The organism is Pseudomonas sp. SLBN-26 (genome assembly GCF_006715895.1).
GTDB classification, from domain to species: domain Bacteria; phylum Pseudomonadota; class Gammaproteobacteria; order Pseudomonadales; family Pseudomonadaceae; genus Metapseudomonas; species Metapseudomonas otitidis.
The window spans coordinates 281,600-336,379 of record NZ_VFOB01000001.1; the positions used below are offsets into that span (position 1 = coordinate 281,600).

53 protein-coding genes, 1 tRNA gene and 1 pseudogene (2 of these 55 only partly in view) are annotated in these 54,780 nt (G+C 66.4%); 34 read left to right on the forward strand and 21 right to left on the reverse strand.

The genetic code is table 11. The annotated features are described in order from the left end of the window. The 9 genes from sdhD to brnQ all read left to right on the forward strand — a co-directional run. Positions 1–24, forward strand: partial view of a succinate dehydrogenase, hydrophobic membrane anchor protein gene (gene sdhD, locus FBY21_RS01375; RefSeq protein WP_044400195.1) — the 3' end only. The gene continues 345 nt to the left of window position 1, outside the view; the window shows 24 of its 369 coding nt (coding positions 346–369); its start codon lies beyond the left edge, outside the window; the stop codon is at positions 22–24. Between the two features lie 3 nt (positions 25–27). Beyond that, the gene (sdhA, locus tag FBY21_RS01380) at positions 28–1,800 is read left to right on the forward strand and encodes a succinate dehydrogenase flavoprotein subunit (RefSeq protein WP_044400198.1); all 1,773 of its coding nucleotides are present in this window, start codon (positions 28–30) and stop codon (positions 1,798–1,800) included. Positions 1,801–1,811: 11 nt separating this feature from the next. Beyond that, positions 1,812–2,528 carry a succinate dehydrogenase iron-sulfur subunit gene (locus FBY21_RS01385; RefSeq protein ID WP_044400201.1) on the forward strand — a complete coding sequence of 239 codons (717 nt, stop codon included), beginning with the start codon at positions 1,812–1,814 and terminating at the stop codon, positions 2,526–2,528. A 246-nt stretch (positions 2,529–2,774) separates the two neighbouring features. Beyond that, positions 2,775–5,606 carry a 2-oxoglutarate dehydrogenase E1 component gene (locus tag FBY21_RS01390; RefSeq protein ID WP_044400204.1) on the forward strand — a complete coding sequence of 944 codons (2,832 nt, stop codon included), beginning with the start codon at positions 2,775–2,777 and terminating at the stop codon, positions 5,604–5,606. Positions 5,607–5,648: 42 nt separating this feature from the next. Then, entirely contained in the window at positions 5,649–6,872 is a 1,224-nt protein-coding gene (odhB, locus tag FBY21_RS01395) for a 2-oxoglutarate dehydrogenase complex dihydrolipoyllysine-residue succinyltransferase (protein ID WP_142008075.1), read from the forward strand. Between the two features lie 66 nt (positions 6,873–6,938). After that, a complete protein-coding gene (lpdA, locus tag FBY21_RS01400; protein WP_142008077.1) occupies positions 6,939–8,375 on the forward strand; it encodes a dihydrolipoyl dehydrogenase in 1,437 nt (478 codons plus the stop codon). A gap of 188 nt (positions 8,376–8,563) precedes the next feature. After that, positions 8,564–9,730 carry an ADP-forming succinate--CoA ligase subunit beta gene (gene sucC, locus FBY21_RS01405; protein WP_044400213.1) on the forward strand — a complete coding sequence of 389 codons (1,167 nt, stop codon included), beginning with the start codon at positions 8,564–8,566 and terminating at the stop codon, positions 9,728–9,730. Continuing rightward, on the forward strand, positions 9,730–10,617 hold the full coding sequence (gene sucD / locus FBY21_RS01410) for a succinate--CoA ligase subunit alpha (protein WP_044400216.1): 888 nt from the start codon (positions 9,730–9,732) through the stop codon (positions 10,615–10,617). Before sucC ends, sucD begins: the two co-directional genes overlap by 1 nt. A 282-nt stretch (positions 10,618–10,899) precedes the next feature. Continuing rightward, on the forward strand, positions 10,900–12,213 hold the full coding sequence (gene brnQ, locus FBY21_RS01415; RefSeq protein WP_142008080.1) for a branched-chain amino acid transport system II carrier protein: 1,314 nt from the start codon (positions 10,900–10,902) through the stop codon (positions 12,211–12,213). A gap of 54 nt (positions 12,214–12,267) precedes the next feature. On the opposite strand, the gene FBY21_RS01420 is transcribed toward brnQ, so the two are convergent. Together FBY21_RS01420 and FBY21_RS01425 are read right to left on the reverse strand one after the other, a co-directional pair. Next, complete coding sequence (locus tag FBY21_RS01420) at positions 12,268–12,531, reverse strand: hypothetical protein (protein WP_142008083.1); 264 nt, start codon at positions 12,529–12,531, stop codon at positions 12,268–12,270. 7 nt (positions 12,532–12,538) lie between these two features. Next, on the reverse strand, positions 12,539–12,757 hold the full coding sequence (locus FBY21_RS01425) for a hypothetical protein (RefSeq protein WP_142008085.1): 219 nt from the start codon (positions 12,755–12,757) through the stop codon (positions 12,539–12,541). Between FBY21_RS01425 and FBY21_RS01430 the strand changes: the two genes are divergently transcribed. Then, positions 12,756–13,016 carry a hypothetical protein gene (locus FBY21_RS01430; RefSeq protein WP_142008088.1) on the forward strand — a complete coding sequence of 87 codons (261 nt, stop codon included), beginning with the start codon at positions 12,756–12,758 and terminating at the stop codon, positions 13,014–13,016. The genes FBY21_RS01425 and FBY21_RS01430 overlap by 2 nt on opposite strands. A 45-nt stretch (positions 13,017–13,061) precedes the next feature. Beyond that, the gene (locus tag FBY21_RS01435) at positions 13,062–13,784 is read left to right on the forward strand and encodes an amidotransferase (RefSeq protein ID WP_142008091.1); all 723 of its coding nucleotides are present in this window, start codon (positions 13,062–13,064) and stop codon (positions 13,782–13,784) included. A 73-nt stretch (positions 13,785–13,857) separates the two neighbouring features. Here FBY21_RS01435 and FBY21_RS01440 read toward each other — a convergent pair whose 3' ends face one another. The 6 genes and pseudogenes from FBY21_RS01440 to FBY21_RS01460 form a co-directional block, all read right to left on the reverse strand. Further along, complete coding sequence (locus FBY21_RS01440; RefSeq protein WP_142008094.1) at positions 13,858–14,829, reverse strand: magnesium and cobalt transport protein CorA; 972 nt, start codon at positions 14,827–14,829, stop codon at positions 13,858–13,860. Between the two features lie 94 nt (positions 14,830–14,923). After that, positions 14,924–15,643 (reverse strand): 1-acylglycerol-3-phosphate O-acyltransferase, encoded by a 720-nt coding sequence (locus FBY21_RS01445; RefSeq protein WP_107330922.1) that lies wholly within the window; start codon positions 15,641–15,643, stop codon positions 14,924–14,926. Positions 15,644–15,718: 75 nt separating this feature from the next. Then, complete coding sequence (locus tag FBY21_RS01450) at positions 15,719–16,552, reverse strand: substrate-binding periplasmic protein (protein WP_142008096.1); 834 nt, start codon at positions 16,550–16,552, stop codon at positions 15,719–15,721. Positions 16,553–16,591: 39 nt separating this feature from the next. After that, entirely contained in the window at positions 16,592–17,419 is an 828-nt protein-coding gene (locus FBY21_RS30120) for a methyl-accepting chemotaxis protein (protein ID WP_373870879.1), read from the reverse strand. Positions 17,420–17,449: 30 nt separating this feature from the next. Next, positions 17,450–18,475, reverse strand: a pseudogene (locus FBY21_RS30125) (cache domain-containing protein); the annotation flags it as partial. A gap of 214 nt (positions 18,476–18,689) precedes the next feature. Further along, complete coding sequence (locus FBY21_RS01460; protein ID WP_044400244.1) at positions 18,690–19,379, reverse strand: crotonase/enoyl-CoA hydratase family protein; 690 nt, start codon at positions 19,377–19,379, stop codon at positions 18,690–18,692. 202 nt (positions 19,380–19,581) lie between these two features. Between FBY21_RS01460 and FBY21_RS01465 the strand changes: the two genes are divergently transcribed. The 4 genes from FBY21_RS01465 (at position 19,582) to FBY21_RS01480 (ending at position 21,558) form a co-directional block, all read left to right on the forward strand. Next, positions 19,582–19,800: a hypothetical protein gene (locus FBY21_RS01465; protein ID WP_074969333.1), complete on the forward strand. Its 219-nt coding sequence runs from the start codon at positions 19,582–19,584 to the stop codon at positions 19,798–19,800. A 93-nt stretch (positions 19,801–19,893) separates the two neighbouring features. Continuing rightward, positions 19,894–19,983, forward strand: a tRNA-Ser gene (locus FBY21_RS01470). 192 nt (positions 19,984–20,175) lie between these two features. After that, entirely contained in the window at positions 20,176–20,835 is a 660-nt protein-coding gene (locus tag FBY21_RS01475; RefSeq protein ID WP_142008101.1) for a PIN domain-containing protein, read from the forward strand. A 138-nt stretch (positions 20,836–20,973) separates the two neighbouring features. Further along, positions 20,974–21,558 (forward strand): GNAT family N-acetyltransferase, encoded by a 585-nt coding sequence (locus FBY21_RS01480; RefSeq protein ID WP_142008103.1) that lies wholly within the window; start codon positions 20,974–20,976, stop codon positions 21,556–21,558. Between the two features lie 3 nt (positions 21,559–21,561). Here the strand turns inward: FBY21_RS01480 and FBY21_RS01485 are convergent, their stop codons facing one another. Together FBY21_RS01485 and FBY21_RS01490 are read right to left on the reverse strand one after the other, a co-directional pair. Continuing rightward, positions 21,562–22,407 carry an alpha/beta hydrolase gene (locus FBY21_RS01485; RefSeq protein WP_253543604.1) on the reverse strand — a complete coding sequence of 282 codons (846 nt, stop codon included), beginning with the start codon at positions 22,405–22,407 and terminating at the stop codon, positions 21,562–21,564. A gap of 13 nt (positions 22,408–22,420) precedes the next feature. Next, complete coding sequence (locus tag FBY21_RS01490) at positions 22,421–25,219, reverse strand: autotransporter domain-containing protein (protein ID WP_160158546.1); 2,799 nt, start codon at positions 25,217–25,219, stop codon at positions 22,421–22,423. 262 nt (positions 25,220–25,481) lie between these two features. On the opposite strand from FBY21_RS01490, the gene FBY21_RS01495 reads away from it, so the two are divergent. Next, complete coding sequence (locus FBY21_RS01495; RefSeq protein WP_074969339.1) at positions 25,482–25,772, forward strand: hypothetical protein; 291 nt, start codon at positions 25,482–25,484, stop codon at positions 25,770–25,772. 12 nt (positions 25,773–25,784) lie between these two features. Here FBY21_RS01495 and FBY21_RS01500 read toward each other — a convergent pair whose 3' ends face one another. From FBY21_RS01500 to FBY21_RS01515, 4 genes are all read right to left on the reverse strand, one after another. Then, positions 25,785–26,201 (reverse strand): hypothetical protein, encoded by a 417-nt coding sequence (locus FBY21_RS01500; RefSeq protein ID WP_142008108.1) that lies wholly within the window; start codon positions 26,199–26,201, stop codon positions 25,785–25,787. Positions 26,202–26,214: 13 nt separating this feature from the next. Beyond that, positions 26,215–26,814, reverse strand: a complete 600-nt coding sequence (locus FBY21_RS01505) for a hypothetical protein (RefSeq protein ID WP_142008110.1) — start codon at positions 26,812–26,814, stop codon at positions 26,215–26,217. Between the two features lie 203 nt (positions 26,815–27,017). Beyond that, positions 27,018–28,103 (reverse strand): hypothetical protein, encoded by a 1,086-nt coding sequence (locus FBY21_RS01510; RefSeq protein WP_142008112.1) that lies wholly within the window; start codon positions 28,101–28,103, stop codon positions 27,018–27,020. 226 nt (positions 28,104–28,329) lie between these two features. Then, positions 28,330–29,328, reverse strand: a complete 999-nt coding sequence (locus FBY21_RS01515; protein ID WP_142008115.1) for a hypothetical protein — start codon at positions 29,326–29,328, stop codon at positions 28,330–28,332. 177 nt (positions 29,329–29,505) lie between these two features. Here FBY21_RS01515 and FBY21_RS01520 point away from each other — a divergent pair, with 177 nt between their 5' ends. Together FBY21_RS01520 and FBY21_RS01525 are read left to right on the forward strand one after the other, a co-directional pair. Further along, positions 29,506–30,093 (forward strand): hypothetical protein, encoded by a 588-nt coding sequence (locus tag FBY21_RS01520; RefSeq protein ID WP_142008118.1) that lies wholly within the window; start codon positions 29,506–29,508, stop codon positions 30,091–30,093. Positions 30,094–30,367: 274 nt separating this feature from the next. Further along, entirely contained in the window at positions 30,368–30,709 is a 342-nt protein-coding gene (locus FBY21_RS01525) for a ribonuclease E inhibitor RraB (protein ID WP_069561933.1), read from the forward strand. Between the two features lie 66 nt (positions 30,710–30,775). Here FBY21_RS01525 and FBY21_RS01530 read toward each other — a convergent pair whose 3' ends face one another. Beyond that, positions 30,776–31,798 carry an AraC family transcriptional regulator gene (locus tag FBY21_RS01530; RefSeq protein ID WP_142008120.1) on the reverse strand — a complete coding sequence of 341 codons (1,023 nt, stop codon included), beginning with the start codon at positions 31,796–31,798 and terminating at the stop codon, positions 30,776–30,778. Positions 31,799–31,935: 137 nt separating this feature from the next. On the opposite strand from FBY21_RS01530, the gene FBY21_RS01535 reads away from it, so the two are divergent. From FBY21_RS01535 to FBY21_RS01575, 9 genes are all read left to right on the forward strand, one after another. Continuing rightward, a complete protein-coding gene (locus FBY21_RS01535; protein ID WP_142008121.1) occupies positions 31,936–33,405 on the forward strand; it encodes a flavin-containing monooxygenase in 1,470 nt (489 codons plus the stop codon). Continuing rightward, entirely contained in the window at positions 33,389–34,333 is a 945-nt protein-coding gene (locus FBY21_RS01540) for an alpha/beta hydrolase (RefSeq protein ID WP_142008124.1), read from the forward strand. The genes FBY21_RS01535 and FBY21_RS01540 overlap by 17 nt, the downstream gene beginning before the upstream one ends. Position 34,334: 1 nt before the next feature. Beyond that, a complete protein-coding gene (locus tag FBY21_RS01545; protein ID WP_142008126.1) occupies positions 34,335–35,096 on the forward strand; it encodes an SDR family oxidoreductase in 762 nt (253 codons plus the stop codon). Between the two features lie 71 nt (positions 35,097–35,167). Continuing rightward, entirely contained in the window at positions 35,168–36,043 is an 876-nt protein-coding gene (locus tag FBY21_RS01550) for a DMT family transporter (protein WP_142008129.1), read from the forward strand. A 58-nt stretch (positions 36,044–36,101) separates the two neighbouring features. Further along, on the forward strand, positions 36,102–36,818 hold the full coding sequence (locus FBY21_RS01555) for a type 1 glutamine amidotransferase (protein ID WP_142008131.1): 717 nt from the start codon (positions 36,102–36,104) through the stop codon (positions 36,816–36,818). 318 nt (positions 36,819–37,136) lie between these two features. Continuing rightward, the gene (locus tag FBY21_RS01560; protein WP_044400287.1) at positions 37,137–38,546 is read left to right on the forward strand and encodes a circularly permuted type 2 ATP-grasp protein; all 1,410 of its coding nucleotides are present in this window, start codon (positions 37,137–37,139) and stop codon (positions 38,544–38,546) included. Positions 38,547–38,548: 2 nt separating this feature from the next. Further along, positions 38,549–39,499: an alpha-E domain-containing protein gene (locus FBY21_RS01565; protein ID WP_044400290.1), complete on the forward strand. Its 951-nt coding sequence runs from the start codon at positions 38,549–38,551 to the stop codon at positions 39,497–39,499. After that, a complete protein-coding gene (locus tag FBY21_RS01570; protein ID WP_044400293.1) occupies positions 39,496–40,299 on the forward strand; it encodes a transglutaminase N-terminal domain-containing protein in 804 nt (267 codons plus the stop codon). The genes FBY21_RS01565 and FBY21_RS01570 overlap by 4 nt, the downstream gene beginning before the upstream one ends. 126 nt (positions 40,300–40,425) lie before the next feature. Continuing rightward, entirely contained in the window at positions 40,426–41,157 is a 732-nt protein-coding gene (locus FBY21_RS01575; RefSeq protein WP_044400296.1) for a proteasome-type protease, read from the forward strand. 110 nt (positions 41,158–41,267) lie between these two features. On the opposite strand, the gene FBY21_RS01580 is transcribed toward FBY21_RS01575, so the two are convergent. Beyond that, positions 41,268–42,038: a hypothetical protein gene (locus FBY21_RS01580; protein WP_142008133.1), complete on the reverse strand. Its 771-nt coding sequence runs from the start codon at positions 42,036–42,038 to the stop codon at positions 41,268–41,270. A 229-nt stretch (positions 42,039–42,267) separates the two neighbouring features. Here FBY21_RS01580 and FBY21_RS01585 point away from each other — a divergent pair, with 229 nt between their 5' ends. The 3 genes from FBY21_RS01585 to FBY21_RS01595 are packed head-to-tail and all read left to right on the forward strand — an operon-like array spanning position 42,268 to position 46,136. Next, positions 42,268–43,923: a phosphoethanolamine transferase gene (locus FBY21_RS01585; RefSeq protein WP_142008135.1), complete on the forward strand. Its 1,656-nt coding sequence runs from the start codon at positions 42,268–42,270 to the stop codon at positions 43,921–43,923. A gap of 32 nt (positions 43,924–43,955) precedes the next feature. Then, a complete protein-coding gene (locus tag FBY21_RS01590) occupies positions 43,956–45,230 on the forward strand; it encodes a sensor histidine kinase (protein WP_142008138.1) in 1,275 nt (424 codons plus the stop codon). 30 nt (positions 45,231–45,260) lie between these two features. Then, positions 45,261–46,136, forward strand: coding sequence for a hypothetical protein (locus FBY21_RS01595; protein WP_142008140.1), 876 nt, complete (start codon positions 45,261–45,263; stop codon positions 46,134–46,136). 261 nt (positions 46,137–46,397) lie between these two features. Here FBY21_RS01595 and FBY21_RS01600 read toward each other — a convergent pair whose 3' ends face one another. The 3 genes from FBY21_RS01600 to FBY21_RS01610 all read right to left on the reverse strand — a co-directional run bounded on the left by FBY21_RS01600 (position 46,398) and on the right by FBY21_RS01610 (position 50,144). After that, entirely contained in the window at positions 46,398–46,826 is a 429-nt protein-coding gene (locus FBY21_RS01600; protein ID WP_142016199.1) for a thiol-disulfide oxidoreductase DCC family protein, read from the reverse strand. 77 nt (positions 46,827–46,903) lie between these two features. Further along, positions 46,904–48,208 carry a methyl-accepting chemotaxis protein gene (locus tag FBY21_RS30040; RefSeq protein ID WP_409563784.1) on the reverse strand — a complete coding sequence of 435 codons (1,305 nt, stop codon included), beginning with the start codon at positions 48,206–48,208 and terminating at the stop codon, positions 46,904–46,906. Positions 48,209–48,521: 313 nt separating this feature from the next. Further along, complete coding sequence (locus FBY21_RS01610) at positions 48,522–50,144, reverse strand: methyl-accepting chemotaxis protein (RefSeq protein WP_142008144.1); 1,623 nt, start codon at positions 50,142–50,144, stop codon at positions 48,522–48,524. A gap of 466 nt (positions 50,145–50,610) precedes the next feature. On the opposite strand from FBY21_RS01610, the gene FBY21_RS01615 reads away from it, so the two are divergent. After that, positions 50,611–51,237 carry a TetR/AcrR family transcriptional regulator gene (locus tag FBY21_RS01615; protein WP_160158548.1) on the forward strand — a complete coding sequence of 209 codons (627 nt, stop codon included), beginning with the start codon at positions 50,611–50,613 and terminating at the stop codon, positions 51,235–51,237. Between the two features lie 58 nt (positions 51,238–51,295). Here FBY21_RS01615 and FBY21_RS01620 read toward each other — a convergent pair whose 3' ends face one another. After that, on the reverse strand, positions 51,296–51,844 hold the full coding sequence (locus FBY21_RS01620) for a thioesterase family protein (protein WP_044400321.1): 549 nt from the start codon (positions 51,842–51,844) through the stop codon (positions 51,296–51,298). A 107-nt stretch (positions 51,845–51,951) separates the two neighbouring features. Between FBY21_RS01620 and FBY21_RS01625 the strand changes: the two genes are divergently transcribed. After that, positions 51,952–52,920 (forward strand): GlxA family transcriptional regulator, encoded by a 969-nt coding sequence (locus FBY21_RS01625; protein ID WP_044400324.1) that lies wholly within the window; start codon positions 51,952–51,954, stop codon positions 52,918–52,920. Between the two features lie 5 nt (positions 52,921–52,925). Here FBY21_RS01625 and FBY21_RS01630 read toward each other — a convergent pair whose 3' ends face one another. Then, positions 52,926–53,174, reverse strand: a complete 249-nt coding sequence (locus tag FBY21_RS01630) for a hypothetical protein (protein WP_074967686.1) — start codon at positions 53,172–53,174, stop codon at positions 52,926–52,928. Between the two features lie 182 nt (positions 53,175–53,356). Here FBY21_RS01630 and FBY21_RS01635 point away from each other — a divergent pair, with 182 nt between their 5' ends. Beyond that, positions 53,357–54,007: a FadR/GntR family transcriptional regulator gene (locus FBY21_RS01635; protein WP_069565353.1), complete on the forward strand. Its 651-nt coding sequence runs from the start codon at positions 53,357–53,359 to the stop codon at positions 54,005–54,007. Between the two features lie 29 nt (positions 54,008–54,036). Continuing rightward, a protein-coding gene (locus FBY21_RS01640; RefSeq protein WP_107331160.1) for a CynX/NimT family MFS transporter crosses the window boundary here: on the forward strand, positions 54,037–54,780 show its 5' portion. Its footprint extends 531 nt past the window's final position; 744 of the gene's 1,275 nt are visible here — the first part of the coding sequence; its start codon is at positions 54,037–54,039; its stop codon lies beyond the right edge, outside the window.

Genomic DNA, 54,780 nt, shown 5'->3' on the forward strand with positions numbered 1-54,780 from the left:
GTTCAGATTCTGTGGGGTATCTGATTCATGGCTAACATTCGTACTCTTTCCTTCGATGCCATCATCGTCGGTGGTGGTGGTGCTGGCATGCGCGCTGCTCTGCAGCTGGCTCAGGGTGGTCACAAGACTGCCGTGGTGACCAAGGTCTTCCCGACCCGCTCCCATACCGTTTCCGCCCAGGGTGGCATCACCTGCGCCATCGCTTCGGCCGACCCGAACGACGATTGGCGCTGGCACATGTACGACACCGTCAAGGGCTCCGACTACATCGGTGACCAGGACGCTATCGAATACATGTGCTCCGTGGGGCCGGAGGCCGTGTTCGAGCTCGAGCACATGGGTCTGCCGTTCTCCCGTACCGAACAAGGCCGCATCTACCAGCGTCCGTTCGGTGGCCAGTCCAAGGACTTCGGCAAGGGCGGTCAGGCTGCTCGTACCTGCGCCGCAGCCGACCGTACCGGTCACGCGCTGCTGCACACCCTGTACCAGGCCAACCTGAAGAACGGTACCTCGTTCCTCAACGAGTGGTATGCCGTTGACCTGGTGAAGAACCAAGACGGCGCCATCGTCGGCATCATCGCCATCTGCATCGAGACCGGCGAGACCGTCTACATCCGCTCCAAGGCCGTCGTGCTGGCCACCGGCGGTGCAGGTCGTATCTACGCTTCCACCACCAATGCTCTGATCAACACCGGTGATGGTGTCGGCATGGCCCTGCGCGCTGGCGTGCCGGTCCAGGACATCGAGATGTGGCAGTTCCACCCGACCGGTATTGCCGGCGCTGGCGTACTGGTGACCGAAGGTTGCCGTGGTGAAGGTGGTTACCTGATCAACGCCCATGGCGAGCGCTTCATGGAGCGTTACGCTCCGAACGCCAAGGACCTGGCAGGCCGCGATGTGGTTGCCCGCTCCATGGTCAAGGAAGTGATCGCCGGCAACGGCGTCGGCCCGAACAAGGATCACGTGCTGCTGAAGCTGGACCACCTCGGTGAGGAAGTCCTGCACAGCCGCCTGCCCGGCATCTGCGAACTGTCCAAGACGTTCGCGCACGTCGACCCCGTTGTTGCGCCGATCCCGGTCATCCCGACCTGCCACTACATGATGGGCGGCGTTGCCACCAACATCCATGGCCAGGCCATTACCCAGGATGCCAACGGCAACGACACGATCATCGAAGGCCTGTTCGCGGTCGGCGAAGTCGCGTGCGTATCCGTGCATGGTGCCAACCGCCTGGGCGGCAACTCCCTGCTGGATCTCGTGGTCTTCGGTCGTGCAGCTGGCCTGCACCTCGAGAAGGCCCTCAAGGAAGGCATCGAGACCCGTGGCGCTAGCGACACCGACATCGAGCAATCCCTCAAACGTCTGGCTGGCGTCAACGAGCGTTCCAGCGGTGAAGAAGTCGCCCCGCTGAAGCGCGAACTGCAACAGTGCATGCAGAACTACTTCGGTGTGTTCCGCACCGGCGAATACATGCAGAAGGGCATCGCCCAACTCGCCGACCTGCGCGAGCGCATCGCCGGCGTCAAGATCAACGACAAGTCCCAGGCTTTCAACACTGCGCGCATCGAAGCGCTGGAGTTGCAGAACCTGCTGGAAGTCGCGGAAGCCACTGCCATCGCCGCCGAGGTCCGCAAGGAGTCCCGTGGTGCCCATGCCCGCGAAGACTTCGAGGATCGGGACGACGAGAACTGGCTGTGCCATACCCTGTACTTCCCGGGTGAGAAGCGCGTATCCAAGCGCGCCGTCAACTTCGCGCCGAAGACCGTTCCGGCCTTCGAACCCAAAGTACGTACCTATTAAGGGTGGCCGACATGTCCAACACTCTCACTGTCAGCGTCTATCGCTACAACCCGGAGAGCGACAGCGCTCCGACCATGCAGGACTTCCAGGTTGATACCGGCGGCAAGGACATCATGGTTCTCGATGTCCTGGCCCTGATCAAGGAAAAGGACGAGGGTTTCTCCTACCGTCGTTCCTGCCGTGAAGGCGTCTGCGGCTCCGATGGCATGAACATCAACGGCAAGAACGGCCTGGCCTGCATCACCCCGCTGTCCGCTGCCGGGCTGAAGGGCGGCAAGCTGGTGATCCGCCCGCTGCCGGGCCTGCCGGTCATTCGTGACCTCGTCGTCGACATGAGCATCTTCTACAAGCAGTACGAGAAGGTGAAACCCTTCCTGCAGAACGACACGCCCGCTCCGGCGATCGAGCGTCTGCAGTCCCCGGAACAGCGCGAGAAGCTGGACGGTCTGTACGAGTGCATCCTGTGTGCTTGCTGCTCGACCTCCTGCCCGTCGTTCTGGTGGAACCCCGACAAGTTCCTCGGTCCCGCTGCGCTGCTGCAGGCCTACCGTTTCCTGGCCGACAGCCGCGACACCAAGACCGAAGAGCGTCTGGCTGCCCTGGATGACCCGTTCAGCGTATTCCGCTGCCGCGGCATCATGAACTGCGTGAACGTCTGCCCCAAGGGCCTGAACCCCACCAAGGCTATCGGTCACGTACGCAACATGTTGCTGCAAAGCGGTACCTGATGCGTTACATGCTGTACCCGTAACACCTGCGGCGCCTTTCGGGGCGCCGCAGTACAACCAGGACCGACGCTCACAAAGCCGAAGTCCTTATTTGAAATGATATAGATGACCAGCAGGGGCAACCGGGCTGGTGCCCGGACTATCTGCGGGATCCTGAGTGGCTTTCATCCTGGTCGCCGTACCCGGAGTTGAGGCTGCGATGCCGATTCCACGCCGGTGGTGTCCCCTTACCGAGGGTGACCAAGCATGCAAGAAAGCGAAATGCAGCGCATGTGGAACAGCGCCCACCTATCCGGTGGCAACGCTGCATATGTGGAAGAGCTCTATGAGCTTTACCTGCACGATCCCAACGCTGTGCCAGAAGAGTGGCGCACCTACTTCCAGAAGTTGCCGTCCGACGGCAATGCAGCCACCGACGTATCGCATTCTACCGTTCGCGACCATTTCGTCCTGCTCGCCAAGAACCAGCGCCGCGCTCAGCCGGTTTCCGCTGGCAGTGTCAGCACCGAGCACGAGAAGAAGCAGGTTGAAGTCCTGCGCCTGATCCAGGCCTTCCGCATGCGCGGCCATCAGGCGGCCCAGCTCGACCCCCTTGGCCTCTGGCAGCGCAAGGCCCCGGCTGACCTGGCGATTAATCACTACGGTCTGACCGATGCCGATCTCGACACCACCTTCCGTACCGGTGAGCTTTACATCGGCAAGGAAGAGGCAACCCTGCGCGAGATCCACCAGGCCCTGCAGCAAACCTATTGCAGCACCTTCGGCGCCGAGTTCACCCACATCGTCGATTCCGAGCAGCGCAAGTGGTTCCAGCAGCGTCTGGAAAGCGTGCGTGGCCGTCCGTCCTTCTCCCCTGAGGTCAAGAGCCACCTGCTCGAGCGCCTGACTGCGGCCGAAGGCCTGGAGAAGTACCTGGGCACCAAGTACCCGGGCACCAAGCGTTTCGGCCTGGAAGGTGGTGAAAGCCTCATTCCGATGCTCGACGAGATCATCCAGCGTTCCGGTGCATACGGTACCCAGGAGATCGTCATCGGCATGGCCCACCGGGGCCGCCTGAACGTACTGGTCAACACCTTCGGCAAGAACCCGCGCGACCTCTTCGACGAGTTCGAAGGCAAGAAGGTCGAGGGCCTGTCCTCCGGTGACGTGAAGTACCACCAGGGGTTCTCCTCCAACGTCATGACCGCTGGTGGCGAAGTTCACCTGGCCCTGGCGTTCAACCCCTCCCACCTGGAAATCGTTTCCCCGGTGGTGGAAGGTTCCGTTCGTGCCCGTCAGGATCGCCGCAAGGACAAGACTGGCGACAAGGTACTGCCGATCTCCATCCACGGCGACGCCGCCTTCGCAGGCCAGGGCGTGGTCATGGAAACCTTCCAGATGTCGCAGACCCGTGGCTACCGCACCGGCGGCACGGTTCACATCGTCATCAACAACCAGGTCGGTTTCACCACCAGCCGCCAGGAAGATGCGCGCTCCACCGAGTACGCCACCGACGTCGCCAAGATGATCCAGGCGCCGATCTTCCACGTGAACGGTGATGACCCCGAAGCCGTCCTGTTCGTGACCCAGCTGGCCGTCGACTACCGCATGCAGTTCAAGCGCGACGTGGTGATCGACCTGGTCTGCTACCGTCGCCGTGGCCACAACGAGGCCGACGAGCCGTCCGGTACCCAGCCGCTGATGTACCAGCAGATCGCCAAGCAGCGCACCACCCGTGAGCTGTACGCCGATGCCCTGATCCAGGGTGGCGTGCTCGATGTCGAGCGCATCCAGGCCAAGATGGACGAGTACCGCACTGCGCTGGACAACGGCCAGCACGTGGTCAAGAGCCTGGTGAAGGAGCCCAACAAGGAGCTGTTCGTCGACTGGCGTCCGTACCTGGGCCATGCCTGGACCGCTCGTCACGACACCCGTTTCGACCTGAAGACCCTGCAGGAACTCTCCGCCAAGCTGCTGGAGATCCCGGAAGGCTTCGTCGTCCAGCGCCAGGTCTCGAAGATCCTCGAGGACCGCCAGAAGATGGGCGCCGGCGGCCTGCCGATCAACTGGGGCTACGCCGAGACCATGGCCTACGCCACCCTGCTGTTCGAAGGCCACCCGGTTCGCATCACCGGCCAGGACGTGGGCCGCGGCACCTTCTCGCACCGCCACGCGGCGCTGCACAACCAGAAGGATGCCAGCACCTACCTGCCGCTGCAGAACCTGTTCGACGGCCAGCCGAGCTTCGAGCTGTACGACTCCTACCTCTCCGAGGAAGCCGTACTGGCGTTCGAATACGGCTACTCCACCACCACGCCCAACGCGCTGGTGATCTGGGAAGCCCAGTTCGGTGACTTCGCCAACGGCGCCCAGGTGGTGATCGACCAGTTCATCACCAGCGGCGAGCACAAGTGGGGCCGTCTGTGCGGCCTGACCATGCTGCTGCCGCACGGCTACGAAGGCCAGGGTCCGGAGCACTCCTCCGCGCGTCTGGAGCGCTACCTGCAGCTGTGCGCCGAGCACAACATCCAGGTTTGCGTGCCGACCACGCCGGCTCAGGTCTACCACATGCTGCGCCGCCAGGTGATTCGCCCGCTGCGCAAGCCGCTGGTTGCCCTTACGCCCAAGTCGCTGCTGCGTCACAAGCTGGCCATCTCCACCCTGGAAGATCTGGCCGAAGGCTCCTTCCAGACCGTCATCGGCGAGATCGATCCGATCGATCCGAAGAAGGTCGAGCGCCTCGTGCTCTGCAGCGGCAAGGTCTACTACGACCTGCTGGAGAAGCGTCGCACCGAAGGCCGCGAGGACATCGCGATCGTGCGTATCGAGCAGCTGTATCCGTTCCCGGAAGACGACCTGGCTGAGGTTCTGGCTGCCTACAAGAACCTCAAGCACATCGTCTGGTGCCAGGAAGAGCCCATGAACCAGGGCGCCTGGTACTGCAGCCAGCACCATATGCGTCGTGTGGCCAGCGCCCACAAGAAAGGCCTGTTCCTCGAGTACGCCGGGCGTGATGCCTCGGCCTCTCCGGCCTGTGGCTACGCCTCCATGCACGCCGAGCAGCAGGAAAAACTGCTGCAGGACGCCTTTACTGTTTAACGCCTTCGCGCAGAAAACCGAATCAGACAGGAAAAACACACAATGGCTATCGAGATCAAAGCCCCAACCTTCCCGGAATCGGTCGCCGACGGCACCGTGGCCACCTGGCACAAGAAGCCGGGCGACGCCGTCAAGCGTGACGAGCTGATCGTCGACATCGAGACCGACAAAGTCGTAATGGAAGTGCTGGCCGAGGCCGACGGCGTACTGGCAGAAATCGTCAAGAACGAGGGCGATACCGTCCTCAGTGGCGAGCTGCTGGGCAAACTGAACGAAGGTGGCGCTGCTGCTGCCGCCCCGGCCGCCGCTGCTGCCCCGGCTCCGGCCGCTCAGGCTGCTGCCCCCGCTACTGCTGGTGACGACGCCATCCTGTCCCCGGCCGCTCGCAAGCTGGCCGAGGAAAACGGCATCGACCCGAACAGCATCGCCGGCACCGGCAAAGGTGGCCGCGTGACCAAGGAAGACGTGGTTGCCGCTGTCGAGGCGAAGAAGAACGCCCCGGCCGCTCCGGCTGCCAAGCCGGCTGCTCCGGCCGCCGAGGCGCCGGTATTCTCTGCGGGTGACCGCGTCGAGAAGCGCGTCCCGATGACCCGCCTGCGCGCCAAGGTTGCCGAGCGTCTGGTCGAAGCCCAGTCCACCATGGCCATGCTGACCACCTTCAACGAAGTCGACATGACCGAAGTCATGGCCCTGCGTTCGAAGTACAAGGACCTGTTCGAGAAGACCCACAACGGCGTTCGCCTGGGCTTCATGTCCTTCTTCGTCAAGGCGTCCGTCGAAGCGCTGAAGCGCTTCCCGGCTGTCAACGCCTCCATCGACGGCAACGACATCGTCTACCACGGCTACCAGGACATCGGCGTTGCCGTTTCCAGCGACCGTGGCCTGGTGGTTCCGGTCCTGCGCAACGCCGAGCTGATGAGCCTGGCCGAAGTCGAGAACGGCATCGCCACCTTCGGCAAGAAGGCCCGTGAGGGCAAGCTGTCCATCGACGAGATGACCGGTGGCACCTTCACCATCACCAACGGCGGTACCTTCGGTTCGATGATGTCGACCCCGATCGTCAACCCGCCGCAGGCCGCCATCCTCGGCATGCACAACATCATCCAGCGCCCCATGGCGATCAACGGCCAGGTTGTGATCCGGCCGATGATGTACCTGGCTCTGTCCTACGATCACCGTCTGATCGATGGCAAGGAAGCCGTCAGCTTCCTGGTGACCATCAAGAACCTGCTGGAAGACCCGGCTCGTCTGCTGCTGGACATCTGATCGGCGATCTCTCCAAACGGCGGCCCCGCAAGGGGCCGTCCGGTTTCATACGAGAAGGAATGAGTTATGACCCAGAAATTCGACGTGGTAGTGATTGGTGCGGGCCCTGGCGGTTACGTGGCAGCCATCAAGGCGGCCCAACTCGGCCTGAAGACCGCCTGCATCGAGAAGTACCAGGGTAAGGACGGCAAGACCGCGCTGGGCGGTACCTGCCTGAACGTCGGCTGCATCCCGTCGAAGGCGCTGCTGGACAGCTCGTACAAGTACCACGAGGCCCATGAGGCCTTCAAAGTGCACGGTATCGAAGCCAAGGGCGTCTCCATCGACGTGCCGACCATGGTTGGTCGCAAGGACACCATCGTCAAGAACCTGACCGGCGGCGTCAGCACCCTGTTCAAGGCCAACGGCGTCACCCTGCTGGAAGGCCACGGCAAGCTGCTGGCCAACAAGCAGGTCGAAGTCACCGGTCTGGATGGCAAGGTCCAGGTCGTCGAGGCCGAGAACGTGATCCTCGCCTCCGGCTCCAAACCGGTCGAGATTCCCCCGGCCCCGGTTGACCAGGACGTCATCGTCGACTCCACCGGCGCGCTGGACTTCCAGTCCGTACCGAAGAAGCTGGGCGTGATCGGCGCTGGCGTCATCGGTCTGGAGCTGGGCTCCGTCTGGGCCCGTCTGGGCGCTGAAGTGACCGTCATCGAAGCCCTGGACAAGTTCCTGCCGGCCGCCGACGAGCAGATCGCCAAGGAAGCCCTGAAGATCCTGACCAAGCAGGGCCTGAAGATTCGCCTGGGCGCCCGCGTGACCGGTACCGACGTGAAGAAGAAGCAGGTCACTGTCAGCTTCACCGACGCCAACGGCGAGCAGAAGGAAGTCTTCGACAAGCTGATCGTCGCGGTCGGCCGTCGCCCGGTGACCACCGAGCTGCTGGCTGCTGACAGCGGCGTCACCCTTGATGAGCGTGGCTACATTTACGTCGACGACCACTGCAAGACCAGCGTCCCCGGCGTCTACGCCATCGGTGACGTGGTACGCGGCGCCATGCTGGCTCACAAGGCCTCGGAAGAGGGCATCATGGTTGCCGAGCGCATCGCAGGCCACAAGGCCCAGATGAACTACGACCTGATCCCGTCCGTGATCTACACCCACCCGGAAATTGCATGGGTCGGCAAGACCGAGCAGTCCCTGAAGGCCGAAGGCGTCGAGATCAACGTCGGTACCTTCCCCTTCGCCGCCAGTGGCCGTGCCATGGCTGCCAATGACACGGCCGGCCTGGTCAAGGTCATCGCCGATGCCAAGACCGACCGCGTCCTGGGCGTTCACGTGATCGGCCCGAGCGCTGCCGAGCTGGTTCAGCAGGGCGCCATCGGCATGGAGTTCGGCACCAGTGCCGAAGACCTGGGCATGATGGTCTTCTCGCACCCGACCCTGTCCGAAGCGCTCCACGAAGCGGCCCTGGCCGTCAACGGCCACGCGATCCACATCGCCAACCGCAAGAAGCGCTAAGCACTATCCTCGGGGAGGGCGCGCGCGACCTTCCCGGGGCAGCAGAACCACGGTGGGCAGCCCGTCGTGAAGCCTTCGGGTGTTCACCGCGGAACGCTCGCCGGACTGCCCCAGGGCAGTCACAGGTGGCGCGGCACCACGAATGCAGCGCCGAATGCGCAATACCCAAACGAAGACGGTAGACAAGCATGAATCTCCACGAATATCAGGGTAAGCAGCTGTTCGCTGAATACGGCCTGCCCGTATCCAAGGGCTTTGCCGTAGACACCCCGGAAGAAGCCGCTGAAGCCTGCGACAAGATCGGTGGCAGCGAATGGGTCGTGAAGGCCCAGGTCCACGCCGGTGGCCGCGGTAAAGCGGGCGGCGTGAAGCTGGTCAAGAGCAAGGAAGACGCCAAGGCCTTCGCCGCCAACTGGCTGGGCAAGCGCCTGGTGACCTACCAGACTGACGCCAATGGTCAGCCGGTCAGCAAGATCCTGGTCGAGTCCTGCACCGATATCGCCAAGGAACTGTACCTGGGCGCCGTGGTAGACCGTTCCAGCCGCCGCATCGTGTTCATGGCCTCCACCGAAGGTGGCGTGGACATCGAGAAAGTAGCCCACGAGACTCCCGAGAAGATCCTCAAGGCCACCATCGATCCGCTGGTTGGCGCTCAGCCCTACCAGGGTCGCGAGCTGGCCTTCCAACTGGGCCTGCAAGGCGACCAGATCAAGCAGTTCACCCACATCTTCGTGAACCTGGCCAAGCTGTTCCAGGACTACGACCTGGCCCTGCTGGAAGTGAACCCGCTGGTCATCAAGGCCGACGGCAACCTGCACTGCCTGGACGCCAAGATCAACATCGACAGCAACGCCATGTACCGTCAGCCCAAGCTGCGCGCCATGCACGACCCGTCCCAGGACGACGCTCGTGAAGCCCATGCGCAGAAGTGGGAACTGAACTACGTCGCGCTGGAAGGCAACATCGGCTGCATGGTCAACGGCGCTGGCCTGGCCATGGGCACCATGGACATCGTCAACCTGCACGGTGGCAAGCCTGCCAACTTCCTCGACGTCGGCGGCGGCGCAACCAAAGAGCGCGTCACCGAGGCCTTCAAGATCATCCTGTCCGACAGCAACGTCGCTGCCGTACTGGTGAACATCTTCGGCGGTATCGTTCGTTGCGACATGATTGCCGAAGGCATCATCGGTGCAGTGAAGGAAGTCGGCGTGAAGATCCCGGTGGTCGTCCGTCTGGAAGGCAACAACGCCGAGCTCGGCGCCAAGGTACTGGCCGAGAGCGGTCTGAACATCATCGCGGCGACCAGCCTGACCGACGCTGCCCAGCAGGTCGTCAAGGCCGCGGAGGGTAAGTAATGAGCGTCCTGATCAATAAAGACACCAAAGTAATCTGCCAGGGCTTCACCGGCTCGCAGGGTACCTTCCACTCCGAACAAGCCATCGCCTACGGCACCAAGATGGTTGGCGGCGTGACCCCCGGCAAGGGCGGCACCACCCACCTCGGCCTGCCGGTGTTCAACACCGTCAAGGAAGCCGTGGAAGCCACCGGCGCCGATGCTTCGGTGATCTACGTTCCGGCCCCGTTCTGCAAGGACTCCATCCTTGAAGCAGCCTTCGGCGGCATCAAGCTGATCGTCTGCATCACCGAAGGCATCCCGACCATCGACATGCTGGAAGCCAAGGTCAAGTGCGACGAACTGGGCGTACGCCTGATCGGCCCGAACTGCCCCGGCGTCATCACCCCCGGCGAGTGCAAGATCGGCATCATGCCCGGTCACATCCACCTGCCGGGCAAGGTCGGCATCGTGTCCCGTTCGGGCACCCTGACCTATGAAGCCGTGAAGCAGACCACCGACGCCGGTTTCGGCCAGTCCACCTGCGTGGGCATCGGTGGCGACCCGATCCCGGGCTCCAACTTCATCGACATCCTGAAGCTGTTCCAGGAAGACCCGAAGACCGAAGCGATCGTCATGATCGGTGAGATCGGCGGTTCCGCTGAAGAAGAAGCTGCTGCCTACATCAAGGCCAACGTGACCAAGCCGGTGGTGTCCTACATCGCTGGTGTCACCGCACCGCCCGGCAAGCGCATGGGCCACGCCGGCGCCATCATCTCCGGCGGCAAGGGCACTGCGGACGAGAAGTTCGCCGCCCTGCAGGACGCTGGTGTGAAGACCGTGCGTTCCCTGGCCGACATCGGCAAGGCCCTGGCCGAGCTGACTGGCTGGGAAGTCAAGAACGCCTGAGCGTGATTGACTGATGGCGAAGGCCACCCTCGGGTGGCCTTCGTTTTTTCTGTCGCAATGTAGCCATGGCGACAACCGATTACAGCAAGCCGACAGCCTGACCTGCATCAGTGCCGCAAAACCGTCGGATTCGCTAGGCTTGCGACCTTCCTGCGCATGAACCCCAAAAGGGGGAGGGCGCGCATTAGTAGTGGTTTGCCCCAAACGGGCGGATGACGGTTCCCCTCACCCAAAGGGAAGCCCCCTCGGAACAATGAATTTCGACTCGTGGTATCCCTCTCTATGACTCGTTTGAAAGGCTCGGACCTCCTGGCCCTCGGCTTCATGACATTTGCGCTCTTCCTGGGCGCCGGCAACATCATCTTCCCCCCCAGCGCCGGCATGGCGGCAGGCGAGAACGTCTGGTTCGCTGCGATGGGCTTTCTGCTGACCGGCGTCGGCCTGCCACTGCTGACCGTCATTGCCCTGGCGCGGGTAGGTGGCGGCATGGATCGCCTGACCTCGCCCCTGGGCAAGGTGGCAGGGCTTCTGTTGGCCATTGCCGTGTACCTGGCCATAGGGCCGCTGTTCGCGACGCCGCGTACCGCTGTCGTCTCCTTCGAAATGGGCGTTGCCCCCTTCACCGGTGACAACCCCACGGCGCTGGCCCTCTATTCCTTGGTCTATTTCGCCTTCGCGCTGTTCCTCGCGCTCAACCCCGGGCGGCTGGTGGACAGCATTGGCAAGTTCATCACCCCGGTGCTGTTGTCGGCACTTCTGGTCCTGGGCGGTGCGGCGCTGTTCGCACCGGCGGGCGACATCGGTGCCAGCAACGACGCCTACGCCAAGGCCCCCTTCGTCGAGGGCTTCCTGCAGGGCTACCTGACCATGGACACCCTGGGCGCGCTGGTATTCGGCATCGTGATCGCCACGGCGATCCACGACCGTGGCATCTCCGAGCCGCGCCTGGTCACCCGTTACTCGGTGATCGCCGGCAGCATCGCTGCAATCGGCCTTTCCCTGGTCTACCTCACGCTGTTCTACCTCGGCGCCACCAGCCAGGGCATTGCCGGCGAGGCGCAGAACGGTGTGCAGATTCTCACGGCCTATGTGCAGCACACCTTCGGGACCGCCGGTAGCCTGCTGCTGGCCCTGGTCATCACCCTGGCGTGCCTCACCACGGCCGTTGGCCTGCTTACGGCCTGTGGCGAGTTCTTCAGCGGCTTCCTGCCGTTCTCCTACCGCACGGTGGTCATCATCCTCGGCGTCTTTAGCCTGGTCGTCGCCAACCAGGGCCTGACACAGCTGATCAGCCTGTCGGTGCCGGTACTGGTAGGGCTCTACCCCCTGGCCATCGTGTTGGTTGCCTTGAGCCTGGCATCGAGCCTGTGGGTCGACGCCCGTCGGATCTTCATCCCCACCATGGGCGTCGCCTTGGTGTTCGGTGTGCTGGACGGTATCGGTGCAGCCGGCTTCAAGAGCTGGATACCTGGTTTCGTCGCGCAACTGCCGCTGGCAGATCAGAGCCTCGGCTGGTTGCTGCCGGTACTGGCAGTCCTTTTGGTCGCCGCTGTGCTGGATCGACTGCTGGGGGCCAAGGCACCACAAGTCGCCTGAGGTTCGTAGCCAAAAGAGACCGCCCACCGGGCGGTCTTTTCGTTTCCGGGGGCTTCAGAGCTTGCCTTCACAACCTCGCAGTGAGGTGCGCTCGAAGCGCTCCGGCAACCACCTGATGCGTTTCAGGGGCGGGCTCTCGAGTCCCTGGCGGGTGTCTCGCTCGTTACTGCCCTGTCGGGCGATCTCCTGGCGTGTCTCCAGGTTCTGGGCCACCGCGCCTGCCGAGCCGTGCGCATGGCCGAGCAGCGTAAAGCCGTTGGTCATCAATGCCAGTGCCGCCAGTGTGAGCAGGTGGCGCCTTGAGCGCTGCTGTTCCATGGCCACCTCAGCTTCGCCTTGCCGGGTGCGACAGGGGATGCGGATCGCTCAGCAACAGAGTCGGAACGGCCTGTGCCAGGCGTTCTCCCCAGCCGACCTGCGGCAGCACCGGCCGCGCCTGACTGAAGCTGCCGCTCAGCACCAGAACGATGGTCATCACGATGGTGTAGAGGCCCAGGCTGGCCAGCGCGCCGTTGCGTGCGTAAGTGAGCGGGGAGGGGGTCATGGCTGCGATCCGTCATCGGGTTGGGGTGACCCAGAATCGCCAATACGGATTCGATGGAAAAACGCTCCCTGAGCATTTCAACTATCGACATGGACGATGTCATCGCCACGAACGTCAAATTTTATTGACGATGCTGGCGCAGTGTCATGCCAGCTCCGTCGTGGCAGGTTGCAATTTCCTTCCCGAATTTCAGGCGCTTCGGCAACACGAGCAGGCCTTGCGAAGCGGCGCTATTTCAAAGCTCGGAGGCTTGTGTTAAATAAATCGCACACAAGGTGCCTTACCCAAGCTTCAGGACAATTTCATGCCCCTACGCATCTGCATTCTGGAAACCGACATCCTTCGCCCTGAGCTCGTCGACGAGTACAAGGGCTACGGCAAGATGTTCGAACAGCTCTTCGCCAAGCAGCCCATCGAGGCCGAGTTCGTCACCTACAACGTGGTGGAAGGCCATTACCCGGCTGCCGGCGAGCGCTTCGATGCCTACCTGGTCACCGGCAGCAAGGCCGACTCCTTCGGCGACGATCCCTGGATCCAGACCCTGCGCACCTACCTGCTGGAGCGCTACAAGGCTGGCGACAAACTGCTCGGTATCTGCTTCGGCCACCAGTTGCTGGCCCTGCTGCTGGGCGGCAAGACCGAGCGCGCCACCCAGGGCTGGGGCGTTGGCACCCATGCTTATCGTGTCGAGAAAAAGCCGGAGTGGATGAGCCCGGCGCTGGACGAGCTGACCCTGCTGATCAGCCACCAGGACCAGGTCACCCGCCTGCCCGAGAACGCCACCCTCATCGCCTCCAGCGAGTTCTGCCCCAATGCCGCCTACGCCATTGGCGAGCAGGTGCTGTGCTTCCAGGGGCACCCGGAGTTCGTTCACGACTACTCCCGTGCTTTGCTCAACATCCGCCAGCAGGCCCTGGGCGACCAGGTGTATGGCCAGGGCATCGCCAGCCTCGATCGCGACCACCAGGGCACGGCAGTGGCCGAGTGGATGATGCGCTTCGTGGCCAAAGGCCGCAGCGCCGCCTGAGTCTCCTCTCGCGCACGCACACGAACCGATGCCCGCACCAGCGGGCATCGTTTTTTTCAGGCCTGGGAAAGGGCTAGAGCCAGCCGGAGCGCTTGAAGCTGGCGAACAGGGCCGTGCAGCCCGTGGCGATGAAGCCCAGCACGCCGAAGTAGCCGTAGTGCCAGGTCAGCTCCGGCATGTTCTGGAAGTTCATCCCGTAGATGCCCGCTACGGCGGTGGGGAAGGCGAGGATCGCTGCCCAGGCGGCGAACTTGCGCTGCACCACGCTCTGGCGCGAGGACTCCAGCAGCAAGCCGATCTCGATGGCGTGGTCCGCCATCTCCCGCAGACCGGTAAGGTCTTCCAGCAGGCGACTCACGTGGATGGCGATGTCGCGGAAGTAGGGGCGCATGTTCTTGTCGATGAAAGGGAAGTCCAGGCGCTGCAGCTCCTGGCAGATTTCCGCCAGCGGACCGATGTAGCGGCGCAGGCGCAGCAGGTCGCGGCGCAGTCCCTGGATGTGCACCACATCGGTCTGGGTCAGCGGGCATTCCAGCACCCGCAGTTCCAGCGCTTCCAGGTCGGCGTGGTAGGTGTCGATCAGCGGCCGGTAGTTCTCGATCACGAAGGCCAGCAGCGCGTAGAGCACGAAGTCCTCGCCGTGCTCCAGCAACAGCGGGCGGGCCTCGCAACGCTGGCGGACCTGGGAGTAGGGCGCCGACTCGCCATAGCGCGCACTGATCACATAGCCGTTGCCGGCGAACAGCTGGGTTTCGATGAACACCAGTTGGCCGTCCACCTTCACAGGGGAATAGAGCACCAGGAACAGCGCATCGCCGAAGGTTTCCAGCTTGGGGCGGGTGTGGCGCTGCAGGGCGTCTTCCAGCGCCAGTTCGTGCAGGCCGAACTGGCGCTGGAGCGTGGTCAGTTCCTCGGGGCCCGGGTCATGCAGGCCGATCCAGACGAAGTGGCCGGGCTTTCTCGCCCATTCGAGCCCCTCGTCGAGGCTGATGTTGGCAACGCGCTTGCCTTTGGAGTAGACGGCGGCGGCGACCACATGACCCATGTAAGTGTTCCCTGTGCGGCTGGAGAGTGGGGCGAGCTTAACCCGCCCGGCGCGTCAGCGGGGCGCCACGTTGCCCAGGGCCACGTGGGCGCTATCAGTCGGTGGCCAGTTCGCGGTCCATGCCCTCGATGCAGTCGAGCATGCGCTGGCGGCACTCCTCCATCAGCGCGGGCATGTCGTCGAGTGTCAGGCCGGCCGTGGGGATGGCCGGCAGCGCACGGATCAGCACCCGGCCGCTGTTCCAGCGGTTCAGTCGCAACTGGCGGACGTAGTTGCTGACGCACACGGGAATGATCGGCACTCCCGCGTTGATGGCCATCTGGAACGCTCCGCGCTTGAACGGCAGCAGGCGCTCGCCCTGGTTGCGGGTGCCTTCGGGGAAGACCCAGATGGAGGTGTCGCGATTGCGCAGCGTTTCGGTGGTGGTGACCATCGCGTCGCGGGCGCGGCGGGCGTTGCCGCGGTCGATCAGCACGTTGCCGGCCAGCCAGTAGAGCTGTCCGAAGAAGGGAATCCATTTCAGGCTCTTCTTGCCGATGCTGACGGTACGTGGCGGTACCACCCGGCCCAGCACGTAGAGGTCGAAGTTGGACTGGTGGTTGGCGATGATCACGCAGGGGTGGTCCCGGGTCAGCGTGCTGACCTCGGCCTTGAGCTTCAAGCGCATGATGCACAGGCCTGGCAGCCCGTAGAGACGAGCACACAGGCGGCTGTTGTCGGGGTTGAACGGGCGGCACAGGCCCAGCAGCAGACCGGCGACGCCGGCGATGATGAAATGCACGCCCATCAGGACCATGCGCAGGAGAAAAAGCATCGGGCTCGCTCGATCAGGTAAAAGGCGCGCAGTGTACGGGTGTGCACTTTTGCCTGCAATCGCAGGCCGCCGGGGTCAATGGCCGCGCCCCGGCGTGGGCAGCTCGGGTTCCAGTGCGCTGTACTCCCGCACCAGCCGAGCCACCGTGCCGTCGTCCATCACTTCGCCCAGCGCGGTATTGAAGTGCTGGATGAAATCGGCCCGGTACGGATAGGCCTCGGTGTTCAGGCGGGAGAACCCCAGGTGGCCATGCTCGGTGGACAGCGTCGGGCCCTCCACCAGGCGGCTGGCCTCGTCATGGCTCAGACTGCCGTCGCGGACCATGCGCTGCAGCTCCCAGAGGATCGACAGCCGGTCGTTGATGTACACGTCGGTGCGCTGGTGCAGCAGTTTCAGCAGGTTGGTGCGGTTGTCGCGGGCGTAGGACTGGTCGATCACCCCGGACTCCACCATGTCGCGGTAGCGCACGTCGTCCACCGTGACGAAGCCGCTGTTCAGGCCCACCCGCAACCCGGCATAGGCCCTGGGGAAGTCCTCGAAGTGGCGCTTGCCCGCCAGGCCCGGGCGGATGAACACCGCCAGGCGCTCCTCCAGGATCGGCCGGGAATATTCCATCCACGGCCGTTCTTCAGGCCGGTAGTAGGGCGGGTAGAGGGCGAAGGCGCTGCCCTTGGCGATCTCCGCCAGGCCACGGGGCCAGGGGAGGGGACGGATGGACACGTGGTACTCCGGCATGCGCTTGAACACGCTGCGCAGGATGTCGGTATACAGGCCCCGGGCCTCGCCGTTCTCCTCGTAGCTATAGGGCGGGTAGCCGGAGTCGCAAAGGATGGTGACCTCGATGGGATCGGCCTCCGCGCGCCCCAGCAACAGGGCGCAGGCGAAGACGAGGCGCAGGAGCATACGCATGGCGGCCTCCGGGAACGCCGCGCCAGGCGCGGCGCGTGGTCAGATCCTGAAGCGGCTGAGCAGGCGATCCTGCTGGCCGACCTGATCCACCATCACCGCGCATTGGCGCACCTGCTGCTCGGCGCCGCCGGCCACTTCGTGGCTGATGTCGCGGATATTGGTGGTGTTGCGGTTGATCTCTTCGGTGGTGGCGCTCTGTTCCTCGGCCGCCGTGGCGATCTGCAGGTTCATGTCGTTGATGCGGTTGATGGCCTCGCGGATGCGCCCGAGCATGTCGTTGGCCGCGCCGGCGTCCTCTGCCGTGCGGCTCGCGGTGTCGCGGCTCTGCTGCATGCGTTGCTCGGCCTGGCGCACGCCGGTCTGCAGCTGGTCGATCATCTGGCGGATTTCCTGGGTCGACTGCTGGGTGCGGGAGGCCAGGGAGCGCACCTCGTCCGCCACCACGGCGAAGCCCCGCCCTGATTCGCCCGCCCGCGCCGCCTCGATGGCCGCGTTGAGGGCCAGCAGGTTGGTCTGGTCGGCGATGCTGGTGATCACCGAGAGGATCGACTCGATGTTCTGGCTCAGCTTGGCCAGCTCGTTGATGGCCTGGCCGGTGTCCTCCATCTCGTCGGCCAGCTGCTTGATCGCCTGGGTGGAATTGGAAACCACCCCCACGCCATTCTCGGTCTCCTCGTTGGCCGCCAAGGCAGCCTGGGCTGCGGCCTGGGCGTTGCGCGCCACCTCCTCGGCAGTGGAGGCCATCTCCTGCATGGCGGTGGCCAACTGGTCCAGCTCCTGCAGCTGCACCTGCAGACGGCTGGCGGCCTGCTCGGCTTCGTGGGAGGTGAGCTGGGTACTGCCGCGAACCTGGCGGGAGCTGCTCATCACGTCGGCGATCAGCGTCTGCAGGTTCTGCAGGAAGCCGTTGAACTCGCGGGACAGCACGGAAATCTCGTCATTGCCCTCGGCCGGCAGGCGCCGGGTCAGGTCGCCCTCGCCGCTGTTGATCTCGCGCAGCGAGGCGGCCAGACCGTCCAGCGGGCGCAGCAGGCTCTTCACCAGCAGGCTGAGCACCACCAGGCTGATCACCACGCCCAGCACAGTGCCGATCACGGCGCGCCAGCTCAGGGCATTGGCCTCGGCCATCACCTTGTCCTGGTCGAGGACCACGCCGATATACCAGTCCATCCCCTTGAGGTTGGGCAGCGGGGTGAAGGAGACGAGCAGCTTCTTGCCTCCGGCTTCCACCTCCTGCAGCTCCTTGCGCAGCGCCGGGCTCTTGCCGTCGAACAGCTCGCTGTAGGACTTGCCGTTCAGCTTGGTGTCCGGGTGGGAAATGATGTTGCCGTCGCGGCTCAGCAGGAAGGCATAGCCGGCGCCGTTGAAATCCAGGGTGTTGACGGCATCGGCCACGGTCTTCAGGCGGATGTCACCGCCCATCACACCGAGGAATTTGCCGGCATCGGTGATGCGCGCAACGGCAGAAATGAGGATCTCGCCTGTGGTGGAGTCGGTGTAGGGCTCGGTGAGCACGGCCTGGCTGCCGTTCTTGCCGACTGCGTACCAGGGGCGCTGGCGACCGTCCCAGTCCGGCTTGGGCTGCCAGGACGCATCGTTCTTGATCGGCTTGCCGTCTGCCTCCAGTGCACCGAATACCAGGATGAATTCGTTGCGCAGCATGGGCGAATCGAACACCCGTTGGGTCTGCTCGGGGCTGTATTGGCTGTCGACGTTCTGCGCCATGAGGTCCATCAGGCGGAGCTTGGCGTTGAGCCAGTTCTCGATCTGCCGGGCCAGTGCGTTGCTGCTTTCGGAAATGTTGGACTCGGTCTGGGCGCGCAGCGTCTCGCGGACCTGGCTCACCTGGGAGAGGGACAACAGCGCGGTGGTCAGGAACAGCACGGCGGCTGCGGCGAGGCTGACCTTGTGGACGATTCTCATTCGGGACTCCCCAAGCGGATGGAAGGCTGGCGGCTACCGTCCCTGACTGCCCCACGCATTAAAAGTAATACAGGTTTGCCAAGCTCACCTGTCAACGTGCCATCACCCGTCGGAAAATGAGCGGCGCTCCACAACCGCTCCGCTGAGCGAGCGCGACCCGCCGGCATGAAAAAGCCCGGCGCTGGGCCGGGCTTCGGGGGCTTGCCGGGGGCGCTTAGCCCAGGTGCTGCTTGTCCAGCTCGATGGCTTGGTCGAGGGTTTCCAGCAGTGCCTTGCGCACCTTCAGCTTGGTGTTGCGGTGGGCGGTCATGTTGATCTTCTTCAACTGCTGCGCGGCCGCCAGGGCGGTCGGCAGCAATGCTTCGGCCGGAACCACCTTGTCGAGGAAGCCGGCGTCCAGCGCGCCCTGCGGGTCGAACATCTCGCCGTTGATCACCGAGCGGTGGAAGGCGGACTTGCGCAGGCGGTCACGGGCCAGTTCGATGCCCACGTGGTGCATGGTCATGCCGATCTGCACCTCGTTCAGGCCGATGTTGAACGGCCCTTCGACGCCGATCCGGTAGTCGGCCGACAGCAGCAGGAAGGCACCCTTGGCTACGGCATGGCCAGGGCAGGCAACGATGATGGGGTAGGGGTGGGCCAGCATGCGGCGGGCCAGGGTGGAGCCGGCGGCGACCAGGTTCACCGCGTTCTGCGGGCCGGAGGTCATCACCTTCAGGTCATAGCCGCCGGAGAGGATGCCCGGCTGGCCGGTGAGGATGACGATGGCGCGGTCCTGCTCGGCGCGGTCCAGCGCGGCATTGAAGGCGGCGATCACATCCGGGGAGATGGCGTTCACCTTGCCGTTGGACAGGGTCAGGGTGGCGATGCCGTCTTCGAGTTGGTAGGAGATCAGCTCACTCATGGCGGGAGTCCTTGTTGTGGAATGCGGCAGACGTTACCCACGGGCGGTGGGCAGGTAAAGCGCTTTGGCTGACTGGCAAGTCAGCCACCATGCGGGCTTCAGCGCGTCCGCGAGGTTTTCTATCAGGCCGATACCCAAGACCAATTGGCCCCTGGCGCGCCCCTTCCCTAGGGTGGCAGCGTTCGCCATTCCAGGAGGTCTTATGGACAAGTGGATCAACCGCGCTGCCATCATCCTCGCGCTCATCCTGCTCGGTGGTTCCGTGCTGCTCGCCCAGAGTGCCACCCTGAAAAGCCCAATGGGCGTGCTGCTGCTGTTCGTGCTCGGCGTCGTGGTCTCGTTCGGCTTCGTGTTCTTCGGCAGCCTTAAATTCGATGACGCCCCGCACCGTGCTGATGCCGAATCCGGGCGTCGGCCATAAGCGCATGAAAATTCTCAAAAAAATATTTGCATTCCGGAAAACACTCCACTAAATTAGCGCACCTCGACGGGGCCAACGCCTCAGAGAGATTCCGGTGAGGTGTCCGAGCGGTTGAAGGAGCACGCCTGGAAAGTGTGTATACGGGAAACCGTATCGAGGGTTCGAATCCCTCCCTCACCGCCACTTTCCGATACAAGCAAACCCCTGATATTCCTAGTGAAGTCAGGGGTTTTTGCTTTTCTGGCTAGATGCGCTAGGACCATTTTTAGGGCCAAAACGCCGTTTTCCAGTCTAGATCAGGACGGTGCCTCCCTCTTTCTACGCGCCCCTCTGCTGGCACAGAATGCCTCGTTGCCATAAGCCAGGGTTGCAGGGATGCGCACCAACTACGTCCTCATCGATTACGAAAATGTCCAGGTCAATTCCCTGGAACTGCTCCAGCCTCCCCATTTCAAGGTCAAGGTCTTTCTCGGGCCAAACAATACGCGCTTGCCCGTCGAGTTGGCGTTAGGCATCCAGCGTCTGGGAGATCGCGCCGGTTACATCCAGCTTGGAACGCCTGGGCAGAACGCACTCGATTTCCATATCGCGTTCTACTTGGGACAACTGACTGTCCAAGAGCCTGACGCGTTCTTTCACGTGATTTCCCGGGACAAGGGTTTCGACCCTCTGATCAAGCACCTGAAGAACCAGGGGGTATTCGCGGCACGATCCGAGCTCATTGAAGCCATGCCGTGTTTCTGCGTGCCCAAGGCGGTTCCGGAGCCAGCGCCGAAATTGAAGCCCGTTTCTGCTCCACCCAAGGCCAAGGTCAATCCGGTGGATGAGGCGGAGGTGCGTGCGGTGATTGCCGACCTGATTGGCCGAAAGGGCTCTCGTCCCGGAACGGTGAAAACGTTGCTCAACACCATTCGTGCAAAGCTTGGAAAGCAGTCCGTCGAAGACATCCAGTCCATCTACAACGCCTTGCGAAAGCGTGGCCTGATCGTGGAGAAAGGCACGAAGGTCTCCTACGCCTTGCCCAAGAGCGCCTGAAGCGGGGCTCCGCTTTAAAGGTCTTTCGGGTTCGCCATGAACCCTTCTGTTCCGCTCATCCCGGTCCTTACTGTCCCTGTGCTCCCTGGTCCTTTGTTGCGAGCATGCGTGCCCTGATCAAGCCCTGAGAGTTGGACCATGGCGGACCTGCCCGTGGAGTTTCCTGAGTTTTTCCTGCCCCGCTGCACGCTGCGACGGATCCATCCCCGTGACGTCGGGGCGATCTTCGCCGGGTTGTCCCACCCCCAGGTGATCGCCCACTACGGCGTGTCCTACGACAGCCTGGAGGCGACGGACGAGCAGATGCGCTGGTACGACTCGCTCCTTGAGGAGCGCCGAGGTATCTGGTGGGGCATCGCCTTGCCGGGGCAGGACGAGTTGGTGGGCGCCTGCGGTTTCAACGACTGGTCCCACGCCGACCGCAGCCTCGACATCGGCTACTGGCTGATGCCGGAGCACTGGGGTCAGGGCCTGATGCAGGCCTGCCTGCCTAGCATCCTCCGCTTCGCCCTGGCCACCCTCGGCGTGCACCGCATTCACGCCGATGTGGAGCCCGAGAACCCCGCCAGCGCCCGTTTGCTGGAGCGTCTCGGCTTCGTGCTCGAGGGCACCCTGCGGGACGTGGAGTGCAAGGATGGCCGCTTCCTCAGCCTGCACCAGTACAGCCTGCTGGCCACCGATCCGGCAGGGCGAGCGTTGCTGGCTTCATCGCGCGGCGACTGACCCTCAGCGGCGCGTTGGGCTGCCTTTATAGGCATGGCGTTTCCACAGGGCCGGCCAGTCCTGCGCCCAGCAGCAGCCATGGTCGAAGCCGGGCATCTCGATAAGCTGTGACGGTGTCCCGGCGGGGTTGGCCGCCTGGAAGCGTTGCGCCAGTTCGGCGGGCGTGACCGGGTCGCGGCCGCCGACCAGGTGGACCTGGGGCAGCGCTCGCAGTTCGTCGTGGTGCCGTGCCGGGTTGTCCGAGTCGGTGAGGCGCGGGACGCGGTGCCAATCTGCCCAGGCGTCCGGGTCGAGGTTGCCGGCGACGGTGATGACCTGGCGCACATCCTCGCGTCGCGCCGCCACCAGCAGGGCGACGGCGGCCCCGCCGGAGTAGCCCACCAGCACCAGTTCCCTGGCCCCCAGGCTCGCCTTGAGGCGGCCCACAGCGTAGCTGGTGCCGGTCACCACGTCCGGGGCGAAGCGTGCCCCTGTCCAGTCCTGGGTCGTGCAGTGGCGGGTGCCCACGAACTGGCAGGGGCGGGCCAGGTAGGCGGCGCTGCCGTCCGGCTGCGCCAGGGCCAGTTGCAGGGCGAGCGGGGTGAGCGGGGTCGGGTCGGGTGAGGGCAGGGTGGGGCTGAGCCAGGCCAGCCCGTCGCCTTCCAGGTAAACGGTCAGCACCCCGCCAGCGCCGCCTTGCCGTGGGTGGTAGCTGCGCAGCACGAAGCGTCCTGCGTCCAGGTCCTCGGCCACCCAGCCGTGCGCCAGCGCATCGGCGTGTTGGGCGCGCTTGGCCGGGGAGGGCACCGTGGCGCAGCCGGCCAGGGTGGCCAGCAGCACCATCAGGGCCAGGTGCGCCCGGGCGTTCATGGCGCAGGCCTGCTCAGAACATCCAGCGCAGTTGCACCGAGGCGGTCTGCCCGAGGAAGCCTTCCTTGTGGGTGGCGTCGTAGCGGCCGGTGATCTCGGTGCCAGTGGCGGTGGTGTAGGTCAGCCCGGCGCCGGCCCGCTGGCTCCAGGCCGACTGATGGGTGCCGTAGGTGACGAACGCCGCGTCCGGCGCGCCGGCATAGGCCGAGGTGATGCTGGCGTCGCGGTTGTACAGGTCGTAGCCGGCGCCGAGGTTGGCGCTCACCTTGAGCTGGTCGCTCAGGGCGTGGGTCAGGGTGCCGTCCACGCCGAGCACCAGGGCGTCGGTGCTGCGGGACTTCACCTGCAGGTCCAGGCCGCCGGCACCTTTCTCGCGATAGGCCTCGTCCTCGATCCAGGTGTAATCCAGGCGGATGGACGGGGCGAAGGTGGTGCTCGGCGCCAGGGCGAAGCGGCGGTCCACCGCCACCCCGGCGTGAGCGGTCTTGCTGGTGTAGTCGGACTTCGCGCTGAGGCCTGCCAGGTCGATCTGCCGGCGCCCGTCATTGTTCATGCGACCCCCGTCGAGCTGAAACGACAGATCGCTCTGGGCATCCAGCGCGTGGCGGCCGTAGAGGATGAGCTGGTAGCTGTCCACATCGGCGCTCTGCTTGGGGCCGCCGGAGTGGCTGGAGACATCGGTCTTGGCGTAGGCGAAGGCCACGCCCAGGTCGGTGTCCGTCGAGAGGCTGCCGTCGAGGCCGGCCACCAGCCCCTGGGTGTCGGCGCTGTAGCCGTTCACCCCGTTGCGGCTGTCCTGGCGGGAATGGGTGGCGAAGGGCTTCAGCCAGAGGTGGCGGTCGCCCAGGAAGGCATCGCCTGACGACAGGCCGCGAGCGGTGTCGATGCGCGACTGCACCACGGCGTTGACGCTGCCGAGGGTGTCACGGGCCAGGGACAGGGAGTTGCCGGTCAGCAGTGGCAGGGTCTGCTCGACCCGGTCATTGACCTCACTGGCATTGCCGCTGCCGAGGATGCTGTTCAGCGCCTGGGCCAGCTCGGGCGAGTCGGTGCCACTGGCCAGCAGGGAGTCCCAGATCGAAGCGGCACCCCGTGCGCCGGGCTGGCTGGGGGAGACGGCCGCGCTGATGCTGGTCATGCCCGTGTCGCGCACCACCAGGTCCACCGCGTTGTTGCGGAACAATGCGGAGAAGGCATAGCGCAACGAGTTGTCGGTGACCTGCAGGCCGTTGTTGGTGACGCCGCCGTTGGCCGTCAGCACGTTGGTCAGGTCGCCGCCGGCGAAGGTGGGCTTCACGTCCACTGCGAAGGTGCCGCCGAGGTTGGCGCTGCCGCCCACTGCCAGGGTGCTGTAGCTGCCGCCGGCCGCGGCCAGCCCCAGGGTGCCGCTGGCGGTCTGGGTGAAGTTGCCGCCCACGCTGCTGGCAACGGCCGAACCGGTGGCGAGCGGGTTGGCGACCGTCGCGCCTTGCTTCAGGTACAGGCTGCCGGCGTTGTTCAGGTTGGCCAGGGTGCCGAGGGAAACGCCCCCCAGGAGGGTGCCCCCGGCCCGGTTGTCCACGTTCAGCGCAATGCCGTTGTCCACCTGCACGGCCGTGGCGGCGCTGGCGACGGTGCCGGTGTTCACCACGCTGCCGCCGCTGGCCGAGGTCACGCGGATGCCCACGCCGGTGGTGGTGAGGATGCCGCTGTTGCTGATGTCCACCGGCCCGCTGTTGGATTCGGCCAGCAGGCCGGTGAGGGCATTGATGCGCCCGGCGTTGAACAGGCTGATCGCGCCCTGGGCGCTGGCGGCCGCCATGCCCGCGTCATGGGCGGCATTGATGAGGCCGCTGGCGGTGTTGGTGAGGGTCACAGTGCCGGTGCCGTTGGTGTAGGCGCTGATGCCGTGGAAGTCCGGGCTGACCTGGGCCAGGTTGGGGTTGCGGTTGGCGGTGATGCTGCCGCTGTTGGTCACCCTCACATTGCCGTCGGTGCCGGCTGCCACCACCGCGTCGTAGTGGTCGGCTACCACGGTGCCGCTGTTGGTGATTTCCGCACCGCCGTTGGCGGACCAGGCGATCAGGCCCTGCCGGGTGGTGGAGCGCACGCTGCCCTGGTTGTCGATGCGTGCGGTGCCCTGGTAGTTGATGGCCCGGGCGCCGGCCTGGAACGCATGGACCGTGCCCAGGTTGGTGATGCCCACATCCACCGGCGCAAGGCTGGCCGAGCCGCCATCGGCGTACAGGCCGCGGCCGTTGGCGACCGTCACCTGCCCACGGTTGATCACCGATACCGGGCCATTGTTGGAGGTGGCGGTGATGCCGTCCGAGTTGGCGCCGTAGCTGGTGACGGTGGCGGCGCTGTCCACGCGGATTTCATTGCGGGTGGACGTGTCGTTGCTCTCCGAGCGCAGCCAGACCGCGCCGAACGGGCCGGCCGAGGTGATGCTGACGCCGGAGCCGATCAGCAGGTTGGCGTTCCAGCCCGCCTGGCTGGAGTACATGTACACCGCCGGGTAGTCGCTGCGGTTCAGCACGGTGGTGCCGTCGATGGTCAGGCTCTGGGTGAAGGGGCCGGTGGCCGAGGGGTTGCTCAGCACCGCCACCGAGTTCGCCGTCACGTCGGTGACGGTCAGCGAAGAGGCTCCCGCGTTGCCCTGCATCTGGATGTCGGTCGGGCCGCATTGCAGCGAGGCCACGTTGCCGGACGTGGTACAGCCGGTCAACGGCGGTGGCAGGGCGAAGGCGGAAGAGGCGCCGAGCAGGAGCGAAGCCTGGGCGATGTGTTGGGCAAGGCGACGGAGCGGAAAGGCGGTGGTGGTCAGCCGCATGGTGACGTCCCTGTTCAGGTGGTCGTATGGCGGGCACACCAGTGGCCCGCGGTCATGAAGGTCCCGGATGCCAGCGCGATGCCCCGGTCGCTGTACCCGATGCCCCATGCCGCTGCCGGACGGATCGTCGAATGGGTTTGCATTCGTGTCCTGTCTTCTATGGCAATAGATATAACCCTATTTTCTTTGTAAGAAAATTCCTTGATGGCATGTTGCCTTTGGGTAAATCTGCCTCATCACCTGGATGATGAGTGCTGCCGACATGAAGTCTTCCCTTTTGCTGGCGCCGCTGGCCTTCCTGGCCACGCTGGCCCTGGCACAACCCACCACCCCCTCTCCCGATGACGACGAGATCGCGCGCCGGCTGATCGAGGCGTCCATCGCCCGCTATGCGGGGAGCTGCCCCTGTCCCTACAGCACCGCCCGTAACGGCAGCCGCTGCGGGCGGCGCAGTGCCCATGACCGGCCGGGCGGCGAGGCGCCCCTGTGCTTTCGCGAGGACGTCAGCGACGAGGCCATCGCCCGCTACCGCGCGCGCATGGCCCAGGAGTGACGATCCGGGGGATCAGGGTGGCCCGTACTGGATGCTGGCGCACCCGCTGGACAGCAGTAATTCGCCGTCATCGGCCTCGAACGCGGTGATGGTCCGGGTCTTGTCGACGGTGACGGAGATGATGCAGCGGTTGGGGTGGTGCACGTTGTCCCAGTAGTGGGTGGTGACCAGGGCATTGCCCTGCTGCTCCGTCGAGCTGCCCACCACTTCGCTGCGGTAGTAGGAGGTGTCGGTGGTCCAGCGCATCACCACCTGGCCATCGGCGAGGGGCGTCATCTCGTCGGGGCGGCCGAAGTAGCTGATGGCGTCTTCGGCAGGGCGCCCCATCCATTGGTTGCGGGCCAGTATCTCGGGGAGCGTGTCCATCTGGATGCAGCCGGACAGGGCGGCGGGCAGGGCGAACAGGGCGAACAGGGCGCGTAGGGTCATGGGGGCCGTCTCCTCAGCGCTTGGGCGGGTTGCCGAGCAGGATGTCGAGGTCGCGCATCACCCCGTCGGTGCCGTTGCGCACCGCGCCGGGTGCCTGGTCATAGGCTGCTGGGGTCGTGAGGCCCCAGATCTGCGTACGGGTGACCTGGGCCAGCACGTCCGCCGTGGTGTTGCCGATCCGCAGCATGGCGTTGCCTTCGCGGTTCTGCGCGTCGCAGGCGAAGGTGTAGGCGCGGTCGACCCAGCTCTGTGGCACCGGTTTCCAGCCCTGCGGCGAGGCCAGGTTGGAGGGGGTGTTGGAGCGCATGTAGGCGGTGATGCCGTCGAACTTCACCAGGCGCTGGCGGCACTGGAACTGCATGCTGTAGTGCACGAAGTTCGGCGCCTCGGCGGATTCGAGCACCTGCACGACCCCGACGCTTCGCGGGGCCTCCGTTTCGCCCGAGCCCCGGCGCTGCTCGGCCACCGACAGGGCGTCGGCATAGAACATGTCGCGCTCCGGTGAATCGCCCGTGCCGAATATCACCCACCAGTCCGCGGCGAGGGCCGATTGCGGGGTCTGGGCCAGCAGGGCCAGCGTGGCGGCCCCGATCAGTCTGTTCCTGGTGTTCATGCGGTCTTCCCTGGTATGCCGGTCTGCGGCGCTGGGCGAACGGTAGCGAGCCTCCAGGGCGGCATGAATAGGGCGCATGGACTAGTGGCAGGGTGCTTGTTGGCGGACTGTGCGCCAGTGCGCAATGCGATGGGCCTGGACCCTGAACGCAACACCCCCTGGAGTCGTGGACCCCAGGGGGTGTTGTCTGGCGCGGGAGCGGCTCAGCGCTCGAGCACGTAGGTTTCGCCCCAGATGGAATCGTCCTTGACCGGCTTGGCGTTGAGCTTGACCGGGCGGTACTGCAGGTTCGCCAGGGCCTTGCTCATCTTCATGTAGCCGTACTTGGACGGGTCGCTGGCGCTGCGGAACTCCTGCAGGCCGGTGGGGATGCGCACCATGTAGAGCGCCGAGAGCTGGCAGTCGAGCTTGTCATTGGCCACGCGCCGGCAGTCGCTTTGCTCGAAGCCGATGTTGGGGGCCTCCGGGTAGAAGCCGTCCACCAGCACCGCCTCGCCTGGGGCCACCTCGAAGGTGGCGAAGGGTTTCTTCAGGTCGCTGTAGGCCTCGATGCTGGCCACCTTGCGTTCCTTGATGTCCGCCACCCAGCCACCCGCCGAGGTCTGCCGGGTGACGTCGTAGGCGTTGTTGCCCCAGCTCACGCATTCGCCGCTGACCACTCGTACGGCTGCGCAATAGCTCTGGTTCACCGTCTCGGTCTGGTACTGCGGGTCCTGCCAGCGCTGGCCCCGGTCGAACTCGCTGAATGCCTTCTCCACCAGCGTCACCAGGCCCAGGGGGGAGGGGGTGATGTCGCGATTGGCCTGGGGGTTGGGCGCGGTGGTGCGCGGAGAGTTGTAGACGCTGCCCATCAGGTCGTACTGGCCGGGTTCGACGATGTAGACCTGGTACAGGGTGCGGCCGAACACGGTCTGGTAGTGAGAGCCGTGCACGCCGATCTTCTCGGCCTTCATGTTGTTGCCAACATGGAGCACCCGCTTGGGGTTGGCGCGGTTGCGCCATACGGCGGTGCCGGTACGCAGCTTCTCGAAGCGCACCGCGTCGTCATTGTTCTCGAAGTCGTACTGCTGGCTGTCGAGGTTGATGGTGGTGGTCACCACCACCGCCATGCCGGAGGCCAGCGCCGCCTCGAACAGGTCGTCGGTGGCGGCGTGCAGCTGGCGGGCCTGGCTGACCACTTCCTGTTCGTACTGACGCTGCTGGTCCATCAGCGACGGCGGCGCCACGCAGCCGCCGAGCAGGGCGAGCGAGAGGGCAAGGAGACTGAGGCAGGGGAGTCCGTTCTTCATGGGCGTTCCTTCTGGAGACGGGCCTGGAGGCCCACCGGGCTGAGCGGGCAGGGATCGAGGTCGCCGAGCATAGCGACGGTGCCCGTCACGGTACGCCAACCGGCTCACGCTTGGCGGTGGGCTAGTACATCCGTACTAGGCTCTGCACGAAAAGTACCTGCGCCCGGAGACTTCTCGTACAGACCCTGGGAAGGGTGCTCCCGGCAGGAGCCGGGAGCGGAGGGGGTCAGAGCGGTTGGATGGTGCCGAGGCGGTCGTTGATGACGTAGGTGCGATTGGCGCTGTCGACCACGGTGATCTCGGCGCCAGCCACGCCATCGCGATCCGCCACCGCGTAGATGGCGTAGGTGCCCGATACCGGATAGTCCTTGGCCTGCCCGGTGCGCTGATGCACCACGCGCACCTTGCCCGGCAGCACCAGGATGACTTCCTGGCCGGGCTGGCCATCGGTGTCGGCGAATGCGCCGTGGACGCTCCAGTTGGAGCCGGTACCGCCGGCGTAGGTGCTCAGCACGGCACCTTGCACACCGCCACTGACGACCAGCAGGTTGCTGGAGGAGCGTGCCACCAGCTCGTTGCCGACCACGCCATTCAGGTCCGCCACGCCGATCACGCTGGTCATCCCGTCGGTGGGGAACTCGCGCCCGCTCTGCAGGTTGTAGTCGTACAGGCGCAGGCTGTTACCGGCGGTGTAGGCGAGGGTGGCGTACGGCATGCCCGCCAGGGTGTAGGCGCCCTGGTACTGCCAGGTGCCGCTGATGCCATCGGTGACAGCACGTTGGGTGCGGTTGGTGTCGGAGATGAGCACCAGGGCATTGCCGGTGCGGACGATCACTTCCTGGCCCGGCGTACCGTCCAGTTGCGCGGTGCCGGCCACGTCGAACAGCACGTTGCCCAGGGTGTAGCGGTTCTGGGTGTTGTTCGGGTGGTTGATGATCACCACGTCCGGGCCGGCCTTGACGATCAGCTCGGCCCCGGGCTGGTTATCGGTGTTGGCCGCTGCCGCAAGGTTCCAGGTGACGTTGCCGAAGCTGTAGCTGCGCTCCAGAGCGCCACTGGCGTTGCGCACTTCCAGTACACCGGTGCCCCGGTACACATTTTCCAGGGTGCCGTCGCCATTGAGGTCCCAGCGGCCAAGCAGCTCTGCTGCGCTGACGTGGCCAATCAGTGCCTGGCTGCCCAGCAGCCCGAGTCCCGCCAGCAGTCGTTTTGCATGTGTATTCATCGTTCGTTCCTTGTCCTTGATGATTCGGTCAGCTTCTGCTGACCGGCTACCAGCGAAGCACAGGCCGCTGCTCGGCGAAATGCTGGCCCTCTGATTTCGCCAACTGGGACGCAGTCGAAAGTGTCGCAGGGCTCAAGACCGCACACTCCAGGCCCGGACTTGCTCATAAGGACATGCATGAAACCGCTCTTCGCCCTCGCTCTTTCGCTGGCATGCGCCGCCGCCCAGGCCAGCCCCCACCCCTTGCCCGTCGACAGCCAGTGGAACGGCCAGACCCACGCCCAGCGCGCCGCCGCCTGGTGGCAGTGGGCGGTGGCCCAGCCGGCGCACCTGGACCCGCTGCGCGATACCACCGGTGCCCATTGCGCCCAGGGCCAGCAGGGGGACCTGTTCTTCCCGGTGATCAACATGGTCTTCTGGCGCGCCCGCCCGGCTATGCCCCTGAGCTGCGAGCAGGTGCGCCAGGGGGCCGCACTGAACAACGACACGGCGCTGGAGCTGTTCGTCGAACTGGACGGCCAGGCGCTGGAGAACCCGGCCCAGTACCGCGTAGCCACCCAGGAATGCTTCGACCTCTACGCGCGCCTGCCGGCCGGGGCGCCGAAGCGTTTCGGCAACCCGGCCGCCACCGACGGCTATTGGATTCTCCTGCCGCCTTTGCCCGCTGGTACCCACAACCTCAAGTTCGGTGGGCGCTACAACCGCCCCGGCGCCGCCTACGGCAAGACGGTCCAGGACATCGAGTACCGCCTGGAGGTACGCTGAGCCGCCTCCCATTCAGTGCTGTAGGGATGCCGCCCGTCGTCCGACCGGTGGCTTCCATCCATACTCCCCGGCAGAGCTGCGCGCTGGGCGCTACCCTGAAAACCGATGCAGTCGATCGTTGTGTACAAGCCAAGCCGTGGCCGGCCCCTCGGGCCCGGTCACACCCGGAGCCCGCGTCCGTGGGCACGGGTGGGGCGGTGCCGCCAGGCGCCGCAGGTCGAGTCCCTCGACCCCAGCGTCACACTCATCCATCGCCAGAGAGGAGGTCTTGAACATGAGCACCACCTTCCACGATGACGTCAGCAGCAATGTCTTGCGCCGTATGAAAGAGGGCGGTTTCGATTTCGCCCGCGTTCACCCCATCGAGTTCTACGCCATCTTCCCCGATGAGGACCGGGCCCGGATGGCCGCACGCAATTTCCGTGGTGAATCGCTCAACGCCCAGGTCTCCCCACGGGATGACGGGGCCTGGCACCTGCAAGTGAGCAAGGTGATGTACGCCACCCACGCCGGCATCGGCGACTTCGAGCATGACCTGGAGGAGCTGGTGGTTCCCCTGGGCGGTGTACTCGATGGCTGGGGGGTCACCCAGGAGGTCCCGGCGCAGCCGCGCTGAGCCCTGTTTCCTTGCCCATGCCGGCCAACCTTCGGGTTGGCCGGTTTCGTTCTGGGAGGCGGCGGGTCAGCGTTCGTCGCGGCGGAACTGCCCGGGCGAGACGCCCTTCCAGCGCTTGAAGGCGTGGATGAAGTTGGACACCTCGCCGTAGCCCAGGCGCTCGGCGATCTCCTCCAGGCGCAGGGCGGTGGAGCGCAGCAGCTCCTCGGCCAGGGTGCCCAGCACCTCGTCCTGCAGCTGGCGGAAGCTGGTGCCTTCGGCATCCAGGCGGCGCCTGAGGGTGCGCGAAGTCATGTGCAGCTGGGCGGCCAGGCTTTCCATGTCCACCCGCTGGCCCGGTCGGCCCAGCAGCAGGTCGCGGATGCGGCTGGCGAAACCGTCGCGTTGGCGGCGGCGGTCCAGCAAGGCGCGGCACTGGGCCTCGCAGTAGGCGGCCGCCTGGGGGTTGGCGCCGGGCAGGGGCAGGTCCAGCAGGGCGCGGTCGAAGGTGATGCAGTTGTGCGCCGCGCCGAAGGTCGGCTCCACGCCCAGCAGCGCACGCCAGGGCGTGGTGTCGGCCGGAGCGGGGAGGGCGAAGCAGGCCCGGCGCACCGGCAGGCCGCCCCCGGCCAGGTCACGGTGCACGCTGAGCGCGCCGGATACGTCGCGTTCCAGCACGAAGCCGCGCAGGTCCTCGGGAAGCGACGAGGGGATCAGGTGCAGCTGCGCTTCGTCCCCCACCTCGTCGATACGCAGGCCATGGAAGGCATAGGTCAGGTCCTGGTAGCGCAGGCCCAGCTCCACCGCGCTGCGGTAGGTGCTGCTGCTGAGCAGCGCATAGCCCCAGATGCCGTAGGTGTTCAGGCGGTAGCGCCGGCCGGCGTCGAGGCCGATGCCCGGACGATCCCCCAGCCCCCGGGCGATGTTGCGCAGCAGGCTCAGCTCCTGGGCCGCGTTCACCTCCGAGCCGGGGTCGCCCAGCAGCTGCCAGTCGAGCCCGGTACCGGCCAGGCAGTGCTCCAGGCTCAGGCCGTGGTCGAGGCCGAACTGGATCATCAGCTGCACGCTGGTGGCGCTGCGACGATGGGAAGTGGGAGCAGGGCAGGTCATGGTGGCACGAGCAGGTTGTCCGGAACTCACAATCAGGTGTCCGACTATGCCATAACCCGAACCCGGTGGCGGAACTAGGATGCATGCAGCCTCGCGGACAGGACCTGCCGCGCGGTTCCAGCCAACGGGAGATAACAATGACCAACACTTCCCCGAGTGGCGCGCCCCTGCGCGTACTCATCATTGGCGCCGGTTTCGGTGGCATCGGCCTGGCGATCCAGCTGTTGAAGGCGGGCATCCGCGATTTCCAGATCCTGGAAAAAGGCGATGACGTCGGCGGCACCTGGCGCGACAACAGCTACCCCGGCGCCGCCTGCGACGTGCCTTCGCACCTGTATTCCTACTCCTTCGAGCCCAAGGCCGACTGGTCGCGCAAGTTCGCGCCCCAGGCCGAGATCTTCGCCTACCAGCGCCACTGCGCCGACAAGTACGGCCTGCGACCCCACATCCGCTTCGGCTGTGAAGTGGCCGAGGCAACCTTCGACGAAGGCGACGGCACCTGGCAGGTGCGCAGCACCGCTGGCGAGACCTTCCGTGCCCGCGCCCTGGTGAGTGCCTGCGGCCAGCTGAATCGTCCGGCCTGGCCCAAGGTGCCGGGGCTGGAGCGCTTCCGGGGTGCGTTGTTCCACTCCGCCCGCTGGGACCACGGCTACTCCCTGGAGGGCAAGCGGGTGGCGGTGATCGGCACCGGCGCCAGTGCCATCCAGTTCGTCCCGCAGATCGCCCCCAAGGTCGCCCGGCTGAGCCTGTTCCAGCGCTCGGCGGCCTATGTGATCCACAAGCCCGACCGCGCCTACCGGCCCTGGGAGCTGGCGCTGATGCGTCGCCTGCCGGCGTTGCAGAAGGTCGACCGGCTGCTCAAGTACGTGCAGCACGAGTCACGGGTGCTGGCCTTCTCGGTGTTCCCGCCGCTGATGAAACTGATGCGTGCACGCTTCCACCGGCACCTCGCACGCGGCATCGCCGACCCCGTGCTGCGCCAGCGCCTGGTGCCGGACTACCCCCTGGGCTGCAAACGCATCCTCATCTCCAACGACTTCTACCCGGCCCTGGATCGCGACAACGTCGAAGTGGTGGACTGCGGCATCAGCGAAGTCACCGAGGATGCCGTGATCGCCCGTGACGGCCGGCGCGTCGAGGTGGACGCCATCATCCTCGGCACCGGCTTCACCGCCACCGACTTCCTCGCCCCCATGACCCTGCGTGGCCGAGGCGGACGCGACCTCAACGAAGCCTGGCGCGACGGCGCCGAGGCCTTCCTCGGCATCAGCGTCAGCGGCTTCCCCAACCTCTTCATGCTCTACGGGCCGAACACCAACCTCGGGCACAACTCCATCCTCTACATGCTGGAAAGCCAGTTCCGCTATGTGCTCGACGGCATCCGCGCCCTCGATGGCTTGCGCTACCTGGACCTCAAGCCCGACGTGCAGCACCGCTTCAACCAGCGCCTGCAGCAGGCCGTGCGCCACACCGTGTGGGAGCAGGGTTGCCAGAGCTGGTACAAGACCGCCGACGGGCGCAACACCAACAACTGGCCCGGTTTCACCTTCACCTACCGCCGGCAGACCCGCCGCCTGGAGCTGGAACACTATGACTGCGTCCGTTGACTTCACCGCCCCCGAGCCCAGTCAGGCGGCCCTGCGCGGCATCCTGCGGGGTGCCCTGACGCTGCTGTTCCGCGGGTTGATGCGTCCGCCGCTGCCGGTCCCGCTGCAGCGGGCCATTCTGCGCGGGCTCACCGCCAGCACCCTGGCGCCCCGGGGCGTCACCCGCGAGGCGGCGCAGCTCGCCGGCCGACCCTGCGAATGGCACCGCCCACCGGGCGGTGGCGACGCCGTGCTGCTGTACCTGCACGGCGGCGCCTTCATCACCGGCTCGCCCGCCACCCACCGTGCCATCGCCGGCAACCTGGCCAAGCGCGCCGGTATCGACGTCTGCGCGCTGGAGTACCGCCTGGCACCGGAACACCCGTTCCCTGCCGGCCGGGACGATGCCGTGGCGGCCTACCAGGCCCTGCTGGAGCGCGGCCATGCCGCCTCGCGCATCGTCATCGGCGGCGACTCCGCCGGCGGCAACCTCACCCTGGTCACCGCCCTGCGCCTGCGCCAGCTCGGCCTGCCGGCACCGGCTGCCCTGGTGTGCTACTCGCCGGTCACCGACCTCAGCGGCAACGCCCTGCACCAGCCACCGGCCGGCGACCCGCTGATCCACCCGAAGTGGATGGAGCTGGCCGCCGACCTCTATTGCCCACCGGGCATGGAGCGCCGGGACCCGGCCTTGTCGCCGCTGTTCGATGACCTCGGGCACCTGCCGCCGCTGCTGGTGCAGGTGGCCGAGGATGAGTTATTGCGCGACGACAGCCTGCGCCTGGTGGCCAGGCTCCGCGAGGCGGGTAGCTGGGTCCGCCTGGAGCGCTACCCCGGGCTCTGGCATGTGTTCCAGGCGCATGCCGGCATACTGCGCAGCGCCGATGAGGCCCTGGCGAGCACCGCCGGGTTCATCCGCCACTGGCTCGACCACCCGCAGGAGGGCTGAGATGACCACCCTCCTCATCACCGGTGCAGCCTCTGGCATCGGCGCCGCCACCGCCCGGCTGTTTCACGAGCGCGGTTGGCAGGTGGGCCTGCTGGACCGCGACGCCGAGGCCCTCGCCACCCAGGCCGCTGCCCTTGGCAATGTCTGGCACCGCGCGCTGGACGTGACCGACCTGGGTGCCGTGCAGCAGGCCCTGGCCGACTTCTGCGGGCAGCACGGCGGGCAGCTGCGCCTGCTGTTCAACTGCGCCGGCATTTTGCGCTTCGGCTATTTCGAGCAGATCGACGTGGCCGAGCACGCGCGCATCCTCGCCATCAACGTGCAGGGCGTGGTGCAGATGACCCACGCCGCCTTTCCCTACCTCAAGGCCACGCCGGGCGCGCAGGTCATCAACATGGGGTCGGCGTCGGGGGTCTACGGCACGCCGCACATGGCCAGCTACTCCGCCTCCAAGTTCGCCGTGCGCGGTTTCACCGAGGCGCTGGAACTGGAGTGGCGGCGCCATGGCATCCGCGTCGGCGACCTGATGCCACCGTTCGTGCGCACGCCCATGGTCAGCCGGCAGACCTTCGAGCCGCCGGCTCTGCGTCGCCTCGGCGTCAACCTCCAGGCCGAGGACGTGGCCGAAGCCTGCTGGCAACAGGCCCAGGGTGCGGCCGTGCACCGTCCCATCAGCGTCACCTTCCGCCTGCTGTACCTGGCCGGGCAGCTCTCGCCGGCCTGGGTCAACCGCTGGGTCATGAAGGTGTTGAGCCGGGAGTGACGAATGGCCCGGCCGTGCCAGCTGGGGTAGGCTGGCCGGCCGCGCTCCGCGCCCGCAAGGATGCTGCCACGATGCCCTGGTTCGCCTACCTCTGCCTGTCCTGCTCCATGCTCCTGGTGGGGAGCAACATCGCCATCGGCAAGCTGGTGCTGGCCGAGGTCCCGGTGTTCCTGTTCGCCGGTCTGCGCTTTCTCATCGCCACCCTCGTGTTGCTGCCGGGCATGGGGCTGCACCGGGTGCGCCAGGGGCTGGACCGGCGCGCGGCGCGGGGCCTGTTCCTCCAGGCGTTCTTCGGCTGTTTCCTGTTCAGCCTCCTGATGCTCTACGGCGTGCAGCACACCAGCGCCACCAGTGCCGGGATCATCACCAGCGCCACGCCCTGTGCCGTTGCGCTGCTGGGCTGGCTGTGGCTGCGCGAGCCCATTGGCAGGCGGGTGGCGCTGGCCATCGCCCTGGCCGCAGGCGGCATCGGCGTACTGAACCTGCCGGACGGCCGACAGCAGGGGCTGGGGTCCCTCTTGGGCAACCTGCTGGTGCTGGGGGCCGTGTTCGCCGAGGCGATCTTCGCCATCTATTCCCGTCGGCTGTCGCTTTCCCTGCACCCCTGGGCCATGGCCTTCGGGGTCAACCTCGCCGGTCTTGCGCTGTTCCTGCCTCTCGCCGTGCCCGAGGCACTGGCCCTGGATCTTCCCGCCGTATCCGCCACCACCTGGGCGTGGCTGGTGTTCTACGCGCTCAGTGCCAGCGTGCTGTCCTTCCTGCTCTGGTATCGCGGCGTGCGCGAGGTGGCGGCAGGCATCGCCGGCCTCTTCACCGGGTTGATGCCTGTTGGAGCGGCCATGGTCGGTATCAGCCTGCTGGGAGAAGGGCTGGAGGCCGGCCGCCTGCTGGGCATGACGCTGGTGCTGGTTGCCATCGCCCTGGGTGCCGGGCCGAGGAGGGCCTGAGCGTCCCCTCGACCGAGCCGGGGGCTTTGCCTCAGACTCCGCCGACGGAGGCAATCCCATGACCGATATCCTGATCCTCACCCACGCTGATTTCTGTTCCCCCGGCCACCTGGCCACCGTGCTGGAGCGCGAAGGCATCGCCTACAGCGTCCTGCGTGCCGACCATGGCGAGCTGGACGGCATCGACCTCGATCGGCCCCGGGCCGTCGCGGTGATGGGCGGCCCGATGAGCGTCAACGACCCGCTGCCCTGGATCGACACCGAGCTGGCCGCCTTGCGCCATTTCATCGCCCGCGACATCCCCATCATCGGCCACTGCCTGGGCGGCCAGTTGCTGGCCCGTGCCCTGGGGGCCGACGTGCACCGCATGCCCTACACCGAGATCGGCTGGCAGCCGCTGGAGCAACGCGCCGATGCCCAAGGCAGCCCCTGGACGGCGCACCTGCCGGCGGAGTTCCCGGTCTACCAGTGGCACAGCGACACCTTCGACCTGCCCGAAGGCGCGCGCTGGCTGTTCGACAGCCCCTGGTGCCCCAACCAGGGTTTCTCCTGGGGGGACAAGATCCTCGCCCTGCAGGGGCACCCGGAGATGACCGAGGAGCTGGTACGCCTCTGGCTCACCGACTGGGCCCACCTGCTGGACGAGACCCAGCCCAGCCAGCAACCCCGCCAGGTGATGCTGGATGACCTGCCCCGGCGCGTCGCCGAGCTGAACCAGGTGGCCGAGGGCTTCTACCGCCACTGGCTCGACCTGGCCTTCCCCGAACGCGCCTGATGCCCACGGGGCGGCTCGCCGCCCCGCTCCCTGCGACAGGGTGGCGCAGCCACCTTCCGTCCTCTCCCCGGGCAGCCCGGCGGGCGTGGCCTAGACTCCTTCCTGCCGCGCAAAAAGACGGAACGCAGCGGCGATCTCCACCGTCCTAGCTTCAAGCCGCCGCCAAACGGGGCGCGGCGTCCCGATCCGCTCCCAGGGCTGCACCGCTGTGGTGCAGGGAATTTTCGGCCTGGTTGCAACTGCTTGATCGGGAAGGATTTTCGTCGCTGGCACGGCGCTTGCGACGGCTCGGTGGTCGGTAGCGACAAGGAGTCCGGCATGGCCCGCACCTTTTATGACGAGATGTACGACGCGAGCGGCAATTGCCGTCCGCATTACCGGGAGTTCGCCCGCTGGTTGGCCGAAACCCCCGAAGAACTGCTTGCCCAGCGGCGGCGCGAAGCCGACCTGCTGTTCCACCGGGCCGGTATCACCTTCACCCTCTACGGGGACGAGCAGGGCACCGAGCGCCTGATTCCCTTCGACACCATCCCCCGCGCCATCCCCATGAGCGAATGGCGTGTGGTCGAGCGGGGCTGCATCCAGCGCGTCAAGGCGCTGAACCTGTTCCTCGCCGACCTCTACCACGAGCAGCGCATCATCAAGGCCGGGATCATCCCCGCCGAGCAGGTGCTGGCCAACGAGGGCTACCAGATCGCCATGCAGGGCCTGGACCTGCACCGCGACATCTACGCCCACATCGCCGGGGTCGACCTGGTGCGCGACGGCGACGGCACCTACTACGTGCTGGAGGACAACCTGCGCACCCCCAGCGGCGTCAGCTACATGCTCGAAGACCGCAAGATGATGATGCGGCTGTTCCCCGAGCTGTTCGCCGCCCAGCGCGTCGCCCCCATCGACCACTACCCGAACCTGCTGCTGGAAACGCTCAAGAGCTCCAGCCCGCTGGACAACCCCAGCGTGGTGGTGCTGACCCCCGGCCGCTTCAACAGTGCCTACTTCGAGCACGCCTTCCTGGCGCGCGAGATGGGCGTCGAACTGGTGGAAGGCGCCGACCTGTTCGTGCGTGACGACCGCGTGTTCATGCGCACCACCTCCGGCCCGCAGCCGGTAGACGTGATCTACCGCCGCCTGGACGACGCCTTCCTCGATCCCCTGGCCTTCAACCCCGAGTCCATGCTCGGCGTGCCCGGCCTGCTGGCGGCGTACCGTTCGGGCAACGTGGTGCTGGCCAACGCCATCGGCACCGGCGTCGCCGACGACAAGTCGGTGTACCCCTATGTCGGCGACATGATCCGCTTCTACCTCGACGAGGAGCCCATCCTGCGCAACGTGCCCACCTGGCAATGCCGCAAGCCGGAGGAACTGTCCCACGTCCTCGCCCACCTGCCCGAACTGGTGGTCAAGGAAACCCAGGGCTCCGGCGGCTACGGCATGCTCGTCGGGCCGGCCGCCACGGCGGCCGAGATCGAGGCCTTCCGCGAGCGCCTCAAGGCCCGTCCCGACGCCTACATCGCCCAGCCCACCCTGTGCCTGTCCACCTGCCCGACCTTCGTCGAGAAGGGCATCGCCCCGCGCCACATCGACCTGCGCCCCTTCGTGCTCTCCGGCCGTGAAACCCGGCTGGTGCCCGGCGGGCTGACCCGGGTGGCGCTGCGCGAGGGCTCCCTGGTCGTCAACTCGTCACAGGGCGGTGGTACCAAGGACACCTGGATCGTGGAGGACTGACCGTGCTGAGCCGTACCGCCTCCGACCTGTACTGGATGTCGCGCTACCTGGAGCGCGCCGAGAACCTCGCCCGCATGCTGGACGTCAGCTACTCGCTGTCGCTGATGCCCCAGGATGGCCGCGGCGACGGGCTGGAAGAACTGGCCATGCCGCTGCTGATCACCGGCACGCTGGACGCCTACCTGACCCGCCACGGGCAGCTGCACGCCGAGCGCATGCTGCACTTCTTCGCCCTCGACGCCGACAACCCGGCCAGCATCTACAGCTGCCTGCGTGCCGCGCGGACCAACGCCCACGCCGTGCGCGGGCGCATCACCGCCGACATGTGGGAGAACATCAACGCCACCTGGCTGGAGATGCGCGGCATCGCCGCCGAAGGCCTCGGCCGCTACGGCATCAAGCGTTTCTGCGACTGGGTGAAGGAGCGTTCCCACCTGTTCCGGGGGGCCACCTTCGGCACCATCATGCGTCACGACGCCTACCGCTTCATTCGCCTGGGCACCTTCATCGAACGGGCCGACAACACCCTGCGCCTGCTCGATGCCCGCTACGAAATGCTCGGCGAGGACGCCGAGCAGGTCAGCGACACCTCCGCCCGTGGCTACTACCAGTGGAGTGCGCTGCTGCGGGCGCTGTCCTCCTTCGAGGCCTACAACGAGGTCTACCGGGGCTCCCCGGGCACCCGCCAGGTCTCCGAGCTGCTGCTGCTGCGCCCCGACGTGCCGCGCTCGCTGCGGGCCTGCATGGAGGAGCTGAACCTGATCCTCTCCGGGCTGCCCGGCGAGAACGGCCGCCCGGCCCAGCGGCTCGCCGCCGAGCTGGACGCCCGCCTGCGCTACACGAGCATCGACGAAATCCTCGGTGAGGGCCTGCACGGCTGGCTCACCGACTTCATCCTGCTGGTTCGCCAGCTGGCCAGAGCCATCCACAGTTCCTACCTGGAGGCCGTATGAAACTGTCCATCCGCCACGAAACCACCTATCGCTACGACGACCAGGTTCGCGCGAGCATCCAGTACCTGCGCCTGACCCCCCACGACAGCGAGCGACAGCACGTGCTGAGCTGGGAGCTGGACCTGCCGCGCCCGGTGCGCGCGCAGCTGGACCCGTACGGCAACATCCTCCACGTGCTGACCCTGGACGAGCCCCATGAGGCCATCGTCATCGGTGCCCGTGGCCAGGTGGAGATCGACGAGAGCCGCGAAGCCGAGCACGATCCCCAGTCCGCGCTGCCGTTCCTGCGCAGCACCCGGCTGACTGCAGCGGACGAGGCCCTGCGTGCCTTCGCCCACCAGCGCTGCCCGGCCAACACCGGGCGCGACGGGCTCATCACCCTGATGGAGGCCCTGCACGAACACATGCCCTACAAGGCCGGCGTCACCGCTGTCGACAGCACCGCTGCCGAAGCCTTCGCCGGGCGTGCCGGCGTCTGCCAGGACCACACCCACGCCTTCCTCGCCTGCGCCCGCACCCTCGGCGTGCCGGCCCGCTTCGTCTCCGGCTACCTGTACCGCGACGGTGACAGCCAACTGGTCAGCCATGCCTGGGCGGAGGCCTGGCTGGAGGGGGCCTGGTACAGCTTCGACGTCACCAACCGGCTGTCCCGCCCCGAACGCCACCTGAAGCTGGCGGTGGGGCTGGACTACCTCGACGCCTGCCCCGTGCGCGGGATGCGCCGGGGCGGCGGGGAGCAGATGCACGCGCGGGTCGACCTCGACCCGCCGCCGCTGCTGATGGTCCAGGAACAGCAGTAACGCGGTCCCCCGACGCTCCGCCGCACCCCGGCTTTTGACTGCCCGCCTGCCACCCGGCAGGCCACCAGCCGGGAATGCCGCCCGCACGCGGGCAGGGCGGGGCGCCTACAACAACAGGAGCCTGACATGACCTACTGCGTCGCCATGCACCTCGCCGATGGCCTGGTGTTCGTCTCCGATTCCCGCACCAACGCGGGCATCGACCACATCGCCACCTTCCGCAAGCTGTTCACCTTCGGCGTGCCGGGCGAGCGGCTGATTGTGCTGCAGAGCGCCGGCAACCTGGCCACCTCGCAGTCGGTGGTCAACCTGCTCAAGCAGCGCCTGGGCAGCACCCTGGTGAACCTCGACAGCGTGCCGACCCTGTACGACGCCACTGCCCTGGTCGCCGAGACCATCCGCGAGGTGGTGGCCCGGGACGGCGCACCGCTGGCGGGCAACACCGACCTGACCTGCTCCTTCCTCGTCGGCGGGCAGATCGCCGGCCAGCCGCCGGCGCTGTACAGCATCTACCCCCAGGGCAACTTCATTCAGGCCACCGAGGACACCCCCTTCCTGCAACTGGGCGAGAGCAAGTACGGCAAGCCCATCCTCGACCGCAACCTCACCTACCGCACCGGCCTGGAAGAGGCCCTGCGCTGCGCCCTGGTGTCGTTCGACTCCACCATCCGAAGCAACCTCTCCGTCGGCATGCCGCTGGACCTCTTGGTCTACCACACCGACAGCCTCATCCACCCGGTGGGCTACCGCGTCACCGAAGACGACGAGTACTACCAGGGCATCCGCCGCGACTGGGCCGCCGGCCTGCACGAACTCCTCAGCCAACTGCCACCGCCGCCGGCGGACTACAACGTCTGATGAACGACACAAGGCCCACCCTGGGGTGAGCCTTGCGCGAGCGGAGCGGCTGCTTGCAGATGGCGTGTCGCCAGTCAGCGGCACGCCTTGTTGCGAGTGGGCGACCGCCCTCAACGGGGCGGGCTGTCCTGCATGGGGATCGCCTGTAGCAGGGGCTGCTGCCGTTGCGCGCGGATGGCGATGACCACCAGCACCACCAGCACCCCGGCGAGGATCGCCGAGGAGCCGACCGTGCCGAAGTCCAGGCCGCCCTTGGCGTGGGGTTTGGTGAGGACGTCGCCGAGGGTGGCGCCGAACGGGCGGGTGAGGACGAAGGCCAGCCAGAACAGCAGCACATGGGACAGGCGGGTGAAGTAGTAGGCCAGCGCCACGGCGGCGATCAGGCTGCCGATCAGCAGGGCACCACCGGCGAAGCCGAGGCCGGAGTCGTCTGCCAGGTAATCGCCCAGGGCGGTGCCGAGGGTGTTGGAGACGAGGATGGCGATCCAGTAGAAAAGCTCGCCGCGACGGCTGTCGATGTGGTCCACCGACAGGGATTTCTCGCTGAACCGCCACACTGCCAGGACGCCGATCAACAGCGAGATGAGGATCGCCGAGCCGGTGGCATAGCCGAGGCCGAGGGTGCGGTCCATGAAGTCGGACATGGTGGTGCCGGCGGTGCTGGTGGTGAGGATCACCGTCCAGTACAGGGCCGGGTTGTAGGTGCGGGCGCGGAGCTGGGTGACCAGTGAGACGAGGAACAGGCTGATGAGGATCATCGAACTGATGGCGTAGCCGACGTCCAGCGTCATCGACAGCAGGTCGCCGGCGGTTTCGCCGAGTGTGGTGGCGCAGATCTTCATCACCCAGAAGGCCAGGGTGATCTGGGGAAGCTTGTTCATCGGCGTGGTGTCCTCGCGAAGGGGCCTGCGAATGGCAGGGTGCGAGGCGATGCTGCGGGTCATTGCGTCAAGCGCGGGTCAAGCAATCCTGAAAAAAGCGTGAAGGGCGCTGGCTGGCAGGGCGTCCTCGACAATTTGCCAAGGTTTAATTCACGAACTTTTGATATCGCGCTTTCTACTCTCGCTGGCGAATCGACAGGGACGATCCCTTCGCTGCGTGAGCCTACCGATGTTCAAGAACCTCTCCTTCCGCCCCGAAAGCCTGGCCCTGCTGGCGAGCGTGCTGCTGCTGGCGCTGTACAACTACCCCCTCTGGTCCCACCTCTCCAGCATCGTTCCGGCGGGTGCCGGTGGCATCGGCCTGCGGGTCGCCTTCGGGATCATGGTGCTGGCCGTGTTCAGCTTCGTGCTGGCATTGCTGTCGTTCCGCTGGGTATTCAAACCGGTGCTGATCGTGCTGTTCATGGTCAGCTCGGGGGTCGCCTATTTCATGGGCCAGTACGGCGTGATGATCGACGCCAACATGCTGCGCAACGTGGCCGAGACCGACATCAAGGAAGTGCACGGGCTGATGTCCCTGAGCCTGCTGCTGCATATCCTGCTGCTGGGCGTGCTGCCCAGCTGGCTGCTGTGGAAGGTGCCGGTGCGGCACCGCTCGCTGCGCCGCGAGCTGGTGGGCAAGGTGGTGCTGGCGGTGGGGTCGGTGGCGGTGCTGGGCGGGGTGGCGCTGGTCAATTACCAGGGCCTGGCCTCGCTGTTCCGCAACCACCACGAGTTGCGCCTGCTGGTGGTGCCGAGCAACTACCTGAATGCGTCCTTCGGCTACGTGCGCGAGCAGCTGGCCACCGCCCAGGAGCCGCTGCGCAGCATCGCCACCGATGCCCGCAAGTCTTCGGCCTGGGTGGGGCACAAGCGCAAGTCCCTCACCGTGCTGGTGGTGGGCGAGAGCGCCCGGGCCGACAACTTCGGGGTGCTGGGCTACGCCCGTGACACCACGCCGAAGCTGCGTGCCGAAAGCGGTCTGCTGGGCTTCACCAATGTGCACTCCTGCGGGACCGAGACTGCCGTGTCGGTGCCCTGCATGTTCTCCAACCTCGGGCGGGCAGGCTATGACGCCACCCAGGCACGCACCCAGGAAGGCCTGCTGGACGTGCTCAAGCGCGCCGGCCTGACGGTGAGCTGGTGGGACAACCAGTCCGGCTGCAAGGGCGCCTGCGACCGCGTCGACCAGGTGGACCTGAGCCACCGCCAGGACCCTGACCTGTGCCGCGACGGCGAGTGCCGCGACGAGATCCTGCTGCGCGACCTGCAGGCCTACATCGACCAGCTCAAGGGCGACACCGTGCTGGTGCTGCACCAGGCCGGCAGCCATGGGCCGGAGTACTACAAGCGCTACCCGCAGGGGTTCGAGACCTTCACCCCGGTCTGCCGCAGCAACGCGCTGAACGACTGCAGCCAGGAGAGCATCGTCAATGCCTACGACAACACACTGGTCTACACCGACCACGTGCTGGCGAGCCTGATCGATATCCTGCGCCGCAACCAGGATCGCCTCGACACCGCGATGATCTACCTCTCCGACCACGGCGAGTCCCTGGGCGAGTACAACCTGTTCCTCCACGGCACGCCCTATGTGCTGGCACCGGACCAGCAGAAGCATGTGCCGTTGCTGGCCTGGTTCTCCGACAGCTACACCCAGGACTTCGGCCTGGACACCGGCTGCCTGGCCAAGGACCGCGAGAAGCCGCTGAGCCAGGACAACCTGTTCCATTCCCTGCTCGGCCTGCTGCAACTGCAGACCACGGCCTACAACGACGGGCTGGACCTGTTCGCCGGCTGCCGGGTCCGCCAGGCCGGCTCGACGTTGGCGGGCACAGGCTCGTGATCGTGGCACTTCGCGCGCGGGCCGGCTGAGCCATGCCGACCCCCAGCAAGCAGCCGCTGGAGCGGCGCATCGTCCTGGCCTTCGTGGTGATGACGCTGCTCGTCAGCGGCCTGTTCTCCCTGGGTATCGTCGGCATCGTGCACTGCCTCGAAGAGAACCTGGTCTCCGAGGAAATGAGCCGCGAGCTGGATTTCGCCATGCGCCGTGAGGTCAGCTATGACCAGGCGGCGCGCATCGATGCCAGCACCCGCTTCTACACCTCCGAGGACGGGCACGGCAGCCTGCCGGCGCGCTTCGTCGACCTGCCGGAAGGCTTCTCCGAATGGGTGGCCGGTGACGAGGCCTACTACGTGTTCAAGCGTGCCCACGCCGACCATGTGGACATGCTGGTGGAGGAGCAGCACGAGTTCGAGGCTCGCGAGCACATGCTCTTCGCCGTGGTGGCCGCCGGGTTCGCCCTGAGCGTGCTGGGCGCCTGGGGCCTCGGCCGGCTGCTGGCGCGACGGGTGATGTCGCCGGTGCGGCGCCTGGCCCGGCAGGTGCGTCACCGCGACCTGCTGTTACCGTTGGCACCGCGCCTGGCGCCGGACTACCCCGACGACGAGGTGGGGCGGTTGGCAGCGGCCTTCGACGAGACCCTTGGGCAACTGCGCGAGACCCTGGAGCGCGAGCGCCTGTTCACCAGTGACGTGAGCCATGAGCTGCGCACCGGCCTGATGATCATCATCACCTCCTGCGAACTGCTGCAGGCCACCGAGCACCTGAGCCGTGCCGAGCGTGGCCAGGTGGCCCGCATTGCACGGGCCAGCGGCGAGATGAACGACCTGGTGCAGACCTTCCTGCGCCTGGCGCGCAACCGCGAGGACGGTTGCCGCACCGGCGAGAGCGTGGCGCTGGATGCCCTGGCGGCCGAGCAGGCACGGCAATGGGCTGTGCAGTTCTCCGCCAAGGGCCTGGCCTTCGAGGTGGTGGAGGAGGGGCTGCCGGCTGGACGCTACGAGGCGCCCCTGCTAAGGACAGTGATGTCCAACCTGTTGCGCAACGCCCTGCACTACACCGAGAAGGGCCGCGTGCGCCTGGTGCTGGTGGCGTCCGGGTTTCGCGTGGAGGACACCGGGGAAGGCATCGCCGAGTCCGAGCAGGAGCGCATCTTCCAGAGCTTCGTGCGGGGCGAGCGGGCGCGGGGTGAGGGGCTCGGCCTGGGGCTGTCCCTGGTGCGGCGCATTTGCGAGCAGCAGGGGTGGCGGGTTGACGTCCGTTCAGAACCTCGGCGAGGGAGCTGTTTCACGGTCAGCCTCGAGGGCTGATCCCGGCAACCGACAAGGAGGCCCATGGCCATGGCCGAATCCTGGAGCCGCTACGGACGCGCGCTGTTCGCGGGCGTGGCGCTGGTGCTGCTGGTTGGCCTGTGCATTCCGGCCTGGCGGCATTTCTACCCGGTCACGGCTGCCGAGGGCTGGACCTTCCGCGTCAGCCTCTCGGAGCTGGAGAAGGTGAGCGCCCTGCTACCCGATGGCGCAGGTGGCGCCTACCTCAGCGAGGAGCTGGGAAACGGGCAGGGACGTCTCCTGCGCAGCCTCTCCGGCGGTACCAGCCTGGAGCTGGAGGAAGGGTTGTCGAAGCCCGACGGCATGGTGCAGTACCGCGGCGGGATCGCCTTCAGCCAGGAGGAGGGCGAGCACCCGGTATTGTGGCTGGCCGACGGTGTGGTTCACGTGTTGTTCACGGCCATCAACGTGGAAGGCCTGGCCACCGACGGTCACCACCTCTATGCCATCGAGGATCGCAAGGGCGACGGGCGGCTGCTGCGCTACGCGCCCACCACCGGCGAGGTGAGCACCCTGCGCGATGGCCTGGAAGAGGGTGAGGGCGTGGCGGTGTGCCCGGATGGGCAGGTGTACTACTCCGAAAAGCAGAAAGGCATCGTCCATGCCCTGCGCCTGGAGCAGGCGAGCGACCCGGTGGTGCTCGACCAGCTGCGCCAGCCGGGCTACCTGCTGTGCAACGGCGAGGGGCTGTGGGTCAGCGAAGACGCCACCCACCAGGCGCGCCTGCTGCTCTGGGACCGCAAGAATGAACCGCACGTGGTGCTGGATCACCTGCGCTCGGCGCAGACCCTGGTGGAAGTCGCACCCGGCCGCTACCTGCTGGCCGAGCAGGGTCGCAATCGGGTTCTGGAACTGCGCCACGAGGGCTCTGCTGAAAAAAAGTAGTGGCCGACGAATTCTTCACGCAGGTGTGACATCGTTTTGACATTGCGGGCCCTAGTCTTGGCCCCAAGGATGCGGAAAAGGCGACCTCCCTCTCCTGGGCCTCCGGCTCCTCTCCTGATCGCTGTTCCACCCCGTGTCCGGTGCCACACGGGACAACCGGACATGCTTCGAGCCGCCACCTACTGGCGGCTCTTTTTTTGCGCGGTTCACTGCTGTCGTGCTGCCCAGCAGCCCCTGCAGAAGGGGGGCAGCTAGCTGGCTTCAGGGCTTGTCGTGGGGGCTCGGGGGCAGCTCGCACTGGCCGGCACAGCGCCGGCTGCCATCCGGGTGCGGCAGCCAGGCGAGGTGCGGACGGAGGCGGCGGAACAGGCTGTAGCCGAACTTGAACAGCGGCCGCAGGGGCCGCCAGGCCAGCGGTGCGGCCCAGCGGTACAGGCCGGCGGCACGCCAGCTCCAGAGCGTGGCATCGACGCCCGTGTACCACTGCCCCGAGGCGCTGCGGGCGTGCAGGCGATCTCCCAGCTCCTGGCGGCTGCGGCCAGCTCGCTGTTCGTCGAAGTCGACGGCGCTGATGTCCACCAGGCGCAGCCGTGCCGGGTCGGCGTGGCGCGCCAGCCAATGGGCCTCGCGGGCGCAGAGCGGGCAGGCGAGGTCGATGTAGAGGGTCAGCGGCAGGTCGGGTGTATTCATCATGGTGTCGCTCCTGGGGCGATCGCGACTCTGCACCCGTGCACTGGCCATGGCAAGCACCGACCGGCGCGTGCGGCTCAGTCGGTGAAGGTCACCGAGAACTGCGCGACGGCATCCACCACCCGGTGGGACTCGCTGCGGATCTCGCGGATCACTTCGCCGGCCTGGTTGGCGAGCTGAACCCCTTCCCGGGCGCGGTCCTGGGTGGTGCTCATGCTGCTCACCGCGCTGCGGGCCAGGTTCTGGTTCTGCTGCACCACGCTGTTGATCTCCACCGTGGCCTGGCTGGTGCGGGAGGCGAGCTGGCGCACCTCGTCGGCCACCACGGCGAAGCCACGGCCCTGCTCACCGGCGCGGGCGGCTTCGATGGCGGCGTTGAGGGCCAGCAGGTTGGTCTGGTCGGCGATGCCGCGAATGACCTGGACGATGCTGGTGATCTGCTCGGACTGCTTGTTCAGCCCCTCGATCTGGTCGGCGACCGTCCCCAGGTTGGTGGCGATCTCGGTTACCACGTCGACGGTGCGGGCCACGGTCTGGGTGCCCTGGGTGGCGGTGACGTCGGTCTCCATGGCGATGTCGTGGGCCAGCTGGGCGGCGGCGGCCTCGGCGTTGCGGCGTTCCACCTGGGCGGTGATATCGCTGGCGAACTTGACCACGCCGTAGAGGCGCCCGTTGGCGTCGTACAGCGGGTTGTAGGTGGCGCGTAACCAGACCACGCGGCCGTCACGGGTGACCCGGCGATAGCGGTCGGAGAGGAATTCACCCTGGTTGAGGCGGGCCCAGAACTGCCGGTACTCATCACCCCGGGTGTCTTCGTCGACGCAGAACATGCGGTGGTGCTTGCCGAGGATGTCCTCCAGCCGGTAGCCCATGAGTTCGAGGAAGTTGCGGTTGGCGGATACCACCTCGCCGGCGAGGTTGAATTCGATCACCGCCATGGAGCGGCCGATGGCGTTGATGTAGCTCTCGTGGCGATGCTCCGCCTCGATCTGGGCAGTGATATCAGTGGCGATCTTCAGCACCTTGAGGGTGCGCCCGAAGGCGTCCTGGATCGGCATGTAGGTGGCTTCCAGCCACACTTCGCGTCCGTCGCGCGTCAGCCGGGCGAAGCGGTCGCTGAAGCGCTCGCCCTTGCGCAGGCGCTCCCAGAACTGCTGGTAGGCGCTGCTATGGGCGAATTCGCGGGCGCAGAACATGCGGTGGTGCTGCCCGACCACCTCGTCGAGACGGTAGCCGACCACATCGAGGAAGGCCGGCGTTGCGTCCAGGATGATGCCGTCGGGGGTGAATTCGATCATGGCCATGGCTCTGCGGATCGAAGCGAGCTCAAGCGCTTCTGTGACCAAGCCTTCAGTGGGTTCCTTCTTGCGGTTGAGCCACATGCTGTCTTCTCCTTGGCGTTGCATACGCCGAGAAAAACTAGACGACGTCATGTCACTTTTCCTCAGCGAGAACGTCCTGCTGGGCCTTCAATGGCTCGTGTCGGTCATCACTGAAACCGTCAGTTGGGCCCCGATCAAATGATGGGGCTGGATTGACGGGCACGCTCGGCGAGGGAGGGCGGCCTGCATCAGGGTTGTACAGGCTTGCTCTTTGTATAGCTCTTGGGTGGCGTTTTTCCGGCGCCATTAAATTGGTGGCTTGAATTTCCGACCGGTGGTTGTCGGGGGGCTGCACGCCCCCCTTGTTGCGGCTTCAGAGCTGGAAGCGTTGCACCACGCCGTTGAGGTCGATGGCCAGGCGCGACAGCTCCTGGCTGGCGGCGCTGGTCTGGTCGGCGCCGGCGGAGGTCTGCAGCGAGAGGTCGCGGATGTTCACCAGGTTGCGGTCCACTTCCCGTGCCACGTGGGCCTGCTCCTCGGAGGCGCTGGCGATCACCAGGTTGCGCTCGTTGATGGAGGAGATGGCCAGGGCGATCTCGTCCAGGGCGGCACCGGCGGCGCGGGCCACTTCCAGGGTGAAGTCGACCCGCTCGCGGCTGGACTGCATCGAGGTGACCGCCTGGCTGGTGCCCTGCTGGATGGTGTTGATCATCTGCTCGATTTCCTGGGTCGATTGCTGGGTGCGGTGGGCCAGGGCCCGCACTTCGTCGGCCACCACGGCGAAGCCGCGACCCTGCTCGCCGGCGCGGGCGGCCTCGATGGCGGCGTTGAGCGCCAGCAGGTTGGTCTGCTCGGCAATGGAGCGGATCACCGCCAGCACCTGGCTGATGTCGCGGACGTTGTCGGCCAGTTCTTCCACCTTGCTGGACGTGTTGGCCACGTCCCCGGCGAGCTGGGCGATGGAGTTGACGGCCTGGCCCACCTGCTCACGGCCGCTGCGGGCGGTGTGGTCGGCCTGCTTGGAGGCTTCCGAGGTGCTGACAGCGTTGCGCGCCACCTCTTCCACAGCGGTGGTCATCTCGTTGACGGCGGTGGCGGCCTGCTCGATCTCGGTGTTCTGCTGGTGCAGGCCTCGGGTCGAGTCCTCGGTCACCGCGTGCAGTTCTTCCGAGGCCGAGGCGAGTTGGCTGGAGGAGTCGGCGATGTGCTGGATGGTGCTGCGCAGGCTGGTCTGCATCTCTTGCAGGGAGCGCAGCAGGTGGGCCGGCTCGTCCTGGCCCTGGGCCTCGATGCGGTGGGTCAGGTTGCCGGAGGCGACCACGCGCGCCACGTCCACGGCCTGGGCCAGCGGGAGGATGATGCTGCGGGTGAAGATCACCGCCAGCAGGATGGTCAGCACCACGGCAATGGCGATCACCACGATCACCAGGGTCACGGCATTGTCGAAGGTGGCGTCGCTTTTCGCGGAGGCACGCTTGGCTCCTTCGCTGTTGATGCGGGCCAGTTCACCAAGGGCATTGGCCAGCTCTTCGGCGTAGTCCCCAAGCTTTTGCTCCACGGTATGGCGCGCCTCGTCGCTGCTGCCGGCCTGGGTCAGGGAGACGGTCAGGCGCGACTGTTCCATGTAGCGGTCACGCGCGACCTTGTAGGCGTCATACAGGCGGCGTTCCTCGGCGGAGGAAATCATCGGCTCGTAGCGGCGTTCGGCATCCGCCTGGGCACTCTCGGCCTTTCTCAGGCTGGCCAGGGTGGAGTCGCGGAAGTCGCCCTGGACGACGGCGTAGCGCAAGGTCATGGCGCGGATGCGGGAGCTGGCGGCACTCAAGTCGTTGACCGCCATGATCGAGGGCAGCCAGTTGGTGTCGACCTCGGCGCTCATGTCATCCATCTGGTTCATCTGGTACAGCGCGATCAGCCCCAGCAGCACCAGCAACAGCCCCAGCGTCGAGAAGGCGAGTGCCGAGCGAAGGCCGATCCGTATTTGTCTAATCCACATGGTGTTTCCCCAGGTCATGCAAAGGTGGTGGTGTGTCGAGCGACACGTTCTGGCCCCCTTCGGCCTGCCCTGCGGACGGAACGGATTTCAGTGAAGCGGCGGCTCCTTCTGCACAGGTTCCTGTGCTGCCGTCTGTGCGGCGGGGTAGCGGTGCCCGAGCGTCTGACAACTCTTCACAGAGCGCCTAGGGGTGTTGGTCTTGTGCGTAAAGCATATGAATTCGCCTTAATTTGTGCGACATATCTCACATTGTTTTACTGACATTTCCTGACGCTACTTCGCCTTTCCTTGACCCAAGGCAGTGTTTGGGCGAGGTCCCGCCAGCATGGTGCCTGGCCCTGCGGGGAGGGGTGCCCGCCTGCGCGCCCGAAAAAGCCAGGGACAAGGCAGGGCTCGCTGTTTGAAATCCGCTCCGCCCCGGACCACCCTTCATCCGCTGCCCAGAGAAGACCGAATGGACCACCCGATGAAAGAACCCCCTCCCCATGTCGAGGAGCCCCCTGGTGCGCCTCCCAAGCGCATTCGCACCGGCGGGCGCAGTGCCCGTGTGCTGGAGCATGTCGTGGCCGCCGCGCGGGACGAGCTGCGTGAGCACGGCGCCATCGCTTTTTCCATTCCCCGCGTAGCCAAGCGCGCCGGCGTTCACGTGGCCTCGGTGTACCGGCGCTGGCCGGACGTGAACGAACTGATCGCCTTCACCGCCAATCGCTACGTGGACCAGTTGGTGCCGGTGCCCGACAGCGGCTCGCTGATGGGGGACGTGAGCCTGCTGTTGCAGGGCACCCGCGCCTTCCTCTGCGATCCCCTCGGAGCCACCCTGGTGGGCCAGGCCTTCAGCCTGAGCGGGGAAGGCGCCAACCGCGCGTTGATCCGGCTGTACTGGAGCAAGCGCGCCGCCGCCCACCGGGCCGTCTTCGAACGTGCCGTGGCGCGGGGCGAACTGCATGGGGAGGTCGACCCGGAAGTGGTGGTGGAGATGCTGGTGGGGCCGCTCTACATCCGCCACTTCCTCAGCCAGGGCGCCATCAGCGACGACTACCTGCGGACCCTGGCCGAGCGGGTGCTCGCGCCTCTGCTGGTGCCGCGCGGCTGAGCGGGGGGCGGCGAGGCGGGGGAGCGCCTCGCCATGCTGCATGGCGCGGGGTTGAGCCTTAGCCCTCCCGCCCTTCCTCCTGGCGCAGGCCCTGGCTGAGGCCATCGCAACTGGTGGACCAGTCCGCCAGCCAGTCGGGCAGGGTGGGGGACTCAGCGGAAACGCCCAGCTCCTGCACGAACTCACCGGGGGCGACCGGCCCCTTGGGGCTGCGGAACAGGCCGCGCATGATCACCACGCCCAGCACCCGGCCGTCCTTGACGAAGCGGTGCTCCATGAAGGTCCACTTCTCGTCCCAGCCCAGCAGGCGGGTGTGGACCTCGAAGGCTTCGAACAGCCGCAGCTCGCGGCGGAACTTGCCCCAGATGTCGCCCACCACCGGCAGCGCACGGTGGCGCAGGGCGACCCGGAAGGCGCCGCTGCGCAGCACGAAGTCCATGCGCCCGACGTCGGCGAGAGTGAAGTAGCGGCCGTTGTTGACGTGACGGTTGAAGTCCAGGTCCAGCGGCCAGACCCGCATGCGGATGACGGTGGTGTCGAGGCCGTGGACGGCTTTGCGCCAGGGGCGGCGGAGGAGCATCAGGAGCAGGCGGAACCAGAGATTCATGGCAGGTCGGACCGATTGGGGAAGACCCGCGCAATCTAGAGCCATGCCCCCTGTTCGGACAGGTGCGCAAATGACATATTCCATGCGAAATCTGCAAGAGCGCCGCCATGCACGTCACCCTGCTCGTCACCGACTACTGTTCTGCCGCCAGCACCTTCCTCGCCCTGGAGGTGCTGCGCGCTGCCAACCTGCTGGCTGAAGGCGAGCCGCCGTTCGAGGTGGTGAGCGTGTCCCTGGATGGCGGGGAGGTGACCACCCTCGGCGGGCATCGGGTCGCGGTGCAGGCGGCGCTGGGCAGCATCGAGCGGACCGACCTGGTGCTGGTGCCGGGCTTCATCTTCACCCTGCGCGAGGCCTTGCCCGGTTTCGACCGCTACGTGCCCTGGCTGCAGGCCCGCCATGCCGAAGGCGCGACGGTGGCCTCGATGTGCACGGCGGCCTTCCTGCTGGCGGAGGCGGGGTTGCTGGAAGGGCGGCGGGCCACCACCCACTGGGCCTTCGCCGGCCTGTTCCGGCGGCGCTACCCCGAGGTGTTGCTGGACGAGACGCTGATCCTCTGCGAGGACAGCAACGTGATGACCAGTGGTGGCGCCAGCGCGGCAATGGACCTGTTGCTGCACGTGGTCCGGCGCTTCGCCTCCCTGGAGCTGGCGCAGACCTGCGGCCGCTACCTGCTGATCGACAGCGTGCGCACCGGGCAGTCGGCCTACGTCATGTGGTCGACGCCGAAGGGGCATGGGGACGCCAAGGTGCTGCAGGTGCAGAACTGGCTGGAGGCGCACTACACCGAGCCGGTGTTGATCGATGAACTGGCGCAGCGCTTCGGTTTCGGCACGCGCAACTTCAAGCGGCGCTTCAAGGAGGCCACCGGCTACTCGCCGCTGGCGTACCTGCAGACCCTGCGCCTGGAGCAGGCCAAGCACCTGCTGGAGACCACCCGCCTGAGCCTGGAGCGCATCACCTTCCAGGTGGGGTACGAGGACAGCAATTCATTCCGCCGGCTGTTCCAGCAGCGCATCGGCATGCCGCCGGCGGCCTACCGCAAGACCTTCCAGGTACGCGGCGTGCCGGCCTGACGAGCTCAGCCCTCGGTGCTGCGGATGAAGGCCGGCTCGTAGTCGCGACGGGCGCTGGAGACGCGCGGATTGGGGTTCATCAGCGCCTGGCGGACCTTCTCGTAGTCTTCATAGGGCAACCCGGCGCGGTTGAGCATCTCCAGGGAGAACTGCTTGATCTCGGCGTCGGTGTAGGGGCGCGGTTCCGGCTGGCTGGCACAACCGCTGAGGACGAGGGCCGCAAGGGCCAGCGCCAGGATGTGAGTGGGTTTCATGATGCCCCCAGGGCAGTGGTGACGGGATGCTGAGCAGGCTACCAATGCCCCCGGGAGGCGAAAAATCACCGTTGTAGATAATGAGTATTGCCTGGATCGCAAGGATATCCGGGGTTGCGAACCCGCCCCGAGGCCGTTAGCCTGCGCACCCCTGAAATTCATCGGATGATTGGATGTCTGCCATGTCCGCACCGGCCCTCAAGCGCTCCCTGGTGGATATTGCCCTGGAGCAGATCCGCCAGCGCATCGACGACGGCACCTGGCTGCTCGGCCAGCGCCTGCCGCCCGAACCCGAGCTGGCGGAGATCATCGGCATCAGCCGCAACACCGTGCGCGAAGCGGTGCGGGTGCTGACCTTCTCCGGCGTGCTGGAAGTGCGCCAGGGCGACGGCACCTACGTGCGCGCCTGCGCCGACCCGCTGTCCACCATGCAGGCCCTGGCCCGCAGCTCGGTGGAGCAGGCCCTGGAGGCACGGGGCATGATCGAGATCGAGGCCTCGCGCCTGGCGGCCCTGCGCCGCACCGAGGCAGACCTCATCGCCCTGCGCGAAGCCCTCGCGGCCTCCGCCGCACGCTCCAGCTACGAAGACCTGCAGGACTACATCGACCACGACCTGGTGTTCCACCAGCGGGTGGTGGACAGCGCCCACAACCCGGTGCTGAGCGAGTTGTACCGCTACTTCTCCCAGGTCATCCGCGTGGGCCTGGAGCGCACCATTTCCGATCCCGACCGCGCGCAGCCGTGCTTCGACCTGCACCGCGAGTTGCTGGACGCCATCGAACGACAAGACGCGGACGCCGCCGCTGCGGCCAACCGTGCGTTGCTGATCTGACGTTTGCCCTTTCCTGGAGTTGCCTTGCCATGCCTGCCCACGATTCCCCCTCCCACACACCGCCGGCCTGCCCGCCGGAGGAACTGCTGATCGACGCCGAGGCCGACGACGAGCCCGCGCCCCCTGCCATCGCCGGAGGCGCCGCCCTGCTGCTGGTGGGGCTGGTGCTGGTGGCCCTGAACCTGCGCCCGGCGCTGTCCAGCCTGGCGCCGATGCTCAACATGGTGCGCGAGGCCACCGGGCTCTCCGCCTCCGGAGCCGGTCTGCTGACCACTCTGCCGGTGCTCTGCCTCGGCCTGTTCGCGCCGCTGGCGCCGATCCTGGCGCGGCGCCTGGGCAGCGAGCGTACGGTGCTGCTGATCCTCCTCGTATTGGCCGGCGGCATCGTCCTGCGCAGCCTGTTCCCGCTTGCCGGGCTGTTCCTCGGCAGCGTCATGGCCGGCGCCAGCATCGGCATCATCGGCGTGCTGCTGCCGGGTATCGTAAAGCGCGATTTCCCCCACATCGCCGGGCTCATGACCGGCGTCTACACCATGGCCCTGTGCCTGGGTGCGGCGTTGGCCGCTGGGGCCACCGTGCCCCTCGCCGGTGTGCTGGATGGCGCCTGGCAACCGGCCCTGGCCTTCTGGGCGCTGCCGGCGATCCTCGCGGCGCTGGTGTGGCTGCCCCAGGCGCGGCAGTCCGCCCATGCCGGCCGTCAGGCCTACCGGGTGAGCGGCCTCTGGCGTGACCCGCTGGCCTGGCAGGTGACCCTGTACATGGGGTTGCAGTCC

What these genes read in the sequence shown, in the direction of transcription:
- sdhA (WP_044400198.1), top strand. Translation starts at nt 28, where the DNA reads ATGGCTAACATTCGTACTCTTTCCTTCGATGCCATCATCGTCGGTGGT.
- FBY21_RS01385 (WP_044400201.1), top strand. Translation starts at nt 1,812, where the DNA reads ATGTCCAACACTCTCACTGTCAGCGTCTATCGCTACAACCCGGAGAGC.
- FBY21_RS01390 (WP_044400204.1), top strand. Translation starts at nt 2,775, where the DNA reads ATGCAAGAAAGCGAAATGCAGCGCATGTGGAACAGCGCCCACCTATCC.
- odhB (WP_142008075.1), top strand. Translation starts at nt 5,649, where the DNA reads ATGGCTATCGAGATCAAAGCCCCAACCTTCCCGGAATCGGTCGCCGAC.
- lpdA (WP_142008077.1), top strand. Translation starts at nt 6,939, where the DNA reads ATGACCCAGAAATTCGACGTGGTAGTGATTGGTGCGGGCCCTGGCGGT.
- sucC (WP_044400213.1), top strand. Translation starts at nt 8,564, where the DNA reads ATGAATCTCCACGAATATCAGGGTAAGCAGCTGTTCGCTGAATACGGC.
- sucD (WP_044400216.1), top strand. Translation starts at nt 9,730, where the DNA reads ATGAGCGTCCTGATCAATAAAGACACCAAAGTAATCTGCCAGGGCTTC.
- brnQ (WP_142008080.1), top strand. Translation starts at nt 10,900, where the DNA reads ATGACTCGTTTGAAAGGCTCGGACCTCCTGGCCCTCGGCTTCATGACA.
- FBY21_RS01420 (WP_142008083.1), bottom strand. Translation starts at nt 12,531, where the DNA reads ATGGAACAGCAGCGCTCAAGGCGCCACCTGCTCACACTGGCGGCACTG.
- FBY21_RS01430 (WP_142008088.1), top strand. Translation starts at nt 12,756, where the DNA reads ATGGCTGCGATCCGTCATCGGGTTGGGGTGACCCAGAATCGCCAATAC.
- FBY21_RS01425 (WP_142008085.1), bottom strand. Translation starts at nt 12,757, where the DNA reads ATGACCCCCTCCCCGCTCACTTACGCACGCAACGGCGCGCTGGCCAGC.
- FBY21_RS01435 (WP_142008091.1), top strand. Translation starts at nt 13,062, where the DNA reads ATGCCCCTACGCATCTGCATTCTGGAAACCGACATCCTTCGCCCTGAG.
- FBY21_RS01440 (WP_142008094.1), bottom strand. Translation starts at nt 14,829, where the DNA reads ATGGGTCATGTGGTCGCCGCCGCCGTCTACTCCAAAGGCAAGCGCGTT.
- FBY21_RS01445 (WP_107330922.1), bottom strand. Translation starts at nt 15,643, where the DNA reads ATGCTTTTTCTCCTGCGCATGGTCCTGATGGGCGTGCATTTCATCATC.
- FBY21_RS01450 (WP_142008096.1), bottom strand. Translation starts at nt 16,552, where the DNA reads ATGCGTATGCTCCTGCGCCTCGTCTTCGCCTGCGCCCTGTTGCTGGGG.
- FBY21_RS30120 (WP_373870879.1), bottom strand. Translation starts at nt 17,419, where the DNA reads ATGAGCAGCTCCCGCCAGGTTCGCGGCAGTACCCAGCTCACCTCCCAC.
- FBY21_RS01460 (WP_044400244.1), bottom strand. Translation starts at nt 19,379, where the DNA reads ATGAGTGAGCTGATCTCCTACCAACTCGAAGACGGCATCGCCACCCTG.
- FBY21_RS01465 (WP_074969333.1), top strand. Translation starts at nt 19,582, where the DNA reads ATGGACAAGTGGATCAACCGCGCTGCCATCATCCTCGCGCTCATCCTG.
- FBY21_RS01475 (WP_142008101.1), top strand. Translation starts at nt 20,176, where the DNA reads ATGCGCACCAACTACGTCCTCATCGATTACGAAAATGTCCAGGTCAAT.
- FBY21_RS01480 (WP_142008103.1), top strand. Translation starts at nt 20,974, where the DNA reads ATGGCGGACCTGCCCGTGGAGTTTCCTGAGTTTTTCCTGCCCCGCTGC.
- FBY21_RS01485 (WP_253543604.1), bottom strand. Translation starts at nt 22,407, where the DNA reads ATGAACGCCCGGGCGCACCTGGCCCTGATGGTGCTGCTGGCCACCCTG.
- FBY21_RS01490 (WP_160158546.1), bottom strand. Translation starts at nt 25,219, where the DNA reads ATGCGGCTGACCACCACCGCCTTTCCGCTCCGTCGCCTTGCCCAACAC.
- FBY21_RS01495 (WP_074969339.1), top strand. Translation starts at nt 25,482, where the DNA reads ATGAAGTCTTCCCTTTTGCTGGCGCCGCTGGCCTTCCTGGCCACGCTG.
- FBY21_RS01500 (WP_142008108.1), bottom strand. Translation starts at nt 26,201, where the DNA reads ATGACCCTACGCGCCCTGTTCGCCCTGTTCGCCCTGCCCGCCGCCCTG.
- FBY21_RS01505 (WP_142008110.1), bottom strand. Translation starts at nt 26,814, where the DNA reads ATGAACACCAGGAACAGACTGATCGGGGCCGCCACGCTGGCCCTGCTG.
- FBY21_RS01510 (WP_142008112.1), bottom strand. Translation starts at nt 28,103, where the DNA reads ATGAAGAACGGACTCCCCTGCCTCAGTCTCCTTGCCCTCTCGCTCGCC.
- FBY21_RS01515 (WP_142008115.1), bottom strand. Translation starts at nt 29,328, where the DNA reads ATGAATACACATGCAAAACGACTGCTGGCGGGACTCGGGCTGCTGGGC.
- FBY21_RS01520 (WP_142008118.1), top strand. Translation starts at nt 29,506, where the DNA reads ATGAAACCGCTCTTCGCCCTCGCTCTTTCGCTGGCATGCGCCGCCGCC.
- FBY21_RS01525 (WP_069561933.1), top strand. Translation starts at nt 30,368, where the DNA reads ATGAGCACCACCTTCCACGATGACGTCAGCAGCAATGTCTTGCGCCGT.
- FBY21_RS01530 (WP_142008120.1), bottom strand. Translation starts at nt 31,798, where the DNA reads ATGACCTGCCCTGCTCCCACTTCCCATCGTCGCAGCGCCACCAGCGTG.
- FBY21_RS01535 (WP_142008121.1), top strand. Translation starts at nt 31,936, where the DNA reads ATGACCAACACTTCCCCGAGTGGCGCGCCCCTGCGCGTACTCATCATT.
- FBY21_RS01540 (WP_142008124.1), top strand. Translation starts at nt 33,389, where the DNA reads ATGACTGCGTCCGTTGACTTCACCGCCCCCGAGCCCAGTCAGGCGGCC.
- FBY21_RS01545 (WP_142008126.1), top strand. Translation starts at nt 34,335, where the DNA reads ATGACCACCCTCCTCATCACCGGTGCAGCCTCTGGCATCGGCGCCGCC.
- FBY21_RS01550 (WP_142008129.1), top strand. Translation starts at nt 35,168, where the DNA reads ATGCCCTGGTTCGCCTACCTCTGCCTGTCCTGCTCCATGCTCCTGGTG.
- FBY21_RS01555 (WP_142008131.1), top strand. Translation starts at nt 36,102, where the DNA reads ATGACCGATATCCTGATCCTCACCCACGCTGATTTCTGTTCCCCCGGC.
- FBY21_RS01560 (WP_044400287.1), top strand. Translation starts at nt 37,137, where the DNA reads ATGGCCCGCACCTTTTATGACGAGATGTACGACGCGAGCGGCAATTGC.
- FBY21_RS01570 (WP_044400293.1), top strand. Translation starts at nt 39,496, where the DNA reads ATGAAACTGTCCATCCGCCACGAAACCACCTATCGCTACGACGACCAG.
- FBY21_RS01575 (WP_044400296.1), top strand. Translation starts at nt 40,426, where the DNA reads ATGACCTACTGCGTCGCCATGCACCTCGCCGATGGCCTGGTGTTCGTC.
- FBY21_RS01580 (WP_142008133.1), bottom strand. Translation starts at nt 42,038, where the DNA reads ATGAACAAGCTTCCCCAGATCACCCTGGCCTTCTGGGTGATGAAGATC.
- FBY21_RS01585 (WP_142008135.1), top strand. Translation starts at nt 42,268, where the DNA reads ATGTTCAAGAACCTCTCCTTCCGCCCCGAAAGCCTGGCCCTGCTGGCG.
- FBY21_RS01590 (WP_142008138.1), top strand. Translation starts at nt 43,956, where the DNA reads ATGCCGACCCCCAGCAAGCAGCCGCTGGAGCGGCGCATCGTCCTGGCC.
- FBY21_RS01595 (WP_142008140.1), top strand. Translation starts at nt 45,261, where the DNA reads ATGGCCGAATCCTGGAGCCGCTACGGACGCGCGCTGTTCGCGGGCGTG.
- FBY21_RS01600 (WP_142016199.1), bottom strand. Translation starts at nt 46,826, where the DNA reads ATGAATACACCCGACCTGCCGCTGACCCTCTACATCGACCTCGCCTGC.
- FBY21_RS30040 (WP_409563784.1), bottom strand. Translation starts at nt 48,208, where the DNA reads ATGTGGCTCAACCGCAAGAAGGAACCCACTGAAGGCTTGGTCACAGAA.
- FBY21_RS01610 (WP_142008144.1), bottom strand. Translation starts at nt 50,144, where the DNA reads ATGTGGATTAGACAAATACGGATCGGCCTTCGCTCGGCACTCGCCTTC.
- FBY21_RS01615 (WP_160158548.1), top strand. Translation starts at nt 50,611, where the DNA reads ATGAAAGAACCCCCTCCCCATGTCGAGGAGCCCCCTGGTGCGCCTCCC.
- FBY21_RS01620 (WP_044400321.1), bottom strand. Translation starts at nt 51,844, where the DNA reads ATGAATCTCTGGTTCCGCCTGCTCCTGATGCTCCTCCGCCGCCCCTGG.
- FBY21_RS01625 (WP_044400324.1), top strand. Translation starts at nt 51,952, where the DNA reads ATGCACGTCACCCTGCTCGTCACCGACTACTGTTCTGCCGCCAGCACC.
- FBY21_RS01630 (WP_074967686.1), bottom strand. Translation starts at nt 53,174, where the DNA reads ATGAAACCCACTCACATCCTGGCGCTGGCCCTTGCGGCCCTCGTCCTC.
- FBY21_RS01635 (WP_069565353.1), top strand. Translation starts at nt 53,357, where the DNA reads ATGTCCGCACCGGCCCTCAAGCGCTCCCTGGTGGATATTGCCCTGGAG.